The following is a 55,958-nucleotide window of genomic DNA, read 5'->3' as shown; positions in this document are numbered from 1 at the left end:
TCAGACGGATTTTGCGGGTGCCCAGCGCGACGAAGCTTTGCGCCACCTGGTAGATCTCTTCCAGGGTCAGTATTCGCTGGCGCGGCAGGAACTGCATGTCTTCGGCCATGCAATACACGCATCGGAAATCGCAGCGATCGGTGACCGACATCCGCAGGTAGTCCACGCGCCTGGCGAACCCGTCCATCAAGACTCGTTCCGACATGACATCCTCACTTGGCACTGCATGCATTTGAATGAATACCCTTCCTGTAGGAGCGAACTTGCTCGCGATGGTCGTTAACGATGACGCATGCTTGCGCGATAAACGCGGTGCTCTTGAGTCCATCGCGAGCAAGCTCGCTCCTACAGGAATGTCATTGATTATGGGTTTGTTGAACGCAGGCTAAGTGCAAGTTTCGAGGCCGTCCAATCACGAATAACAACCGGTTGATCGACACCATCTATGACGAAAAAGTGAGCGTTTCAAATATCTTTAAAATTTTATAACATATTGATAAATAACAATAAAAATCAATGATAAATATCCTCGATCATGTGGTCGCAAATAGCGATTAGACAGAAATTAATCGCCGTTCATATGCTTTCTCCGTCAACCGATCAATGACCTGAATCGGGTCAACGCCTGTGTGCATTGTCACGGAGAAGCCGCATGTCTCAAGTCGACCGTTACAAACCCTACAAAGGAGCCGCCGCCGGTTGGGGCGCGCTGATTGCCGTTACCAAGAACTGGCTGGGCAGTGAAAACGCGCTGAAGAACATCCGCATGATGCTCAAGACCAACCAGAATGGCGGCTTCGACTGCCCTGGTTGCGCCTGGGGCGAGTCGCCGGAAAACGGCATGGTCAAGTTCTGCGAAAACGGCGCCAAGGCCGTCAACTGGGAGGCCACCGGTCGTTTGGTCGACCCCGCCTTCTTCAACAAATACAGCGTAGCGACGCTGTCCGAGCAAAGTGATTACTGGCTGGAGTATCAGGGTCGCCTGACCCACCCGATGCGCTATGACGTCGCCACCGATCGCTACGTGGAGACCACCTGGGACGAAGCCTTCGCGCTGATCGCCAAACATCTCAATGCCCTGGAATCGCCGGATCAGGCCGAGTTCTACACCTCGGGCCGGGCCAGCAACGAGGCGGCGTTTCTCTATCAGTTGTTCGTCCGTGCCTACGGCACCAACAATTTTCCCGACTGCTCCAACATGTGCCACGAGGCCAGCGCCGTTGCCATGATCGAAAGCCTGGGCGTGGGCAAGGGCACCGTGGTGTTCGACGATCTGGAGCACGCCGACGCGATTTTCTCCATCGGCCAGAATCCCGGCACCAACCACCCGCGGATGCTCGAACCGTTGCGCGAAGCGGTCAAGCGCGGGGCGCAGGTGATCTGCATCAACCCGCTCAAAGAGCGTGGGCTGGAGCGCTTCCAGCATCCGCAGCACCCGATCGAGATGCTGCTCAATGGCTCGGAACCGACCAACACCGCGTACTTCCGCCCGGCACTGGGCGGCGACATGGCGGTCTTTCGCGGCATGGCCAAGTTCCTTTTGCAGTGGGAGCGTGAAGCGCAAGCCACTGGTGGCGAGCCGGTGTTCGATCATGCATTCATCGCCGAGCACACCTCGGGCATGGACGCGTATCTGGCGCAAGTCGATGCCACGACCTGGGCGCATATCGAGCAACAGTCGGGCATGACCCTGGCGGACATCGAACTGGCCGCCCGGATGTATGCCCGCGCCAAGCGCGTGATCATGTGTTGGGCGATGGGCCTGACCCAGCACACACATTCGGTGCCGACCTTACAGGAAGTCATCAACCTGATGCTGCTACGCGGCAATGTCGGGCGGCCCGGTGCCGGCCTGTCGCCGGTGCGCGGTCACAGTAACGTGCAGGGCGACCGGACGATGGGCATCAACGAACTGGCGCCCACCGAGTTGCTCGATGCCCTGGAAAAGCGTTTTGGCTTCAAGCCGCCACGGGCGCATGGCCACAACACGGTGATGGCGATTTCGGCGATGGAGCAGGGACGTGCGAAGGTGTTCATCGGTCTGGGTGGCAACTTTGCCCAGGCCACTCCCGACACCCCGCGCACCCACGCTGCGCTGCGCAAGTGCGAGCTGACCGTGCACATCGCCACCAAGCTTAACCGCAGCCACCTGGTGACCGGGCGCCAGGCGCTGATCCTGCCGTGCCTGGGTCGTACCGACATCGATGTCCAGGCTGAAGGGCCGCAAGGCGTCACCGTGGAAGACACCTTCAGCATGATCCATATCTCCCACGGTCAGTTGAAACCCAAATCGAAGCACCTGCGCTCCGAGCCGGCGATCATTGCCGGGATCGCCGCCGCGACCCTGGGTAATCACCCGATCGACTGGAACTGGGCCATCGGCGACTACGGCCGTATCCGCAACCTGATTGCCGACACCATTCCCGGCTTCCAGGACTTCAATCAACGGGTACTTCATCCCGGTGGTTTCCACATGCCCAACAACGCGGCAGACCGCATCTGGAAAACTGCCAGTGGCAAGGCGCAATTCACCCCCAGCGTATTGCCCGCGCACCTGATCAGCGAAGGCGTGCGCAACCTGCCGGTCAAGCCGCACCTGATCCTGCAGACCATGCGCTCCCACGATCAGTACAACACCACCTTGTATGGCCTGGACGATCGTTATCGCGGGGTTTACGGCATGCGCGATGTGGTGTTCGCCAACGAGCAGGACATCCGCCGCCTAGGTTTCGAGCCGGGGCAGAAAGTCGACCTGGTGGCGCTGTGGGACGATGACCGCGAACGTCGGGTCAGCGGTTTTACCCTGATCGCCTATGACATTCCGGCCGGTCAGGCTGCCGCCTACTACCCGGAAACCAACCCGCTGGTGCCGCTGGAAAGCTACGGCGACCGCACCTACACCCCGACCTCCAAGTTCGTCGCCATCCGGCTGGAGCAGGCGAAAACCAGCAGCCTGATTTCGACCTCCGCCGCGTAGTACCGACCACTCAAGACCTTGTGGGAGCGAGCCTGCTCGCGATGACGTCGGCACCTTCGACATCAATGGCGCCTGACACCCCGCAATCGCGAGCAGGCTCGCTCCCACAGTTTCAGATCCCCGATGAGGATTTCGACATGTTTAATCTGCAGGCACTGGACCTGGCGCGGATGCAATTCGCGTTCACGGTTTCGTTCCACATCATCTTTCCCGCCATCACTATCGGGCTGGCCAGTTTCCTGGCGGTGCTCGAAGGGCTCTGGCTGAAGACCCGCAACGACACTTACCGTGATCTCTACCATTTCTGGTCGAAGATCTTCGCGGTCAACTTCGGTATGGGCGTGGTCTCGGGGCTGGTCATGGCCTACGAATTCGGCACCAACTGGAGCCGCTTTTCCGACTTCGCCGGCAGCATCACAGGTCCCTTGCTGACCTATGAAGTGCTGACGGCGTTCTTCCTCGAAGCCGGGTTCCTCGGGGTCATGCTGTTTGGCTGGAACCGGGTAGGGCGGGGACTGCACTTCTTCTCTACGGTGATGGTTGCCATCGGTACCCTGATCTCGACCTTCTGGATTCTCGCGTCCAACAGCTGGATGCAAACGCCCCAGGGCTTCGAGATCGTCGACGGTCGCGTGGTGCCGCTGGACTGGCTGGCCATCGTCTTCAACCCGTCGTTCCCGTACCGCTTGGCGCACATGGCGATTGCCGCGTTCGTCGCCACAGCGTTCTTTGTCGGTTCCTCGGCGGCGTGGCATCTGCTGCGCGGCAACGACACCAAGCAAGTGCGCAAGATGCTGTCGATGTCGCTGTGGATGGCGTTGATCGTCTGCCCGATCCAGGCAGTGGTGGGGGACGCCCATGGCCTGAACACCCTGGAGCACCAACCGGCGAAGATCGCCGCCATCGAAGGGCACTGGGAAAACAACGGCAGCGAAGCGACGCCGCTGGTGCTGTTCGGCATTCCCGACATGCAGGCCGAGAAGACCAAATACGCCGTTGAAATTCCATACCTGGGCAGCCTGATCCTGACCCACAGCCTCGACAAACAGATCCCGGCGCTCAAGAGCTTCCCGAAAGAAGACCGGCCCAACGCGACGGTCATCTTCTGGAGCTTCCGGGTCATGGCAGGGCTGGGCATGTTGATGGTACTGGCCGGTGTGTTGGGCCTGGCGTTGCGCCGCAGCGGCGCGATCTACCGCAACCGCTGGTTCCTGCGCCTGATGCTGTGGATGGGACCCAGCGGTCTGATCGCCATGCTCGCCGGCTGGATCACTACCGAGGTGGGGCGTCAACCGTGGGTGGTGTACGGCCTGCAACGTACCGTGAATGCCGCCTCAAATCACAGCGTCACGCAACTGAGCATCTCGCTGGCGCTGTTTGTGGTCATCTACTTTTCGGTGTTCACGGTGGGCATCGGCTACATGATGAAACTGGTCGCCAAAGGCCCCAAACCCCATCACGAGCATTCGCCTGCAGGGCATTCCGATCAAGTGATTACGCCGCGCCGACCACTGTCTGCCGACGCCAGCGTCGTTTGAAAAAGGGGAGTTGAAACATGGGTATTCAAGGTATCGATTTATCGCTGATCTGGGGCGTGATCATCGCCTTCGGCGTGATGATGTACGTGATCATGGACGGCTTCGATCTGGGGCTGGGCATTCTGTTTCCGTTGATTCCGGACGCGAAAGAACGCGATGTGATGATGAACACCGTGGCACCGGTCTGGGACGGCAACGAAACCTGGCTGGTGCTGGGTGGTGCGGCGTTGTATGGCGCGTTTCCGCTGGCCTATTCGGTGCTTCTGGAGGCGTTGTATCTGCCGTTGATCCTGATGTTGTGCGGTTTGATTTTCCGTGGCGTGGCCTTTGAGTTTCGCTTCAAGGCCAGCCCCGAAAAACGCCACGTCTGGGACATGGCATTCATCGGCGGCTCGCTGCTGGCGACGTTCGCCCAGGGCGTGACGATCGGCACCTACATCGTGGGTATCCCGGTGGTCGATCGGCAGTTTGCCGGTGGCGCGTTCGATTGGGTGTCGCCGTTCCCATTGTTCTGCGGTATCGGCCTGATCGTCGCCTACGCCTTGCTCGGCAGCACCTGGTTGCTGGTCAAGACCGAAGGCATGCTCGAATCGCGGATGCGCCTGTTCACCCGTCCCTTGGCCTGGCTGTTGCTGGCAGTGATCGGCGTGATCTGCGTCTGGACACCGATCCTGCATCCCGAGATCGCCACGCGCTGGTTCTCCCATGCGCACCTGGCGGTGTTCGGTGCGCTGGCGGTGCTGGCCTTGCTGGCGCTGTTCGGCTTGCTGAAAACCCTGCGTCAACGCCACACCCATTGGCCATTTGCCTTCACCTTGATGCTGGTGTTCCTCGGTTACATGGGCCTGGCCTTCAGCATCTGGCCGAACATCGTGCCACCGTCGATCAGCCTGTGGGCGGCGGCGTCACCGGCGACCAGCCAGTTGTTCATCCTGATCGGCGCGCTGTTCATCCTGCCGATCATCCTGATGTACACGGTCTGGAGCTACTACGTCTTCCGCGGCAAAGTGAGGATTGGCGATGGCTACCATTGATACGCAGCAACCGGGGCGTTGGTACAAACGAGTGGGATGGCTGGTGCTGATCTGGCTAGGGAGTGTGGTTTCGTTGGGTGTGGTGGCCGGGGGCTTGCGCATGCTGATGCATGCGGCGGGGATGAGTTCTCATTGAAGAAGCCGTCTCTGTAGGAGCGAGCTTGCTCGCGATGGACATCAACGATAACGCGTATTGCCTGAATGATCGCGTAGTCCAGACGTTTTTCGCGAGCAAGCTCGCTCCTACAGAGGATCCGATTTTTTTGTTGTCACTGCGCCCCAAACATCACCGTCCAGTAAATCCCTGCATCACTCTTCGGATCCACCGCATACGCCCCACCCATGTCCCGGAACTGCGGGTTCATCAGGTTGGCGCAATGGCCGGGGCTGGTGAGCCAGCCATCGACCACCTTGCGCACGCTGTCCTGCCCGGCGGCGATGATTTCGCCGATCTGCTGGAAGTCGTAGCCGGCCAGTTCCGCGCGGTCGCCTGGCGTGCGGCCATCGCGGTCCTTGTGGTCGAAGTAGTTGTTGTTGGCCATGCTGCGCGACTGTGTTTCGGCGGCGGTCGCCAGGGTGGCATTCCAGGTCAGCGGTGTGGTGGCGGCGAAGGATTGCGCACCGCATTGGCGCGGCCGGCTGCGTGCGGCGTTGAGCTCGATCAACAGCTTCTGGCCCTCGGTCTGCCAATCGCCCAGGCGTGCGCTCAGCAAGGGCCGTGCGACGACGATGCGCCATTCGCGGTCCTGGCGGCTGACGCCGACATCGACGAATTGCGGGTCCAGCACGATCTGGCAAAAGCTTTCCTGAATCGCCTTCATCGCCGATGGCACATCACGGGGCCCGGTCAGGCTGATCGCCTGCACGTTTTTCATCGGGTAACCCGCGGTGGCCATGGCTTGCTGCAGATTGCCGATACTGGCGGCGCTCAACACCAGTCGTGGATCGGAGGCCAGCGGCGGCAGTTCCGATGACACCTGACCGCCGCAGCGTTGCAGCTGGCTGCGGTAGGCGTTGATCGATTCGATCAGTTGCGATTCGTCGCTCGCCACGGCGCTGGCAGCGAACAGCAAACCCAGTGACAAGCCGGCAAAGCGCACGGCGAACGGTGTGAAACCCATGGAAATCCCCTTTGGCTGACGGCGCCCATGATGCGTGAAGTTGTTCCCGTTAAGGCAACGGATTTTCCAGAATGTTAGGTCGTGTGTGCAATCATTTCACTACTACACTGAAGCGATCATTCCCACTGAGTCATTCCGACCATGCGCCTTGACTGGTTAGCGGCCTGTTTCGCATTGATGATGCTTGCCGCTCCGACGTTCGCCGACGATCAGCAACAAAAACAAAAAGTGGCTGAAGACAAGGCCGAGGTGTTGGAGCAAAAGGCCGCGCAAAACCCCAGTCCTGCACCGGCCCCAAAATCCGAAGCCATTACCCAACCTGAAGTTCAGGCCGTGGATCCGGCGGGCAAAGCGCCACTGGACGATGCCATTACCTGCATGGCCCGTTCGATTTATTGGGAAGCCAAAGGCAAGGACGCCGCCGACATGGAAGCGGTGGCCAGCGTGGTCATGAACCGCCTCGGTCACGACGGGTTCCCAGATACCGTGTGCGGTGTGGTCAAGCAGGGCTCGGAAACCAAGAGTTGCCAGTTCTCCTGGTGGTGTGATGGCAAATCCGATTCGGTGCAGGAGGAGGTGCCTTATGCGATGGCCAAGGAAATCGCGCGCAAGGCGCTGAACAAGCAATTGCCGGATCGCACCCGGGGTGCGCTGTATTTCCATGACCGCACGGTGAAACCGGACTGGTCCAGGGAATACATCCATACGGTGGATATCGGTCTGTTCCGGTTTTACAAACCCCATGGCGGGGATGCGAAGTAACGGTATTTACGCAAGAAAACCGGCGTCATTCACCTGGACTACCGAAACTGAAATATTTCTGTTTTACAAGCTTCATGGCGGAGCAACACATTAGAAACGTCATGAGCGGGAAACAGAAACATGAAACAGTTGTGGTCTTCGAGCAGTACCCCTTCACACTTGTGGCGTCGTGACCCGTGACGGTCCTCGTCACCGGCGCCGCCGGTTTCATCGGCTTTCATACGGCCCGGCGTTTGTGCCAGGAAGGGTTGGAGGTCGTTGGAGTCGACAACCTCAACGACTACTACGACGTAGCGCTCAAGCACGCGCGACTCAAGGAACTGGAGTCCTTGCCGGGCTTCAGCTTCCGGAAAATGGACATCGTCGATAAACCGGCGTTGCTGGCATTGTTCGAGGATTTTCGGTTTACCGAAGTGGTGCATCTGGCTGCCCAGGCCGGCGTGCGCTACTCGCTGGATAATCCCGATGTCTATGGCCAATCCAACCTGGTGGGGTTCCTCAATGTGCTGGAAGCCTGTCGGCAGTATCGTCCCGAGCATTTGATCTACGCATCGAGCAGCTCGGTGTATGGCAGCAATAGCAAACTGCCGTTTAGCGTCGAAGACCCCGTCGATCACCCGGTGTCGTTGTACGCGGCCAGCAAACGCGCCAATGAATTGCTCGCCCACAGCTACTGCCACTTGTACGGCCTCAAGGCCAGTGGCCTGCGCTTCTTCACGGTCTACGGCCCCTGGGGCCGGCCGGACATGGCGCTGTTCAAATTCACCGAGGCCATCCTCAACGGCCAGCCCATCGACATTTATAACCAGGGCGAGATGGCGCGGGACTTCACTTACATCGACGACATCGTCGAAAGCATTTCGCGTTTGCGCACCCGCCCGCCAATTCCAGGCACACCTGAAAAGGGCTGCAATCGGCTGTTCAACATCGGTCGCGGGGAGCCCGTGGCGCTACTGGATTTCGTCGACTGCCTGGAATCGGCCTTGGACCGGCAGGCCACGCGCAACTTCATGCCCTTGCAGGCCGGTGATGTGGTCAAGACATGGGCCGATGTCTCGGCGCTGACCGCGTGGATCGACTTCCGCCCACAGGTGAGCGTTGCCGTGGGCGTGGCGGAATTTGTGAAGTGGTATCGACGGTTTTATCAGATTTGAAGCGTTCGCCTCTGACAACGCAACAACCAACAGGCGAGGGGAATTCCATGAGCCAGGACATTTTTGTATCGGTGCTGATTCCAGCGAAAAACGAAGCGAACAACCTCAAGCCGTTGCTCGAGGAAGTTCGCCAGGCCTTGGCCGATGAAGCCTATGAAGTCATCGTGGTCGACGATGGCAGCACTGACGCCACCTTGCACGAATTGCGGCAAATCAAGCACAACGGTTTGAACACCCTGCGCATCCTGCGCCATGAACGTTCGCTGGGACAAAGCACCTCGCTGTACCACGCGGCGCGGGAGGCACGGGGGCAGTGGCTAGCCACCCTCGATGGCGACGGCCAGAACGATCCGGCGGATATCCCCGGCATGCTGGCGCTGGTACGCGGCAAGGAGGGCGATGTGCAACTGGTGGCCGGGCATCGAGTCAACCGTCGCGATACGGCGAGCAAGCGTTGGGCCTCGCGTTTTGCCAATAACCTGCGCCGTCGCCTGCTGAAAGACGCCACCCCGGACACCGGCTGCGGATTGAAACTGATCGAACGGGCGGCGTTTTTGCGCCTGCCGTATTTCGATCATATGCATCGCTACATTCCGGCGCTGATCCAGCGCCACAATGGCCGGATGATCGTCCATCCGGTCAATCACCGGCCCCGCACCGCCGGGGTCTCCAAATACGGCAACCTCGACCGCGCCCTGGTGGGCATCCTCGACTTGATCGGCGTCTGGTGGCTGATCAAGCGCACGCGGCTGAGTGCTCATGCCCAGGAGCTTCCTGCCCAAGAGCTCGCCCAGGATATCGAGGCATGATCATGACCCGTGAAGCCCTATGGTTGGTGATCGGTTTTGCCGGGCAGATCGCATTTACCGGTCGATTCGTCTTGCAGTGGCTGTACAGCGAATACAAAAAGCGCAGCGTGATCCCGGTGAGCTTTTGGTATTTGAGCATCGTCGGCAGTACCTTGCTCTTTGCCTACGCCATTTACCGCCAGGACCCGGTGTTCATTGCAGGGCAAGCCTTTGGCTCGATCGTGTACTTGCGCAACCTGCAATTGATCGCCAAAAACCGGAAACTCAAGGAATAAGCCATGCGCCGGATGCTGTCACCCAGGGTCGAATGCCTGGGCCTGATGTTGCTTGCCTTGCTGTTGATCGGTGCGGGTTTGGGGTTGCGTCAGGCGCAGAACGTCGATGAAGAACGTTTCCTCGGCGTCGCCCTGGAGATGTTGCACAACGGTTCGTGGCTGATTCCGCACCGTGCCGGCGAAATCTACGGCGACAAGCCGCCAATCTTCATGTGGACCGTGGCGTTCTTCGTCTGGCTCACCGGCAAGCCCAACATCGCGCTTTATATTCCGGGGCTGTTTTCGGCGGTGACGGTCACAGCGATGGTCTACGACCTGGGGCGTCGGTTATGGACTCAGCGCATCGGGCGTATAGCTGCGTTGTTGTATCTGGCGACCTACCAGACCTACAGCATTCTGCGTACCGGACAGATCGACAGCTTTTTGATTCTGTTCACCACCCTGGGCCTGTACGGGTTGGCGCGTCATCTGCTGCTCGGCCCGGCGTGGCGCTGGTTTTACGTCGGCTGCGCGGCCATGGGCATCGGCGTGATCACCAAAGGCGTGGGCTTTCTTCCGGCGCTGATGTTGATCCCGTACGCCTATGCGGTACGCAAGGGCTGGCCCGGCGTGGTGGCAATGCCGGGTAACGCACGCAAGTGGTGGCTCGGTTTGCTGGTGATGCTGGGTGGCATCGCCATCTGGTTGCTGCCGCTGGCGTTGTCCATCCTGCTCAATGGCGGCGCAGACGAAATCGCCTACGCCCGGGAAATCCTCCTGCGCCAGACCGCGGGGCGCTATGCCGCCGCCTGGCACCACCGCGAACCGTTCTGGTACTTCTTTACCAACGTCATCCCGCAATATTGGCTGCCCTTGGTCCTGGCGTTGCCATGGCTGGTGCCCGCGTGGCGCCGACAGCTGCAAAAGCGTGACGGCCGGGTGTTGGTGCTGTTGGGGTGGGTGGCGCTGGTGGTGCTGTTTTTCTGCATCAGCGCCGGCAAGCGCAAGCTGTACATCTATCCGGCGCTGCCCGCACTGGTGTTGGTGGCCGCGCCGCTGGTGCCTTGGTTGCTGCAACGCTGGTTCCGCCAGCGCCCCAGGTTTAGACGGATGTTCCCGGCACTGGTGGTGAGCTGGTTCGCGCTGTGGTTCGCTCGCGGATTTGTCGAACCGGTCAGGGACGGCACCAACCCCAATCAAACGATCATGGCGCAGGCGAACGCCATGACCCAAGGCGCGGATCTGGTCCTGGTCAACTGGAGCGAAGGGCACTGGTTGTTCGCGCGCCAGCCGATTGTGCATTTCGGCATGCTCGATTCCACGGTGGAAAGGGCGGTGCAGTGGTTGCGTGAGCACCCGAAGGACTATGCGCTGGTGCCGGATGAGGTGTTGAGTCGGTGTTTCAAGCCTGAGGTTGCGCGGGAGTTGGGGGAGAATTCACGGGCGCAATGGTCGATTGTTGGCGCAGATGCGGATAACGGGAAATGCCATTCGCAACCTTCAGCCATGCTCTATCGATTCTCATGGCCTGACCCGCTGACGAAATCGACAGCGGCCGTGTCTGCGAAATGAAGCGCCGCTGGCCATCTATTCATGGTGTTCAGTGGCGCTCAGGGCAGGGGGTCAGAAGTTCGCATAATTCAACGCATCGACAAGTGCCGAGCCGCCGATACCCGTTAGCGAAAGCAGCAGCGCCCTGATCAGCGGCTCCTCGGAGTAGCGCGAGAATGAGCCGGTATTGAGGGTCTTGATGCGCTCGCGGATCATGTTGAACTTGCCATAGCCCGTGTCGGAGGGGGGCGCTTCCAGCAGATAGGTATCGATGCGTTGCAACGCCCTCGTACGTGCCTTTTCCGCTGCACGACGCAGTGAAAGTGCCGAGAACAGCAGAATCAGCGCCGTCAGCAGGAATGATATGGCGATACTGGGCGGTGTCGGCCAGTTATCAAAGTAGCTGCTGCGAGAAGCCAACAGGATCAACATGACCAGTGTAGGTGCGTAGATAAGTCGGCTCACGGCCGACGTTCGCTTGGCAATCAGTTGCAGGTCCACCCACTCGTCGATGCACGTATGCAGGGACCTTCCAAATTTTTCCAGGTGTTCTTGCTGCAAGGTTTCGGGCCAGATTGAATAGTTGTCACTGAGATGACGAATGAATCGAGTGAGCAGCAGATTGGCATCCACGACCCAAAACACCAGTGCCTGGAACGTCAGGTTCGGGATCAACCAGCTCAACATCCATATATCCAAGGTGCCACGAACGGGAATTCTCTCCATTGGCCAGACGATAATAAGCCCGCTGGTCACCACGACAAAAATCCAGGTCATCAGAAGTGTTCGCAACATTCGTGCGCCAAACGAGCCGCATACGCAATGTTCCCGCCAGAACGGGACGATCGCAATCGTCCGGCGCCCGTCCATGGCGAAGCTATCGGATGGGCAGGAACTTGACCATTCTTCGCTGGCTTTCATGAGCGGGAAAAAAATGAACAACAGGCCGCGACCCAGTTCGTTGCACCACCGATGAAGCGTCCAGCGCCCTTCTTTTCCTCTGCGAATGAACAGACGTATTTGTCCCCATAAGCTCGTCGGATGATGGCGCATGGGTATTTGCAGATGGAATGCGGTTTCGATCTGCCTTCTGTTGACCTTCAGTTTGCGCCAGCCCCATACCAGCGCCGAGAGCGATATCAGCACCGCAGCAAGGCGCAGCGCGATCGTTGGCCACGCGCTGATGCCTTCGAATAGAAACATTGGCTCGCCCAGCCCCGTTTCCGTCAGCGTGACGCGCATCTGAAGCGCCCCCATGATCGCGAGGATAAACGCGACCAGTGGAATTGCGATGTACCACGCTGAAGAGTCATTACTCTCGCTGCTTACATCGTCAGATGAATGATTGCGCGCCGATAGGAGCTTTGTGATCCAGTGGACAACATGCGGAATGGCGACGCCTAGCAGGATCAGGATGAACGTGCCCCACAGGAACCCCACATGCCAGAACCGTACGGCAATAAAGGCGCAGAACACCGCAACCAGGTACAGCGTCGTCGATACCCCCCGCACCCAGTTGAAAGTCGGGTTATCGATATCGCGTTCCCCTCCGAATCCACGCCAAACCATGAACCCGCCAAGAACGATAAGCGTGATGGCTAAGGGGCCGGCAAAAAATCGTGATTGCAATCCTTTGAATTGTTCGCGGGTTGCCCAGGAGGGTTTGGGATAGGGCGGTGGCGTAGGATCCTGGAGGCACTGCAATGACATAAGGTCGTTCGAGAGTATGTCGCGATCCGAAGTGGGCCACTGTGTTTTGGCTTCGCAGCTTTTGGGGCGTTCGCCACTGGCCTCCGGGTTTGGGTTCGGGTTCGCGCTCGCTAACGGAATAAAACCGCTGATGCCAATCTCATAGATGCCAGGAGAAAGGAGTTTGGATCTCGAATAGTGGAATTTTTCAAACTTGGCCTCGAAGGGTTGCGGCGCCAATGCCGCCAGGACGGAGATGAACACCGAACTTTGCAGGCTGTCGCGAAACGGCGGTACATCCTGTTGCAATGCACGTGTCAGCGTCAGCCCATAGGGCGCGGCCAATATCAGATTGCGGGTGGTTTCAGCCTGGCCTCGTTGCAGCATGCGTGCTTCGAGATCGGTGGAAAAGTACAGTTTGTACGGCATCTTCGCCTTGAGTGCCTGCAATGCCAAAAGCTTGTCATAGGGATCTACACCCAATATCCCGATGGCGCCGATTCCGTCTTCGCCGTTGCGTCGATAGCTCGCATCGACCTTCGCTATGTGGTCCGCCAGGCGGCGCAGGTAATCGAGCTGGGCATTACCATCGGCTTTTTCCAGCGGGCTGAGATCGATTTTGGTCGCGTCTTTGTTGTTCTTGCTGGCATCGGTGTTGGTGGTTTTGTCACTGCTCGCGGCTTCCTCCGGCAGTCTTCCATCCAGCCCACGTAAATAGCTGAAGCGAAGAATCCATTGATTGACCACCTTCTCATCGCCTTCTCGCAGGTTGTGATCCTGGGCAACCGTGTCCCTGAAACTTTCCATTAGCGCACGGCTGTAGAAACTGTCCCATTCAGAGATCAAGGCGATGCGATTGCTTTGGCGCCAGCCGCCTGCTGCGCAACCCACTTCCTCTCGTAGGCTGCAACGTAGTCCAGTGACTGGATCGACACGGCGCAACTTCAACTCATCCAGCAGAAGTCGCGTCATGGTGCCATCGTCGTTGACGGTGCGAATCAGCTTCATCGACGGACTTTTTTCATCCTTCTGCGCAGTCCTTAGGCTCTTCTTAAGTACCTCGTTGTCGGCGGTCGCCAGGGGTGAGTAAATTTCGACAGCGGCGGTGGCCTGGTTGTCCGCTTCTTCCTGATACATGTCGCGCAGAACTGTCGAGGTTGCCGGGCCGATGACCTTCAGGACGGCGCTGCTTTCGGGAGGATCGGTACAGGGCGACGCTTGCTCCGTGCCGGTTTTGCATGCCAGGAATTTGCGTAACGTCTCCAAATTCTGCAGCGGTTTTGAATCGAGAGCATCTTGCTTCAGCCAGAAGACGATTGTCTGGTTTGCAGCCTGTGGCGTTCCTTCTGGAGGTACTGGGGGATCGAGAGGATTGGAGACGAAAATCTCGTAAGGGATGTCGATATAGCTTTCCTGATTCGGGTCGTAATTCGAGAAGTTCTTGTTGAGTTTCAAGCAGTGTATGTACTGCTCCTGGGCGGGTACCCTGTGAGAGTTTTTGAACCCCGCCAGCAGCGCGTAGCGAATGCGCCGCCTCTGTTCGACTTCGTCGGCATAGGGCCCGCCTTCAACCAGTGCCACCATGATGTCGGGGGGAGTGAACTCTCCTGGCAGCTTGGTAATCTCGGGGCTGCACAATTTATCGGCTTCATCTTTTCCAATGGCATTGAGTTTCTTGCGATATCGCTCCAGCGCATCAAACGGGTCTTGCCATAACCGTGCTTCGATGGGCAGTTGCGCCTGAAATTGAGCACCGATGGGCCGCGGCTCCAGAAACGGATCGCGAGTCAACGCAAAGGTTGAAACCACCAGACTTAGGATGACCGCGCTGCCCGGTACCCAGAAGGCCAGGTTAGTGCCTGAATCCTTGTTATTGTCCATGGCCTTTCCCTCAGGTGGCCTACTCTTACCTGATATGTATAGATCTAATTAACCAGATAGTTAAGGGTGGTGTTTTTACGATCCTACTGGGGCCTAAAGTTCTGGATGGCTAATTAGGCATAGGTCGATGGGTGAGATTCAGTGTGTTTTTTAGTGGCCATTAGATCGCCGATGAAGTGAGGTTTATTCGGGAAGATGTTTCATGAATATCTTGCATGGCGCGGACTTTAGGGGGCATGGGGTTTAAACAAAACAGGATGATGGTTGGGCGTTGGTATTTTGAGTGGGATGGTCAGGGTGAACTAATGTTTTCAGAAATGGAGTGTGGTTTTTAGTTTGGTTTGGCAGGTTTTGTATCGGGCGCATGAAACGTGCCGTAAAAGGGTGTTTTCTCCATGAGTACTCTGTATCCGTCTATCAAGTTGATTTAGAGCGGTTTAATGCATCATGGAGAGTAGGAATTCGCTCCCGGGGAGGCTAAAAAATAACTTAGCGAAGCCCGACGTCTTTGACAGGGCGTGCGCTAGTGAAGGTTTAGCAATTCGGTGACTTGGATCCAGGGCAGTCCGATGAAGCAAAAAAAACAGGAAATGAGCCGAGTTGAATCAATCTCAAAGAAATCCTCTGTCAGTCATTTTTATGAATTTCCGTGAGTTGTCGCTTGGATCCATGAGTCGGCGATTTGAATTTTTTCAAGTGACTGTTTAAGTGGTGAAAAAGATATGCAGGGATAACGGCGGGGGAAATGACTTTCATGTTTTTTTAATGTGTTAATGCTTTTCAGAAATATTCTCTTGTGTGTTGATTTCGAAATATTCCATAAAAATATTGAACTTGCGTGCTTGTGTGGGGTGGGTGGTGAAGAGGTGTAAAGTTAATGATAATGTTGAATGTGCTTCTGGTTGTAAGTTGTAGCGTCGACAATACACCTCTCATGGTTTTCGTGTTTCGGAATGACTCGCCTTTATGGACGTCTTCCTCCTTGCTAATCGAAAAGTCTGCAACGTTTAAACGGCATAAAATAAATTTTGCCACCTTTCAGGTCATGTGAGGCAACCCTATGCGATCCATCGGCCTCATCGTGTACCCCGGCTTCCAGGTCCTCGGCCTCTCCATGTCCGCCACCTTCGAACTCGCCAACAACGCCGCCGACGAACCGGTGTACAACATCCAGCTGCTGTCCGAAACCGGCGGCCTGGTGCCGACCTCGGCCGGGTTTTCAGTAGAAACCAAGGCATTCGACCAGCGACCGTTCGATACGCTACTGGTCATGGGCGATAACGTCATTCGCCCGGTATCAACAGGCCTGGTCGAGTTTTTGCGCCACGCCAGCCAGAGCACCCGACGCCTGGGGTCGATCTGCACGGGCGCCATCGCACTGGCCGAGGCGGGGTTGCTCGATGGGCGGCGGGCGACCACGCATTGGTGCCATGCCCAGTCGTTGCAGCAGGCCTATCCGAAAGTCAAAGTCGCTGAAGACCGCATTTTCATTAACGATGGCAACATCTGGACGGCGGCGGGCATGAGCGCCTGCATTGATCTGGCGCTGGCGCTGGTGGAAATGGATCTGGGGGCCGAAGTCGCGCGCAAGGTGGCCCGGCAACTGGTGGTGTATCACCGCCGTGCCGGCGGGCAGTCGCAGTTTTCAGTGATGCTGGCGTTGGAGCCCAAGACCGATCGCATCCAGGCTGCATTGACCTATGCCAAGCAGAATCTCAGATCCGCGCTGTCGGTGGAGGAGCTGGCCAATGCCGCCCATCTCAGTCCGCGACAATTCAGCCGGGTATTCCATGCCGAAACCGGCCAATCCCCGGCCAAGGCCATTGAAAACCTGCGGGTGGAGTCGGCCCGGCTGATGATGGAAACCGGTCGGCACTCCATCGATGTGGTGGCGACCGACACCGGGTTTGGTGATCGGGAACGCATGCGACGAGCGTTTATCCGGGCGTTCGGGCAACCGCCGCAGGTCATCCAGCGCGCCAATCGGACCTGATCCCGCCATGTCCTAAAAGGTGGTGTATACGACATTTGAGACTAAATATGATTGTCGTAATCTCGAACTCGTTGAAGCCGATTCCATGAGTGAGATCACCATCATGACCTTCGTAAAAGCCGCCGCCGTACAGATCAGTCCCGTGCTCTACAGCCGTGAAGGCACCGTCGATAAAGTCGTGGAGAAGATCCTCGAACTCGGTGAGCAGGGCGTTCAGTTTGCCGTGTTCCCTGAAACCATCGTGCCGTACTACCCGTATTTTTCCTTCGTTCAGGCGCCGTTCGAAATGGGGCCGGAACATCTCAAGCTGCTGGACCAGGCCGTGACCGTGCCGTCGGCCGCGACCGATGCCATCGGCAATGCCGCCAAACAGGCCGGCATGGTGGTCTCCATTGGCGTCAATGAACGCGACGGCGGCTCGCTGTACAACGCGCAGTTGCTGTTCGACGCCGACGGCAGCCTGATCCAGCATCGGCGCAAGATTTCCCCGACTTACCACGAGCGCATGATCTGGGGGATGGGCGACGGCTCGGGCCTGCGCGCTACCGACAGCGCGGTAGGGCGCATTGGCCAGATGGCGTGTTGGGAACATTACAATCCGCTGGCACGCTATGCGTTGATGGGCGATGGCGAACAGATCCACGCCTCGATGTACCCCGGTTCGTTCGCCGGTCCGTTGTTCGCGTCGCAAATGGAAGTCAGTATCCGCCAGCATGCGCTGGAGGCGGCGTGTTTCGTGGTCAACTCCACTGCCTGGCTGAACCCTGAGCAACAGGCGCAGATCATGGCCGACACCGGTTGTTCGATCGGGCCGATTTCCGGTGGCTGTTTCACTGCGATTATCAGCCCGGACGGGGTCGTGCTGGGCGCATTGACCGAGGGCGAAGGCGAGGTGATCGTCGACCTCGACCTGGGCCTGATCAACAAGCGCAAACGCATGATGGATTCCCGCGGCCACTACAGCCGGCCGGAACTGCTGAGCCTGCTGATCGACCGCACACCGCACAGCCATGTGCATGAACGCAACGTGCATCCAAAGCTGAACGAAAGGGAAGCAGTGGAAGATGTCGGCCTTTAACGGCGCGTACATCGCGAGCGCCATTGAGGCGGCTTGACAGACGCCCTGATTGCGCAGGCATTCCCAACCCCCCTGTAGGAGCGAGCAGGCTCCCTCCCACAGGGGGAATCACCATAAATTCATCAAAACAGATCAATCGAATCACAAATGATCATTTTACATGATTATTGGCCGGGCATAGGTTGAAGGGGCACAGATACCGCAGCCAGTGGCGGATCGAGTCTTCGAGTCTGAGGCTGTGGAACAACAATAACGTCACCACTGCTACACGGAGTCAACGTGAACCCTGCAACCGAATCAGCCAGAATTCGCAACCACCCCCGTTACAAGGAACTGGTCACGCGGCAACGACGATTCGTCGCCGGCCTTACCGCTGCCACCCTTGTCCCGTACTTCACGTTCATCCTCGTCGCGGCTTTCGCGCCCCACCTGTTAGCGACAAAGCTTTCCGCCACCAGCATCATCAGCATCGGCTGGCCGCTGGGCCTGGTGTTCATCATCGGCGCCTGGTTGTTCACCGGGCTTTACATCCTGCGGGCCAACGGTGAGTTCGATGAGCTGACCGCGCAAATCCGGGCGGGGGCCATCGTATGAAACACCTTCTGAAAAACCTCATCCTGCCTGTTCTGCTGAGTGCCTTCGCGGCGCGCGCCATGGCTGGCGACGTGTTGCAGAACGTCGAGAAACAACCGATCAACATCACCGCGATCAGCATGTTCCTGGTCTTCGTCGTCACGACCCTGGGCATCACGTACTGGGCCGCCTCCAAGACCAAATCCATGGACGATTTCTACAATGCCGGCGGCGGCATCACCGGCTTTCAGAATGGCCTGGCGCTGGCCGGTGACTACATGTCGGCGGCGGCGCTGCTGGGGGTCACCAGCATGATTTTCTTCAACGGCTTCGACGGCGTGCTCTATTCGATCAGCTTCTTTGTCGCCTGGCCGCTGCTGCTGTTCCTGTTCGCCGAGCGCATCCGCAATCTGGGGCGCATCACCCTCTCGGACATCGCGTCATTCCGCCTCGATCAAAACCGCATCCGCACCCTGACCGCCTTCGGCTCGCTGACGGTGGTGTGCTTTTACCTGGTGGTGCAGATGGTCGGTGCCGGGCAACTGATTCAGCTGTTGTTCGGCCTGCCATACAACTACGCGGTGATCGCAGTGGGCTTGTTGATGGCGGTTTACGTGACCTTTGGCGGTATGGTCGCCACCACCTGGGTGCAGATCATCAAGGCCGGATTGCTGTTGTTGGGTGGGACCTTGCTGGCGTTTCTGGCGCTGAGCAAGTTCGGTTTTTCTTTCGATCTGTTGTTCGAAAAAGCCGTGGCCGCGCACCGCGATGGCGAAAAAATTCTGCTGCCGAGCAAACTGGTGGCCGATCCGCTGTCGCTGATCTCCTTGTCATTGGGCCTGGTGTTTGGCACGGCGGGATTGCCGCACATCCTCATGCGTTTCTTCACCGTGCCGGACGCCAAACAGGCGCGCAAATCGGTGTTTGTCGCCACCGGATTCATTGGCTTCTTTTACCTGATCGTCGCCGTGCTGGGCCTGGCTGCCATCGTCATCGTCGGGCAAGACCCGGCCTTCTACGAATCCGGCAACCTGGCCGGCAAGCTGGTCGGCGGCGGCAACATGCCGGTGATGCACCTGGCCAAGGCCGTGGGTGGTGACTGGCTGCTGGGCTTTATTTCGGCCGTGGCATTCGCGACGATCCTGGCGGTGGTGTCCGGACTGACCATGGCCGGCACCTCGGCGATTTCCCATGACCTGTATGTGATGGTGGTCCGCAAGGGTAAAGCCGATGCCAGGGATGAGCGCCGCGTGTCGCGGATGGCGTCGGTGGGCATCGGCATCGTTGCCGTGGCGCTGGGGATTTTGTTCAAGGACCAGAACATCGCCTTCCTGGTGGCGCTGACCTTTGGCGTCGCAGCTTCGGTCAACTTTCCGATCCTCGTGCTCTCCATGTACTGGAAGGGGCTGACCACACGCGGTGCGTTGATCGGTGGAGTCGCGGGTCTTATCAGCGCCGTCGGGCTGGTGATTCTCTCACCGGCGGTGTGGGTCAAGGTGCTGGGCAATGTCGAGGCGATCTTTCCCTACGACTACCCGGCCATCATCTCGATGAACGTGGCGTTCTTCTTTACCTGGCTGGGCTCGATCACCGACCGCAGCCACAGGGCAGGGCTTGAGCGCGGGCGTTTCGACGACCAGTTGATCCGCGCCCAGACCGGGCTCGGGGCATCGCAGGCGGTCAGTCACTAACCCTTCGCGTCGTAACGCTGCAAAAGGAGTCAGCCATGCAACTACGAGACAATGGCCTGAGGTTTTCACCCATCACCATCGCCCTGCACTGGGTCGTGGCGTTTTCCCTGCTGGGGATTTTCATCCTGCAACTGTTGATCGGGCTCGTGTCCAGCGCGGCGCTACAACTGGAACTCGGCAGGCTGCAAAACCTGCTTGGGCTGATGTTGTTCCTCGTGTCGACCTATCGGTTCTGGGCGCGGGTCACGTCCTGGCATCCGCTGCCGGTGGGCACGCCCAATCCCATCGAAGTGATCATCAGCCGTTCGGTGGCGGTGTCGCTGGCGCTGGCGATGGTGCTGTTGCCCATCGCGGTCTGGGCTTCGCGATCCGCCGGTGGCGAGCTCGTGGAGCTGCCCGGAGGTTGGTGGATTCCGGCCGTTTTGCCCACCAACGCTGCGTTGAAGCATGTGGTCGATGTGCTGTTCAACATCGGTGCCTCGGCATTCCTCGCCGGCCTGGTGCTGCACATCTTCGGCGCGGTCAAAAACCACTTTCTCCTGAAGAACAACACGCTCAAGCGGATGCTGGGCCAACACGTGGAGCTGTGAGTCATGCACGAATTCGATTTCGCAGGTAACGCCATAACCCGGCTCTGCGGTGTGAAGTACCCGATTTTTCTCGGCGGGATGGCGGCCATTTCCGGGCCGCAACTGGTCGGCGCCGTCGCCAATGCCGGGGGCATGGGCGTCATCGGCGGCTTGCGCCTGCCGCCCCTGGCCTTGCGTCGCTGGATCCAGGAAACCCGCGCACTGACCGACAAACCCTTTGGCGTGAACCTGGTGCCGCAATTCGGCGGCCCGGATGTGTTCGAGGCGCAGTTCCAGGTGATCCTCAAGGAGAAACCCAGGCTGCTGTCGCTGTTCTACGCAGAGAAATACGCCGCCGACATGATCCCCCGGGCGAAGGACGCCGGGCTGCTGGTCATGGTTCAGGCGGGGTCGGTGGAACTGGCCCACATCGCCATCGAACAGGGCGCGGACATCATCATCGCCCAGGGCAGTGAAAGTGGCGGCCATCTCAATCGCGGCACCATCGGCATCATGCCGTTGCTGACCTCGATCCTGTCCGTGTGCGAGGGCCGACCGGTGCTCGCGGCGGGTGGCATTACTCACGGCGATGATGTCCGTGCGCTGATGTCCCTCGGCGCTTCCGGGGTGGTGGTGGGCACGGCGTTCATCGCCACCGATGAATCCAATGCGCATCCGCTGTACAAGCAGAAGATCGTCGAGGCGACGACCGATGACACCGAATACCGCACCGGCTACTCCTTCGGTTGGACCTACGGTACACCGCATCGGGTGATCCCCAACCGGGACAAGTGGAACCTGCTGCGCTTCATCGGCGGCGGCGCCCGGGCGATCGACAAGGCGCGGATGGCCGAGAAGTTGTCGCTGTACGCGGGGCAGGGTGTGGGCAAGATCCGCAGCGTGGTGCCAGCGGCAGAGCGGGTGGCGGAGCTGGCCAGTGGGTTGGTGACTGTGCCGGATCGGTTACCTACCCAATCCACTGTAGGAGCGAGCTTGCTCACGATGGCGTCAGGTCGTCGATTGCAACGTTAACTGCCACACCGTCATCGCAGCCAAGCCAGCTCCCACAGTGGTCGGAGTCGTTCACAAATTCTGTGGCAGAAACCAATACCTGTGGGAGCGAGCCTGCTCGCGAAGACGCCAGGCCAGTCAATATCAACGCTAACTGACACACCGCTTTCGCGAGCAGGCTCGCTCCCACAGTGGTTGTCGGTGTTATTCACATCGCTGCCGGCCGCGCAATCTGCTGTTGCGCCAACCCGATGAACGCGCTCATGGCCGAGGTGATCATCGAGTCGTTGCGGCGGATGAACACGGTAGACACGTTGGCGAACTCAGGCGGCAGCGTGTGCCAGCGAATCCCGTGGCGCACGCTGCAATTTTCCGCGATGGCCTTGGGCAATAACGTCACGCCCATGCCCGCCGCGACGCACGAGAGTATGCCGTCGAGGGTGCCCAGTTCCATGATCTGGTTGGGCACCAGTCCCACCTGATAAAACCAGTTTTCCAGGGTCGAGCGATAGAAGCAGCCCGTGCGGAACACCAGCACCGTTTGCTGGGGCATTTTCTCCATCAGCGCGGGCAGGGAGTCGAACTGGTTGCTGCTGACCAGCACCAGCTCTTCGCTGAACACTTCCTCCTGCGCCAATGCCGAGTTCTGGTGGAAGCCGCCCACGAAGGCGCCGTCGAGCCGATGGGATTCGATCGCCTTGATCAGTTCCACCGTGGTACCGGTCAGCAGCGACAACTGCACCTCGGGATATTGCTCGCGGTACTTGGTCAACACTTGCGGCAAACGGATGGCGGCGGTGGTTTCCATCGAACCCAGCCGCAGCAGACCGGTCGGGCTGCCGGTGTCCATCAGGGCACTGCGGCTCTCGTCGGTCAGTTGCAGGATGCGCCGGGCATAACCGAGGAAGGTTTCCCCAGCCGATGTCAGTACCACCCCGGACTTCTTGCGGATGAACAACTCGCGATTAAGTTCGGCTTCCAGCTCTTTCACGCGCATGGTCACGTTGGACTGCACGGTGTTCACCTGCGAAGCGGCGGCGGTGAAGCTGCCCAGTTCGGCCACGGCGCAGAAGATCTTCAGTTGGCGCATTTCCATGATCGTCTCCAGCTATCTTTCAAAGTGATTGCTGACATAGTTAACGATCACTTTACGGCTGTTCAGCGCGGTTAGTAAAGTGACCGGAAATGGATACTCAACGCAGGTCGACCCATGACACTGACTTCGAAAATTGACCACGTCTTCGCCGGCGGCCTGGGGGTGTTGCAACCTGAAGGGCAGCGCACGGGCATCTTCAAGCAGCGCCACGATGGCCCGGTGCGGGTGGAGTTGCACGGTATTGTCGGCGACCAGCACGGCGACACCCGGGTGCACGGTGGGCCGGAGAAAGCGGTGCATCAGTACGCGGCGCAGAACTACGAGCGCCTGGCGCAGGCCTTCACGCACAGTGCTCCGCAACTGGTGGCGGGCAGTCTGGGGGAGAACATTTCCGCGTTCGGGCTCTGCGAGTCCAACGTGCACATCGGTGACGTGTTCCAGGTCGGCAGCGCCGTGTTGCAGGTGTCCCAGCCACGCAGCCCCTGCTGGAAGATCAATCACCGTTTCGAGGCCGAGCGGATGTCGATGTTCGTCGCCAGAGAGCGCATCACCGGTTGGTATTACCGCGTGCTTCAGCCGGGTTTCATGCAGGCAGGGGACCGGATCGCGCGGCTGGAGCGGCACACCGAGCGGTTTTCCATCGACATGTTCTGGCAGGTGCAGTTGGCGCACCGGCCGATGATCGATGATCTGCTGGCGCTGGCGGATACCCCAGGCCTGGCGCAGGACTGGAAACGGCGACTATCCGAACGGGCGAAGTACCTGCAAAAGCGAGCAGAGAGTGCACTCTGACGTTGCGGATGTACCCGATCCATTGTGGGAGCGAGCCTGCTCGCGAAAGGGGCGCAACCTATCCCGCCACCACGAAAATGATGATGGGCCCGCACACCGCGAGCAGTACATTGGAAATCGCATAGCACACGGTAAACCCGATCACCGGGGTGTTGCTGGCGGACTGCTCGATGATCTTGTTCATCGATGCCGCTTCGGTCTGCGCACCCGCCAGGCCGCCGAACAGAATCATGGGATGCAGGCGCAGCACATACCGCCCCACATACAGCGCCACCAGCGGCGGCAGGATCGTCACTACGGCACCGGAGAACAGCAGTGCCAGCCCTTGTTCCTTCATCGCCGCGAACGCGGCGGGCCCCGCCAATAGGCCCACCACCGCGCCGAACGCGGTCAGGCCGAATTCGGAAAATGCCCACTGGGCGGCGGCGGGCAGGGCGCCGATCTCCGGGTGACGGGAGTTGTACCAGCCGATCACCAACGCCGCCACCAACACACCGCCGCCAATACCCAGCTCCACCGGGATCATACCGATGTGGGTCGACAACAGACCGAGCAACGACCCCAGCACCATGCCCAATGCATGCACGGCGATGTCACTTTTGTAGTTGTGTTGGCGAATCCGCCCCAGGCGCTTGGCCAAGGCTTCGACACTGGCGGTGCGCCCCGTCACGCTGATCACGTCGCCGCGACGCAGCACGGTATTGGGCAGCAGCGGCAGGTCATAGCCTTGACGGCTGATGGTGTTGAGAAAACAGCCTTGGCGCCCGGTGCCTTGCAGATTGGCCCTGGCCTGGTGAATGGTCTTGCCGGCAAACTCCTTCGAGGTCAGCACGATGTCCGCCTGCCGGGTCGCAAAGGACAGGGCTTCGGGGTGATCGATCTCCGGTCCCACCTGATGACTGAGGGTACCGACCGCTTCGCGCAAGGCATACACCCCGATGACGTCCCCCTCCACGAGGGTGAAGCCTTCATCGCGTTCGATCACCCGCCCGGCCCGCACGACCCGCTCGATACTCAGGTAGTCATGCAGTCTTTCAACGTCGGCGATGCGCTGGCCATTGGCCTGGCCATTGGCCGCGACCTGATGGGCGCGTACGACAATGCGCGTGTAAGGCACGGTGATCGCATCCTCGTTTTTTGCGATGCCCAACTCCAGTTCCAACTCCCGCGCCGAGGCCTTCAGATCGACCCCGAGCAGTTTCGGTGCGATGCTGCCGACGAAGACAATCAGGCCGATGGTGCCGAACAGGTAGGTGATCGCGTAGGCAATCGCCATGTGGCTGTTGAGTTGAGCCTTGGCCGCGTCGTCGATACTCAGTTGGTTGATGGCGCTCGTGGCGGTGCCCATGATCGCCGTATCCGTCAGGGCGCCTGCGCCAAGCCCGGCGGTAAAACCGGCGTCGAAATGAAAAATCGCGTTCATCAACAGAATCGAACCCAACGCTGTCGCGCACAGCACCACGGAAAGCACGACCAGTTTCAGGGTGCCGCGATTGAGGCTGCCGAAAAACTCCGGCCCGCTCTTGAAGCCGACCGCATAAATGAACAGCACGAAAAATACCGACTTCAATCCGGACGGCACTTCAAGGCCGATCTGCCCGATGAGCAACCCCATCAACAACGCGCCGGCCACGGAGCCGAGATGAAAACTGCCAATGTGGACACGGCCAATCAGGACACCCAGGGCAATGGCCAGGAACACCGCGATTTCCGGGTCGGAGCGCAGGGCGTGCAAGAAAAAATCGAGCATGTTGCAGACTCCTGCCAATGGCCGTTAGTGATCCGTTTATTTATCCGGTGCGGTCATTCCGTTGTCCTCAAGCATCTTTATTTCAAAGTTATGGCTTCACGGAGAAAGGACAATGAACACAGATCGCAGCGTAGTTCAGCGATGAATCGTTGTCAGACCGGCGCAGTTAAAGTTTGAAGTGATAACAGACTGCTGCGGTATTCAGGCTTTCCTGATTGACCCTTAGGTTATCAATCAATAAAAGGAGACGGTCCGCGAAGCAGGATCGGCAAGGCTGGTTTGCGTGTGCCAGATGCCTTTTTTCGCCCGCGATAATTCATCAACGCAATCAAACCCATGGGCAGCTCATTGCCACTTTAAGAAAATTTGTTGCTGCTGATTCTCGACAATTCTTTGTCAGCAACTACTTTTATTTTGGTTTGTATAGGCCGGCTGCGGCATTAACCGCTTGCCCTTGGGGGGCATTTTGAAGATGCCTTGGCGGGGATGATTTTTTGAAAAAAGCAGCACGCGGCCAGGTGGCTGATGCGCTCGATAAGAATTGACCCAATGGAGTAATACGATGATGTTGAAAACCCTAACCGCAACCTTATGCCTGGTGTCCGTCGGGCTGTCAGGTTGTGCGAGCAAGTACGTGTCGCCTGAAGAGTATTCGGGCTTTCTCAAGGACTACAGCCAGCTCAAGGAAGACAAGACGCCCTCTGGCTCAGATGTGATGCGCTGGATCGAGCCGGGCGTGGACGTGAAGCACTTCACCAGTGTCCTGGTCGAGCCGAGCCAACTCTATCCGAAACCGCAACCGACCGAGAAGATTCCGCAAGCCACGCTCAATGGCATCACCCAGTATTACGACCAGGCGCTCAAGCGCGAATTCGCGACCGTGCTGCCGCTGGTCACCACCCCCGGCCCGAACACCCTGGTGGTACGCCCGGCGATCACCGCCGTCAGCGCGAAGACCAAAGGCTTGCGCCCTTATGAAGTGATCCCGATCGCACTGATCGCCGCCGGCGTCAGCACCGCCACCGGCATCCGCGACCAGGACACCAGCGTCGCCACCGAAGCGGCGTTCATCGATGGCCGCGACAACAAAGTGGTCGCGCAGGTGGTGCGCAAGGGCGCCGGTGCCGATCTGGAAAACTCCGACCAGGTCATGACAGCCAAGGACACCAAGCTCGTGCTCGATGGCTGGTCGAAGGACATGGTCAAGTCCTTCGAGTCACTCAAGAAAAAATGACGCCATCATCTGTTTAATGTCGTTCGCTCAAGACATGTTGGGACGGTGTGCATACCCATTTGTGGGAGCGAGCCTGCTCGCGAAGACGGCGTAACTGACAAAGGAAAAGCTAAGGCAGCTCGATCCGCTCAACTTCCCCCGGTACCGTCGGCCAATCTCCGGCCGCCCAGCGTCGACGGGCTTCATCGATCAATGCCGGATCGCTCGAGACAAAATTCCAGTTGATCCGCCTTGGGCCGTCCAGCGGTGCGCCACCAAACAGCACCGCATGACTGTCGCTATCGGCGAACAATGTCATTTCTTCCCCTGGCGGCAGTACCACCAGATCATGGGGTTCGATTGGCTCGCCATTGAGCAGTACCTCGCCACTCAGCACATACAACGCACGCTCTTCATGCTCGGTGGGAATCAGCATGGTCGTCGCTGTTTGCAGGTGTAATTCGGCGTACAGCGTAGGAGACAGCACCGGTACCGGTGATTCCAGGCAGAAGCCTGATCCCGCGATCATCCGGATCTTCACTCCAAGGTTCTCGCTGACTGGCAGCGTGGCTGCAGGATGATGGCTGTAGTGGCCGGGACCCTGTTCCTTGTCCTTGGGGGAGGCCAGCCAGATTTGCAGGCCGTGCATCGTGAACTCGCGGCCTTTAATGGCTTCGGGCGTGCGCTCGACATGGGCGATAGCGCTGCCGGCAGTCATCCAGCTGACATCCCCGGGGTTGACCACCTGATCCGAGCCCAGGCTGTCCTTGTGCTGGAGTTGTCCCTCGAAGAGGTAGGTGAGCGTGGACAGGCCGATGTGCGGATGCTGGCGGATGTTCATGCCATCGCCCGCGGCATAGCGGGTCTCCAGCATGTGATCGAAAAACACGAAAGGCCCGACGTTACGACATTTGGCGGAAGGCAGCGGGCGAAGAATAGGCTGGCCTTCGACATCTTCTGCGCGGGGGCGAATCACGAGCGGAGTGTTCATGGTGCATTCCAGACTGAGCGGGTGACGCGTGGAGCATAACCCGCTTGAGCGGCCCTTGGCGCTATTGGCTGAACGCACCTTCGGACAAGTGGGTTTCGATACTGACTTCGCTGGTGGTCATCAGTTTGTGGATCGGGCAGCGATCGGCCACGCGGTGCAGTTCGTCACGCTGGGCGTCGGTGAGCACACCCTTTAGGGTCAATTTGACGTGTAGCGCGTATTTGCCCTTTTGCTCTTCGCTGTTGTCGCGTTTGACCTCGACGCCGACACCGGTCAGGGGGATGCCTTTCTTTTTGGCGTACAGCTTCAGGGTCAGGGCTTTGCAGGCGCCCAGTGCGGCATCGAAGTAATCGTGGGGTTCCGGTGCCGAGCCTTCACCGCCGGCAGTGGTGGGTACGTCGGCAAAGAGTTCGTGGTCATCGATTTGCACGCTGTGACGAAAGCCTTCGGTGGAGACAGTATTGACGATAACGCTCATGGGAAACCTCGCTGGCATTGGGAGCAGCCATTCGATCAAAAAAGACCTTGAAGGTATAGAGCATTGCTCTAGTGGCGCGTTCCACTTTCTTTGCCGAATGCCAGGCGAAAAAAAGCCCCGCGATGGCGGGGCTTTATCGTGTCGCTGGATCAACTGCCTTTGACAGTCTTGCCGTTGACCTTGCCGTCCAGGAGCATGATGTTGTACTCCTTGCCGTCGGTTTCGACCTGTTGCAGGCGAACCAGCAAGTAGTCCCAATCCTTGGCAAACCACAGTACGGTGATGCGCTTGCTTTGTGTCGGGTCGCGGACGCGCTCGACCTTGATCGCGTCGATCTGGCCGGCCTTGGTGTCGACTTTTTCCGAGCCCAGGACGCGGAAGTCATAGGTATCGACTTCGCCATCATCCACGACTTGATAGCTCATGCTTTTTTTGCCGGCAGCCACGTCATGCTGCAGGGCAAGCTGATAGGTGGATTTGTCGACCATGCCGCGGTTGAGCGGGATGTTGACCGCGTCGCCACGGTCGGTACCGGTGACTTTTTTGGCGGCCCAGTCGAAGTCCAGGTCCGCTTTCTTGGCTTTGCCCAAACCACCTCGTTCGAAGTGGTAGGACTGTGGCAGCAAGGTGTCCTTGTCGACGGTCAGGGTGCTTTCTTCGGACAGGCTGGCGATCATCATCGAAGCCTTGAAGCTGAGCTTCCAGACGCCGTTGGCTTCCTTGGTCAGGCTGCGTTCGGCGGTGCCGCTCATGGGCAGCTGTTTCCAGTCGGCGGTGTAGCTGGCGGAGAAAGGTTGAAGGTCTGCAGCCTGTGCGAAAGGCAAGGCGAGCAGAGCGCAAGCGAAGAGCAGGGCGCGACGCATAAAGTCTCCTAGGTTCGAATCAAGTGGCCGCTGGCCGCGAGCAACTGTCCATCCAGTAAAGCACCTTGATCGCCAAGTGATAAACGACCTTCGGCAAACCAGCGTACGGCCATCGGGTAGATCAGGTGTTCCTGTACATGGACCCGCTGCGCCAGACTTTGCGGCGAGTCGTGCAACTCTACCGGTATTACTGCCTGTACGACCAGTGGTCCGCCATCGAGTTCCTCGGTGACGAAGTGCACGGAGCAGCCATGTTCGGCGTCGCCGGCTTCCAGCGCCCGCTGATGAGTGTGTAACCCTTTGTATTTGGGCAGCAGCGAAGGATGAATATTGAGCAGGCGGCCCTGGTAATGGCGTACGAAATCCGCGCTGAGAATGCGCATGAAACCAGCCAGTACCACGAGTTTGGGATTGAAGGCGTCGATCAGTTCGACCAGCGCGGCATCGAATGCCTCGCGGCCGTCGAATGCCTTGTGATCCAGGGTGCGGGTGTCGATACCCGCGTCCCTGGCGCGTTGCAGGCCGTAGGCGTCGGCGCGGTTGGAAATCACCGCAGCAATGCGGACCGGGCTGTCGCCGGTCCGCGTGCTGTCGATCAAGGCCTGCAAGTTACTGCCGGTGCCGGACAGCAGCACCACGACATCACAGGTCTTGGACATCAGTGAGCCTTGAGGTTCTTCAGTTCGACCTGGGCCGCGCCTTCGGCAGCGGTGGCGATCTGGCCGATAACCCAAGGTTGCTCGCCAGCGTCGCGCAGTACTTTCAGCGAGGCTTCAACGTGCTCCTGGGCCACGCAGATGACCATGCCCACGCCGCAGTTCAGCACGCGATGCATTTCGTTCTCGTCGACGTTGCCTTTCTCTTGCAGCCAGTCGAACACCGCCGGGCGGTTCCAGCTTGCGACGTCAACCACCGCTTGTGCGCCTTTCGGCAGTACGCGCGGGATGTTGTCCAGCAGGCCGCCACCGGTGATGTGGGCCATGGCCTTGACGGCGCCGGTTTCCTTGATCAGCTTGAGCAGCGGCTTCACGTAGATGCGGGTCGGAGCCATCAGCAGATCGGTCAGCGGTTTGCCGTCGAGCTGGGTATTTTCGATGTCGGCACCGGACACTTCGATGATCTTGCGGATCAGTGAGTAGCCGTTGGAGTGCGGACCGGAGGACGGCAGGGCGAGCAGGGCGTCGCCGGCGGCGACCTTGGAGCCGTCGATGATTTCGGATTTTTCCACGACGCCGACGCAGAAGCCGGCCAGGTCGTAGTCTTCGCCTTCGTACATGCCAGGCATTTCAGCGGTTTCGCCGCCAACCAGGGAGCAGCCGGACAGCTCGCAGCCCGCACCGATGCCGGTCACGACCTGAGCGGCGGTGTCGACGTTCAGTTTGCCGGTGGCATAGTAATCGAGGAAGAACAGCGGCTCGGCGCCGCATACCACCAGGTCGTTGACGCACATGGCAACCAGGTCGATGCCGATGCTGTCGTGCTTGTTCAGGTTCAGCGCCAGGCGCAGCTTGGTGCCGACGCCGTCAGTGCCGGAAACCAGCACGGGCTGCTTGTAGCCGGCCGGGATTTCGCAGAGGGCGCCAAAACCGCCCAGGCCGCCCATGACTTCCGGGCGCGCAGTGCGCTTGGCGACGCTCTTGATGCGTTCGACCAATGCTTCACCGGCGTCGATGTCTACACCGGCGTCCTTGTAGCTCAGGGAGGGTTGCTTGCTCATGATCCAGGCCTTTAGGGGGGATTTCTGGGTAACGACCGAGTTCAGCGGGGGCGCCGAAATCGACGAGGGCGAGTGCCTCACGCGAATTTCGAAAATGCCCGGCTGTTGCCGGTCTGCGAAGGCGCGCGATTTTATCAGGCTTGAAGGGCAGCGGCCATCCTCAGGCCGACGGCAGGGGCATATCGGCTTAAAAAAACCTTCATTGCTGCGCGTTGATTGCATCCTTCAAGCTTGAGAAGGGTATCGTCATTAACCGTCTATGGTTATGACAGTGCGAAAACTTACCCGGGACGTGTGAATGTTTTGTACCGGGCAATGGTCACAGCCTTGCTCGATCGTGTTCATGCGGCCTGTTCCAGTCGCTCTTGTCGCCAGGAATCTTCCATGCGTTTTTGTAAATTCTTGTTTGTGGGCTGTTTGTCATTGGTCAGCCTGGTCAGCCATGCCGAAACGGTCAAAGGCCTTTACCAGGTACGCGAACCCGTGAACGGCCAATCACCCGAGGAGCGCGATCAAGCGACCCAGCGCGCCCTCGACACCCTTGTCCTGCGTCTGACCGGCGACCCCAAGGCAGCGCAAAGTCCGGGACTGGCGGCGATCCGCAAAGACCCGCAGCAGATCATCAGCCAGTTTGGCTATGACGCCGGGCCACCGGAAGTATTGAAGGTCGATTTCGATCCAGGCACCACCGAACAGGCGTTGCGCCGTGCCGGGTTGGCCATGTGGGGCGCCAATCGTCCATCGATTCTCGGTTGGTGGCTGAACGACTACGCCGAGGGATCAAGCCTGGTGGGTGATGCTCAGCCTGGCGCGGTGCCGTTGCGACGGGCTGCGCAGCATCGTGGTTTGCCACTGCGGTTGCCTTTGGCGGATCTGAATGAACAGATCGTCGGCACCGCTCCGAATCTGGAAAGTGCAGATCCGGCGCCGTTGCGCAGCGCTTCGGAACGCTACAATGCCGACGCTTTGCTGGCAGTGCATGCCCGGGAAGAAGGTGGGCAATGGCAAGCCAAGTGGCGTTTGTGGCTGGGGGATAAAGCGGAAGCTGGCACCGCCACCGGTGCCGATCAAGCGGCACTGGCAGACGCGGTGATGCTGGCGATCAACGAGCGATTGGCGCCACGGTTCGTCGCAAGGCCCGGGGCTGCGGGTCAACAATTGCTGGCGGTTGACGGCATGAACCTCGAGCGTTATGCGAGCCTTGGCCGTTTACTCGAGCCTTTTGGTGGGCGCCCGCAAAGCGTGGATGGCGACAAAATACTGTATCGGGTCAATGGCAGTGCTGATCAACTGCGGGCGCAATTGTCGCTTGCCAGATTGCAAGAGGTGGCCGCGGCTCCCGCCCCTGTTACGCCTGTTACGCCTGTTACGCCGACGGTCGCGGGATCGGCCCCTGCTGCGACGCCCGCGCCCGCACCTACGCCGCAGCTGCATTTTCGATGGTAGTTTTTCTTTCTATATATAGAAGCAATGGAGTGGTTCATGGCCGATACGCGGCGTTGGTTCTGGTTGGGTGGAGTGGCTCTGCTCTGCGCGTTTATCTGGCTGTTGCACCCGATTTTGACGCCGTTCCTGGTGGCGTTGTTGTTGGCGTACCTGTTTGATCCGCTGGTGGATAGGCTGGAGCGGGCGGGGTTGTCACGGACCTGGGGTGTGATCGCGGTATTTGCCTTATTCACCTTAATCTTCACGGCGCTGCTACTGGTGCTGGTTCCGATGCTCGCCAAGCAGCTGTTGCGCTTGTATGAGCTTGCGCCGCAGATGCTTGATTGGTTGCAGCACACCGCGCTGCCCTGGGCGCAGTCGAAGTTTGGTTTGTCCGAGGGTTTCTGGAAGTTCGACAAACTCAAGGCCGCCATCAGCGAGCACATGGGGCAGACCACCGACATTGTGGGGGTGGTGCTGAGTCAGGCCACGGCTTCGGGTCTGGCGTTGATCGGCTGGCTAGCGAATCTGGTGCTGATACCAGTGGTGAGTTTCTACTTGCTGCGGGATTGGGACCTGATGATGGCCAAGATTCGCAGTTTGTTGCCCCGTGATCGGGAGGAGCGCGCCGTGTTGCTGGCCGGTGAATGCCATGAAGTACTCGGGGCTTTCGTGCGCGGGCAGTTGTTGGTCATGGTGGCGTTGGGCGTGATCTACGCCGCGGGGTTGATGCTGGTGGGGCTTGAGTTGGGGCTGCTGATCGGTCTGATTGCCGGTCTGGCGGCGATTGTTCCGTACATGGGCTTTATCATTGGCATTGGTGCCGCTTTGATCGCGGGCCTGTTCCAGTTCGGCGGCGATCTGTACCCCATGGTTGGCATTGTCGCGGTGTTCATGGTCGGTCAGGCGCTGGAGGGGATGGTGCTGACACCGTTGCTGGTGGGCGATCGCATCGGCCTGCACCCGGTGGCGGTGATTTTCGCGATCCTCGCCGGTGGCGAGCTGTTTGGCTTCACCGGGATTTTGCTGGCACTGCCGGTGGCGGCCGTGATCATGGTGCTGGTGCGCCATGTGCATGATTTGTATAAAGATTCTGATATCTATAGTGGTGTCGACGAGCCCGAGCTTTAGGCGTCATCGTGGGCAACCCGGTTCTATGCCGGGTTGATCCCCGGATCGCCAAAGAAACCGTCATAAAACCGGGATGCTAACGCAAACCTTTGATTTTGCTTGTGGTGTGTCGCATTGTGCGGTCGGCTTCACGGGTATAAACTTCGCAAACTTTACACAGAGGCCACTTACAGTTCCTTTGGAACTGTTCAGTCAGCATGAAACCGATTCAGCTGCCCCTAGGTGTGCGTCTGCGTGACGACGCCACCTTTATCAACTACTACCCAGGCGCCAATGCCGCTGCACTCGGCTATGTCGAGCGGCTATGCGAAGCCGATGCCGGCTGGACCGAAAGCCTGATTTACCTTTGGGGCAAGCACGGGGTAGGACGTACACATCTGTTGCAGGCCGCTTGCCTGCGTTTCGAGCAGATGGGTGAGCCGGCGGTGTATCTGCCGCTGGCGGAGTTGATGGATCGTGGCGTCGAAATTCTCGATCACCTTGAACAGTACGAACTGGTTTGCCTGGATGATCTGCAAGCAGTGGCAGGGAAGGCTGACTGGGAAGAAGCGCTGTTCCATCTGTTCAATCGTCTGCGTGACAGTGGCCGGCGTCTGCTGATTGCAGCGTCGACGTCCCCGCGTGAGCTGCCGGTCAAGTTGGCGGACCTCAAATCCCGCCTGACGCTGGCACTGATCTTCCAGATGCGTCCGCTCTCCGATGAAGACAAGTTGCGTGCCCTGCAATTGCGAGCATCCCGTCGTGGCCTGCACCTGACGGATGAGGTCGGGCATTTCATTTTGACCCGTGGCACGCGCAGCATGAGTGCGTTGTTCGAGTTGCTTGAAAGGCTCGACCAAGCCTCGCTCCAGGCTCAGCGCAAGCTGACCATTCCTTTCCTGAAAGAAACCCTGGGCTGGTAGCCAAGCCCGCTTGATCCGGGGCCTGTAGCGATTTTCGGCATATTTCAGGCGTCAGAAAATGCGCTTTCCTGCAGGGCGCAGGCTGCGCAAATGTTCAAAATGGGCTTAAGCGCTTAGATGTCACCGGGAAACCGGGAAGTCACAAAAAGTTCGATTGAATTTGCAAATGAGTTTGATAGCGGGCATAGTCTCGGCTTCTTTACAACTATCAGACACGGTCGTGCCCATGCTAAAGCGCTTTGCACCCCTCGTGCCCCTCGCACTCGTTACCCTGTTGTTCGGTTGCGCTGCCCACACGCCTGTGGCTCAACAAGCACAACAACAGCAGGTTCAAAATTCTGCAACTGCCCAGTCTTCCGTTCGTTATCAAGACTCTCTTTACCAGGAAGAAGTGGCGACTGAAAAAGAACTGGCCGCCTTCGCCGACGGCAAGTCCTATCAGCTTCCGGCTCTGGCCGACAGCATCCTGGAACGCGGCATGTCCCTGATCGGTACCCGTTACCGTTTCGGCGGTACCTCTGAAGCCGGTTTCGATTGCAGTGGTTTCATCGGTTATCTGTTCCGTGAAGAAGCCGGCATGAACCTGCCTCGCTCCACTCGTGAAATGATCAACGTGGACGCGCCACTGGTTTCCCGCAGCAAGCTGCAGCCGGGCGACCTGCTGTTCTTCGCCACCAATGGCCGTCGCGGTCGCGTCAGTCATGCCGGGATCTACCTGGGTGACAACCAGTTCATCCATTCCAGCAGCCGCAAAAGCGGTGGCGTGCGGATCGACAACCTGGGCGACAGCTACTGGAGCAAGACTTTCATCGAAGCCAAGCGCGCCTTGGCTATGGCGCCTGGTGCAAGCCCGATCGTCACTGCACGCAAGTAAGCGGACAGTTAGTAAGGCCAACTTAAAGTCTTACTTGAAGTTTGCCGCATAAGCGCTAGAATCTGATTCATGAATGATGGCAAACCGCCTGCGTGCTGCGCAGGCGGTTTTCTTTTCTGCGTCCCTTGCAGAAAAAACGCCGCAGCCAGATCAGGATGTTCTGCTTATGACGACGTCGGCCCGCCTCACAATCTTGCTCCTCGCCGCGCTGCTCAGTGCTTGCGCCAGTCGTACGCCACCGCCAGCACCGGTGATTCGCCCTCCTATCGTGTTCGGTCCGTCCCAGGCGTTCTCGCCTGAAGCGGAAGACGTGCTGTTTCGTGCGCTGGGCCTGGTGGGCACGCCTTATCGCTGGGGCGGCAACACACCGGATTCCGGTTTCGATTGCAGTGGGCTGATCGGTTATGTGTACCGTGATGTCACGGGCATTTCCTTGCCGCGCACCACGCGTGAAATGATCACCATGCAGGCAGCTAATGTCGGCAAGGAAGGGCTGCAAACAGGAGACCTGGTCTTCTTCGCCACCAATGGCGGTTCCCAGGTCAGTCACGCCGGCATCTACGTCGGTGAAGGCCGCTTCGTCCATGCGCCTGCCACGGGTGGCACCGTGAAGCTCGACAGCTTGTCCAAGGCGTATTGGCAGAAGGCCTATCTGAGCGCCAAGCGCGTCCTGCAACCGGAGCACCTGGCGCGCAATCCGTAATCGCCGGAGGTCGTGGTCATGACCGCTCGTACGCTCAATCTCGATGATTCGCTCTATCAGTACCTGCTCGACGTTTCCCTGCGCGAAACGCCGCTGCTCAAGCGCCTGCGCGACGAAACCCAGGCGCTACCCATGGCGCGCTGGCAGGTGGCACCTGAGCAGGGGCAATTTCTTGCTCTGCTGGTGAAACTCACGGGCGCCAAACGTCTGCTGGAAGTCGGCACCTTCACCGGTTACAGCGCCCTGTGCATGGCGGCGCAATTGCCGGAAGACGGTTCGCTGATCTGTTGTGACATCCCGGGCGATTACAACGCCACTGCGCGTCGTTACTGGCAGGAAGCGGGGCTTGCCGAGCGCATCGATCTGCGCTTGGCGCCTGCACTGGAAACCTTGAGCAAACTGGACCAGCCAGGCCAATTCGATCTGGTTTTCATTGATGCCGACAAGGCCAATTATCCAGCCTATCTTGAGCATGCGTTGCGCCTGCTGCGTGTCGGTGGCCTGGCGGTGTTCGATAACACCCTGTGGAGCGGGCGGGTGCTTGAGGGCAATCCCGAGAGTGCAGATACCCGGGCGATCCAGGCGCTCAATCGTGCCTTGAAAGATGACGTACGGGTGGATCTGTCCTTGTTGCCGTTGGGGGATGGGCTCACGCTCTGCCGTAAACGCTGATCTGTTGATCTCTTGTGGGAGCGAGCCTGCTCGCGAAGGCGGTAGTGCAGGCAACATTGATACTGAATGTGCTGGCCTGTTCGCGAGCAGGCTCGCTCCCACAGTGTTGGGTGTCGTTATTTAACCGCAGACACCCGCCACACCTTGTTCCCCACATCATCCGCCACCAGCAAGCCACCTTGCTGATCAATTACCACGCCCACCGGCCGGCCCATGGCTTGCTCCTCGTTATTGAGAAAACCGGAGAGCACATCGACTGGCTGCCCATTGGGTTTGCCGGCGCTGAAAGGCACGAAAATCACTTTATAGCCACTGTGCGGCTTGCGGTTCCATGAGCCGTGCTGGCCGATAAAGGCGCCTTCCCTGAATTGCGCGGGCAGCCTGTTGCCTTCGGCAAACGTCAGGCCCAGCGATGCCGTGTGCGGGCCGACCGCATAGTCGGGCTTAATGGCCTTGGCCACCAGTTCAGGGTTTTGCGGTTCGACGCGAATATCGATGTGCTGGCCGTAATAGCTGTAGGGCCAGCCATAGAATCCGCCGTCCTTCACGGAGGTGATGTAGTCCGGCACCAGGTCGCTGCCGATTTCATCCCGCTCATTGACCGCCGTCCACAGGGCGCCGCTCGAGGGCTCCCAGGCCAGGCCGTTAGGGTTGCGAATCCCAGAGGCAAAGATCCGGTGATTACCGGTGGCGCGGTCCACTTCCCAGATCGCTGCGCGTCCTTCTTCCTGGTCCATGCCGTTTTCGCCGACGTTGCTGTTCGAGCCGACGGTAACGTACAGCTTGCTGCCGTCCTTGCTGGCGATGACATTTTTCGTCCAATGGTGATTTAGCGTGCCGCCTGGCAAATCGACCACTTTGATCGGCGGCGACTTGATCGCCGTGACGCCGTTTTCATAGTGAAAGCGCAGCAGGCGATCAGTGTCGGCGACGTACAGGTCGTTGCCCACCAGCGTCATGCCGAAAGGCGAGTTGAGATTTTCCAGAAACACGGTGCGGGTTTCGGCGATGCCGTCGTGGTCTTTGTCCCGCAGCAGCGTGATGCGGTTTGGACTCGGCACGCCAGCCCCGGCGCGGCCCATGACTTTTTTCATGACCCAGCCGCGAATGCCTTTGCCGTCGTCCGGTTTGGGCGGTGCATTGGTTTCGGCGACCAGTACGTCGCCATTGGGCAGTACGTAAAGCCAGCGCGGGTGATCGAGGCCTTCGGCGAATGTGGCCACTTGCGTACCGGCAGCCGCGACGGGTTTTGCGCCGCTCGGCCAGCCGATGGCCGGCGCAATGTTCACTGTCGGGACCAGCGTCTTGTTCGGTTCCGGCAATTTGGGTGATGGGCCGGTGCCGTCGGAAACTTGCAGGCTGGAGGTTTCACCGCAGGCGGCGACCCCTCCGGCGAGGGCAATGACGAGAAAGAGCTGGGGCTTGCGCATGCTGATCTTCCCTATGAATGCAGTGACCTGATCAGTAGAGAAGCACAGGCGCGCGATGGTTCAACCGGTCAACCGTGCGCCTCCTTGAGCAGCATGGCGATGCCGGGATGATACTGGCCCGCTTCGTTGTGCAACTTGCGATAGGCGTAGGGGAAATACCAGGCCACGGCGCAGGTGTGCTCTTTTTGCAGGTCGTCGACCATGTCCTGCAATTCTTCTGGTGTGGCACCGTGCTGGGTCTTTTGCGGGGCAACGAACAGGCAGCCGAGTTTCAGGTCACTGGCGTAGCTGATCTGCCTGGCGCTGCTGGTGATGTCCTGCAGGGCCTGAGTCAGATTCAGTTGGTTGACCCGTGGCCAGCGTTGCGTGGCTTGCAACCAGGCTCGTGCTTCGGGGGTGGCGATGAACAGGTCGGCGCGGCCGTTGCGCTGGCCTTCTTCGATCTGTTTGCGGGTGGGCGATTGTTCCAGGGTGATGATCTCGGCCATCCACGCGGCAGCGCTGAGCAGGCCGAGGTTGGCTTTTTCGTCGAGCCAGTAAGGTGTTTCACTGTCGCCACGTATGGCGTTGTAGCGATCGATACAGTCAAACCAGCGCTCCAGCACCGGGCGCAGGAATTCCAGCTTCGGATTGCTGATGATCATGCCTTGCATGGGGCTCACCCTTGTTATTGTGGTGTGGGGTTGTGGCTATTTGATATCACTGCTGGCAGTGTGGCACAAGATTGACGTCAGAATATTGAGCATCAGTCGATATTCCCGGATCAGGTTCCCGGCTTTAATTGACGCTCCATCCCCAACCCTCTAACCTTCGCGGCTTGTTTCAGGTGCTCTGTGACTTGGGTCGACAGAGTGAAACAGGGAAGCCGGTGAGTGGTCTGTTCGACGCATGAACGCTTACGATCCCGGCGCTGCCCCCGCAACGGTAAATGAGTAAAAACTGCGCTTGTGCCACTGTGTCAAAGACATGGGAAGGCGCGCAGTCTGGCCAACGCCGCTCATGAGTCCGGAGACCGGCCTGATCCATCCAAGCGGCATCACGGTGGGCGATGCCAGGCTTCTTGCCGTCTATTCTTGTGCCTGCCCGCCGTTATTCCTGTCTCAACGGAGAGCTTCCCCATGACCGATACCCCTGATCGTGACGAACGTCATCTGGCACGCATGCAGCGCAAAAAGGCCGTGATCGACGAACGCATCGCCAATTCCCCGAACGAGTGCGGATTGCTGCTGGTGCTGACCGGCAACGGCAAGGGCAAGAGCAGCTCGGCGTTCGGCATGCTGGCCCGGTCGATGGGCCATGGCATGCAGTGCGGCGTGGTGCAGTTCATCAAGGGCCGCAACAGCACCGGTGAGGAGTTGTTCTTTCGGCGTTTTCCCGAGCAAGTGCGCTTTCATGTGATGGGTGAGGGCTTTACCTGGGAAACCCAGGACCGTCAGCGAGACATCGCCGCTGCTGAAGCGGCCTGGGCGGTTTCGCAGGAACTGCTGCGCGACCCGTCCATCGGCCTGGTGGTGCTGGATGAGTTGAACATCGCCCTCAAGCACGGCTATCTCGATCTCGATCAGGTACTCAGCGATTTGCAGGCACGACCGCCGATGCAACACGTGGTCGTCACCGGTCGCGGTGCCAAGCCGGAGATGATCGAACTGGCCGACACCGTCACCGAGATGGGCATGATCAAACACGCCTTCCAGGCTGGAATCAAAGCGCAAAAAGGCGTCGAGCTGTGAATCAACCCCGTCACTGCCCTGCGGTACTGATTGCCGCGCCGGCCTCCGGTCAGGGCAAGACTACCGTCACCGCCGCGCTGGCCCGTTTGCATCGCAACCAGGGGCGCAAGGTGCGCGTGTTCAAATGCGGCCCCGACTTTCTCGACCCGATGGTTCTCGAGCGTGCCAGCGGCGCGCCGGTGTATCAGCTGGACATGTGGATGGTGGGCGAGCAGGAAAGCCGTCGCTTGTTGTGGGAAGCCGCCGGTGAGGCGGACCTGATTCTGATCGAAGGCGTGATGGGATTGTTCGACGGCACGCCGTCCAGCGCGGATCTGGCGCGGCACTTCGGTGTGCCCGTTCTGGGCGTGATCGATGGTACGGCCATGGCCCAGACCTTCGGTGCACTGGCGCTGGGGTTGGCGCGCTATCAACCGGACTTGCCCTTTGCCGGCGTCCTGGCCAACCGCGTCGGCACCTTGCGCCACGCCCAATTGCTCGAAGGTAGCCTGACCGAAGGCCTGCGTTGGTACGGCGCGCTGTCCCGGGAAACCGGTATCGAATTGCCGAGCCGACACCTTGGTCTGGTGCAGGCCAGCGAGTTGAACGACCTTGATGTGCGTCTCGACGCGGCGGCCGATGCCTTGGCCAGCAGTTGCGAAGTCGCGCTGCCGCCAGCGGTGGAGTTCGCTGCGCCGGATGTGATTGCCGTCGAACCACTGTTGGCGGGCGTGCGCATTGCCGTGGCCCGGGACGAAGCGTTTGCATTCACCTATGGCGCCAGCCTGGATATGCTCCGGGCGATGGGGGCCGAGTTGTCGTTCTTTTCGCCGATCCGTGATCGTGTGTTGCCAGAGGCCGACAGCCTGTACCTGCCGGGTGGATATCCGGAGTTGCATCACGTGGCGCTGTCGCAGAACACTTCAATGCTCGAAGCCATTCGCGCGCACCATGCCGCTGGCAAGCCGTTGCTGGCTGAGTGTGGCGGCATGCTGTATTTGCTCGATTCGTTGACCGATGTGGAAGGCACCCGCACTGAGCTGGTCGGTTTGCTGAGCGGTGATGCAGTGATGCAAAAGCGCCTCGCCGCACTGGCCTTGCAGGCGGTCGAATTACCGGAAGGTTCGCTGCGTGGTCACACCTATCACCACTCGCTGACCACCACTGGACTGACACCGATTGCCCGCGGCTTGAGTCCCAACGGCGGACGCGGGGCGGAAGCGGTTTATCGTGAGGGGCGAATGACCGCCTCTTATGTGCACTTTTATTTTCCGTCCAATCCGTCGGCGGTTGCCGCGCTGTTTGCGCCTGACCGTAGGGACGCCTTCGCGAGCAGGCTCGCTCCCACCGTTGATCACCTAAACCCTGTGGGAGCGAGCCTGCTCGCGAAGCGGCCATGACCAACAACGCATTCAGTCCGGCCGAACGCGAAGCGGTCTACCGAGCCATCGCCGAACGCCGCGACATGCGCCACTTCATTGGCGGCACGGTCGAACCCGAACTGCTGCGTCGCCTGCTCGAAGCCGCGCACCAGGCACCCAGTGTCGGCCTGATGCAGCCCTGGCGATTCATCCGCGTCAGCGACCGCGCGCTGCGCGGCAAGATCCAGGTACTGGTTGAAGAAGAACGCATCCGTACCGCCGAGGCCCTCGGCGAGCGCACCGACGAATTCATGCAACTCAAAGTCGAAGGCATCAACGATTGCGCTGAGGTGTTGGTGGCTGCGCTGATGGATGATCGTGAGCGGCATATCTTCGGTCGACGCACCTTGCCGGAAATGGACATGGCCTCGTTGTCCTGCGCGATCCAGAACCTGTGGCTGGCGTCCCGCGCCGAAGGGTTGGGTATGGGCTGGGTTTCCCTGTTCGAGCCACAAGCCCTGGCGGATTTGCTGGGCTTGCCGTCCGGTGCCAAACCATTGGCCATTTTGTGCCTGGGACCGGTCAAGGAATTTTATCCAGCGCCGATGCTGGTGCTCGAAGGCTGGGCGCAAGAGCGTCCGCTCAGTGAACTGTTATACGAGAATTTTTGGGGAGTGCGTCCATGAGTGTGGCGTTGTTGAGTGTCGCCGCCGTTGGGATGGATGCGCTGCTGGGTGAACCCAAACGCTGGCATCCGCTGGTGGCGTTCGGCCGATTTGCCGACCGCATCGAGCAACGTTTCAACGGCGGTGGTCGCGGTTGGCGCAGCCATGGCGTCACTGCATGGCTAATCGCCGTGTTACCGCTGACGTTGCTGGCTACGGCATTTTCCTGGGCGCCTTATATCGGCTGGGTTGTCGAGATTCTCGCCCTGTATTGCGCCCTCGGCATGCGCAGCCTCGGCGAACATGTCGAACCCGTCGCCAAGGCCCTGCGCAGCGATGATCTGGAAGAGGCGCGCAGGCGCGTCAGTTACCTGGTCAGCCGTAAAACCAGTGAACTGGACAAAACCGAAGTCGCCCGAGCCGCCACCGAATCGGTGCTGGAAAACGGCAGCGACGCGGTGTTCGCTGCCTTGTTCTGGTTTGCCGTGGCCGGTGCACCGGGTGTGGTGCTCTACCGGTTGAGCAATACCCTGGATGCCATGTGGGGCTATCGAAACGAACGCTTCGAGCGTTTCGGCTGGGCCGCGGCGAAGATCGATGATGTGCTTAATTACATTCCGGCGCGGCTGGTGGCGTTGACCTACGCGTTGTTGGGCAAAACCCGGCTGGCGTTGACATGTTGGCGTACCCAGGGCCCGACCTGGGACAGCCCGAATGCCGGTCCGGTGATGGCGGCGGGGGCCGGTGCCTTGGGCGTCGAGTTGGGCGGGCCGGCGATTTATCACGGTCAATTGCATGAGCGTCCGCGACTGGGAGAGGGTGTTCCAGCAGACGCCGACTCCATCGACCGCGGCTGGCAATTGGTCCAGCGCGGGGTATGGTTATGGCTGCTGATTCTCTGCGTGGGGGCTGAATTTTATGCTTGAACACGGTGGACGGTTGCGCAAGGCGGCGCACGACTACGGCATTGAGGAAGCCGATTGGCTGGACCTGTCCAGCGGCCTCGCGCCCTGGCCATTCCCGGTTCCGGACATCCCGTTGCGAGCCTGGGCACGGTTGCCGGAATCCGATGACGGGCTGGAGCAGGCCGCCTGTGATTACTACGGCACCCTGCACGCGTTGCCGGTGGCCGGTTCGCAAATGGCCATCCAGTTGCTGCCGCGATTGCGGCGGGCAGGCAAGGTCGGCGTGCTGTCGCCGTGTTACGCCGAACACGCCGAAGCCTGGCGTCGCAATGGCTACATCGTGCGTGAAGTGCTGGAGCAGGAAGTCGACTTCTTCGTCGACAGCCTTGATGTGCTGGTGGTGGTCAATCCGAACAATCCCACTGGCTTGAGCCTGACCCCGAGCCGATTGCTCGACTGGCATTCGCGATTGGCGCAGCGCGGTGGCTGGCTGGTGGTGGACGAAGCGTTCATGGATAACACACCGCACTTGAGCGTGGCGCCGTTTGCCCACCAGGTCGGATTGATCGTGCTGCGATCATTCGGCAAGTTTTTTGGCTTGGCCGGGGTGCGCCTGGGGTTTGTCCTGGCTGAGCGCAAGCTGCTCAAATTGCTCGCCGAACAGGTCGGCCCGTGGGCCGTGAGCGGCCCGACCCGGGTGCTGGGCCAGGCTTGCCTGCGCGATACCGAGGGCCATGCGCGACAACGAGGGCGCGCCGAAGGAGCCAGCGAACGCTTGGCATCCTTGCTGGAGCACTACGGCTTCAAACCCCAGGGCGGTTGTGCCTTGTTCCAATGGCTGATCACCGAACGCGCCGAAGAGTTGCATGAGTTCATGGCCCGGCGCGGCATTCTGCTGCGGTTGTTCACGGCGAACAGCAGCCTGCGTTTTGGCCTGCCGGCCGATGAGGCTGATTGGGCGCGTCTCGCCGCTGCATTTGAAGATTTTGCCAAGGAAAACCAATGACCACGCTGATGGTGCAGGGCACCACGTCCGACGCCGGCAAAAGCACACTGGTGACAGCGCTGTGCCGCTGGGCCACGCGCCAGGGCGTGTGTGTCGTGCCGTTCAAGCCGCAAAACATGGCGCTCAACAGCGCCGTGACAGCCGACGGTGGCGAGATCGGTCGCGCGCAGGCGGTGCAGGCCCAGGCCGCCTTTCTCGAACCGCACACCGACATGAACCCGGTGCTGCTCAAGCCCAACAGCGACACCGGCGCCCAGGTGATCATCCATGGCCGCGCGGTCACGACGATGAACGCCGTGGCTTATCACGACTACAAATCCATCGCCATGCAAGCAGTGCTGGCCTCCCATGCGCGATTGAGCGCGGCCTATCCGCTGGTGATGGTTGAAGGTGCCGGTTCTCCGGCCGAGATCAATCTGCGCGCCGGTGACATTGCCAACATGGGCTTCGCCGAAGCGGTGGATTGCCCGGTGGTACTGATCGCTGATATCAACCGTGGCGGCGTGTTCGCGCATCTGGTGGGGACGCTGGAGTTGCTGTCGCCGAGCGAGCAGGCAAGGGTCAAGGGTTTCATCATCAACCGTTTTCGCGGCGATATCGCTTTGCTGCAACCGGGCCTGGACTGGTTGGAACAGCGCACCGGCAAACCGGTGATCGGCGTGTTGCCGTACGTGATGGATCTGCACCTGGAAGCCGAGGACGGCATCGATCAGCGCCAGACCGACAAGGCCGAACAGGTGCTGAAAGTGGTGGTACCGGTGTTGCCGCGTATCAGCAACCACACCGATTTCGATCCGCTGCGCCTGCATCCGCAGGTGGACTTGCAGTTCCTCGGCCCCGGCCAGGCGATCCCGCCGGCCGATCTGATCATTCTTCCGGGCTCGAAAAGCGTACGCAGCGATCTGGCGTACCTGCGGGCCAACGGTTGGGACACCTCGATCTCCCGTCATCTGCGCTATGGAGGGAAGTTGCTGGGCATCTGCGGCGGCCTGCAGATGCTCGGTGAGAAGGTGCATGATCCACTGGGCCTGGAAGGCACGCCCGGTTCCAGCGCCGGTTTGGGCTTGTTGGCGTTTGAAACGCAACTGGAGGCAGAGAAGCAGTTGCGCAATGTGCGTGGGCGGCTGGTGCTTGAGAATGCTGAAGTCAGCGGCTATGAAATCCATGCTGGCGTTACCACAGGATCGGCGCTGGAAAACGCGGCGGTGCAGCTCGATGACGGTCGTTGCGACGGTGCGCAAAGTGTCGATGGGCAAATTTTAGGCACCTACCTGCATGGTCTGTTCGAATCGCCGGCGGCCTGCAGTGCGCTGTTGCGTTGGGCGGGTTTGCAGGCTGTGCAGGATGTCGATTACCACGGGTTGCGCGAACGGGATATCGAGCGGTTGGCGGATCTGGTGGAGAAGCACCTCGATACCGGCCGGTTGCGCGAGCTCTGTGGGATTTGAGGTGTGCTTGAGGGCGTCTTCGCGAGCAGGCTCGCTCCCACAGGATTTGCTGTGAGCAAAAATCTGTGAGCACCCTCAATCCTTGTGGGAGCGGGCTTGCCCGCGATGGGGCCGGCAGCATCACCAAAGAATTAAAGGAATGAACCATGTTGCAACTGATCCTCGGTGGCGCCCGCTCCGGCAAAAGTCGCCTGGCTGAAAAGCTGGCAATAGAGAGCCAGATACCGGTGACCTACATCGCCACCAGCCAACCCGTGGATGGCGAAATGAACGACCGGGTCGCCCATCACCGCGCCCGCCGTCCGACCGAATGGGCGCTGATCGAAGAACCTCTGGAACTGGCCCGCGTGCTGCGCGAAAACGCTCGCGCCGATCATTGCCTGTTGGTGGACTGCCTGACCCTGTGGCTGACCAATTTGCTGATGCTTGAGAATGCCGGGCGTCTGAACGCCGAGCGTGATGCCCTGCTGGAGTGCGTGGCGTCGTTGCCGGGTGAAATCATTTTTGTCAGCAACGAGACCGGAATGGGGGTCGTGCCGCTGGGCGAATTGACTCGCCGTTATGTCGATGAAGCCGGTTGGCTGCATCAAGCTTTGGCCGAGCGTTGTCAGCGAGTCGTCCTGACCGTCGCCGGCCTGCCCCTGACTTTGAAAGGAACTGCGTTATGACCCCATCCTGGTGGCTGAACCCGTGCAAAGCGATCGACACCCAAGCGGTCGAGCAGGCGCTAGCCCGCCAACAGCAATTGACCAAACCGGCCGGTTCCCTCGGTCAACTGGAGTCAGTGGCGGTGCGACTGGCGGGCATGCAGGGACAGGTCAAGCCGCGCATCGAGCAGGTCGCGATCGCTATTTTCGCCGGTGACCACGGCGTCGTGGCCGAAGGGGTGTCGGCTTTTCCTCAGGAAGTCACCGGGCAAATGCTGCACAACTTCGTCAACGGCGGCGCAGCGATCAGCGTTCTGGCGCGGCAGTTGGGGGCCACTCTGGACGTGGTGGACCTCGGCACGGTGACACCGTCGCTGAGTTTGCCGGGCGTCCGTCACCTGAATATCGGCCCCGGCACGGCGAATTTCGTGCAGCAACCGGCGATGACCGTGGCTCAAGGCGAACGTTCGCTGCAAGCCGGGCGTGACAGCGTATTGCGCGCGAAAGCGGCGGGTGCGCAGTTGTTCATCGGTGGCGAAATGGGCATCGGCAACACCACCGCCGCCAGTGCACTGGCCTGTGCCTTGCTGGATTGCCCGGTGGCGCACCTGACCGGCCCGGGCACGGGGTTGAATGCGGCGGGCGTCAGCCACAAGGCCGAGGTGATCGAGCGTGCCTTGGTCGTGCACGGGGCTCAGCGCGGCGATGCGTTGCACACCCTGTTCAATCTTGGCGGTTTTGAGATCGCAGCCTTGGCCGGCGCTTATCTGGCGTGCGCCCAGGAAGGCGTTGCGGTGCTGGTGGACGGTTTCATCTGCAGCGTCGCAGCGTTGGTGGCGGTGCGCCTGAACCCGGAATGCCGGCCGTGGTTGTTGTTTGGCCATCGTGGCGCGGAGCCGGGGCATCGGCATGTGCTGGAATCCCTGAACGCTGAGCCACTGCTTGATCTCGGTTTGCGTCTGGGTGAGGGCAGCGGTGCTGCGCTGGCGGTGCCGCTGCTGCGTCTGGCCTGCGATCTGCACGGGCAGATGGCGACGTTCGCCGAAGCCGCGGTTGCGGATCGTCCGGCATGACCTTGCGTCTGGATCTGTTGCGTCATGGTGAAACCGAACTCGGCGGCGGCTTGCGTGGCAGTCTCGACGATGCGCTGACCGAAAAGGGCTGGCAGCAGATGCGCGCGGCGGTGATGGGCCAGGGGCCGTGGGATCGTTTGATCAGCTCGCCGTTGCAACGTTGTGCGCGGTTTGCCGAGGAGCTTGCGGCGCAATCGGGCTTGCCGGTGTCCTTTGATCAAAACCTGCAGGAATTGCATTTCGGTGCGTGGGAAGGGCAGAGCGCTGCGGCGTTGATGGAAACCGATGCCGAGGGTTTGGGATTGTTTTGGGCCGACCCTTATTCATTTACCCCGCCTCAGGGTGAACCGGTGGCCGAATTCTCGGAGCGGGTACTGTCAGCGATTGTACGTTTGCACGCTGCGCATGCCGGCGAGCGCGTGTTGCTGATCAGCCATGGCGGGGTCATGCGTTTGTTGCTGGCTCAGGCGCGGGGTCTGCCCCGTGAGCAGTTGCTCAATGTCGACGTGGGTCATGGTGCGCTGTTTTCGTTATCGGTTGAGTCCGATGGCGTATTAAGGGAAGTGCTCTGACCATGTTGCCGTTCTGGATCGCCCTGCAATTTCTGAGCAGCCTGCCGATTCGTCTGCAGGGCATGCCGACCCCGCAAGCGCTGGGGCGCTCGCTGCTGTTTTATCCACTGGTGGGGTTGTTCTTCGGCGCGATTCTGTGGGCGGTGAACTGGCTGTTGGCGGGAACACCCTTGTTGTTGCATGCAGCGGTGCTGCTGTCGGCGTGGGTGTTGCTCAGTGGTGCATTGCACCTGGATGGTCTGGCTGACAGCGCCGATGCCTGGCTCGGCGGATTTGGTGACCGCGAACGTACGCTGACCATCATGAAAGACCCGCGCAGTGGGCCGATTGCGGTGGTGACCCTGGTGTTGGTGCTGTTGCTGAAGTTCACCGCGTTGCTGGCGTTGATCGAGCAGCAGCATGCCGTGGTGCTGATCATTGTTCCCTTGATCGGCCGCAGTGCGTTGCTGGGGTTATTTCTGACGACGCCCTATGTGCGTGCTGGTGGACTGGGCCAGGCGCTGGCCGATCATCTTCCGCGATTGGCGGGTAAGCAGGTGTTGGCGGTCAGTGCGCTGGCTTGTGTGCTGGTTGCAGGGCCCAGTGGTGTTTTTGCCGTGGTGTTGGCGGCCCTGGTGTTTGTCTGGCTCAGGCAAGTGATGCTGCGACGGTTGGGTGGCACGACCGGCGATACGGCGGGGGCGTTGCTGGAGCTATTAGAGATGGTGGTGCTAGTAGGTTTGGCGCTGTCCCTGTAGGAGCGAGCTCGCTCGCGATGGTCGTCAACGATAACTCGCCCAGTCTGAATGGGCGCGGTGCCCAGGCATTCATCGCGAGCAAGCTCGCTCCTACAGAGGTTCGTGTAACATAAATTTGCAATCATCTAACCACGGGTATATACACGCACCATGCTCGAATCCCAATGTTTATGTATCAACCTGCGTCGCGCCGCCCGTGGCGTCAGCAGGCATTACGACGGCGCTCTCGATGGCTTCGGGATCAACGTCGCGCAGTATTCTTTACTGTGCAACCTGCAGCGCCTGGATCAACCGAGTATCTCCACCCTGGCCGAGGCCATGGGGCTGGATCGCAGCACCTTGGGGCGCAATCTTCGGGTGCTGGAGGGCGACGGCCTGGTGACGCTGGTGGAAGGCGAGGACATGCGCAATCGCATCGTTCTGCTGACCGAAGCCGGAGCCGAGCGCCTGAAAGCAGCCTTGCCGGCCTGGGAGGCGGCGCAACAGCGATTGGTTGATCGCTTGGGCGCGGAAAAGCGTGAAACGTTGTTGAAGTTGCTGGACGAACTGGCGTGATGCCGGTTTGTTCGATCTTAAGCGGGTATATACCCGCGACCGGAGAACAAGAATGACATCGATGTGGCGTACGTGCGGTTGGGTGCTGTTGGGGAGTGCGCTGATTCTGGCACTGTCCCTGGGAGTGCGACACGGCTTCGGACTGTTCCTGGCACCCATGAGTGCCGAGTTTGGCTGGGGGCGTGAAGTCTTTGCTTTCGCCATCGCCCTGCAAAACCTGATCTGGGGCTTGGCGCAACCCTTTACCGGTGCATTGGCCGACCGTTTCGGCGCGGCGAAAGTGGTGCTCATCGGTGGCGTTCTGTACGCCCTGGGCCTCATTTTCATGGGCATGTCGGATTCAGCGGTGACCCTGTCCCTGAGTGCCGGCCTGTTGATCGGCATTGGTCTGTCCGGCACGTCGTTCTCGGTGATTCTCGGCGTGGTCGGTCGAGCGGTGCCACCGGAAAAGCGCAGCATGGGCATGGGGATTGCCAGCGCCGCCGGTTCGTTCGGCCAGTTCGCCATGCTACCCGGCACGTTGGGGTTGATCGGCTGGCTCGGTTGGTCCGCGGCCTTGCTGGCGCTGGGGCTGCTGGTCGCGCTGATCGTGCCGCTGGTGAGCATGCTCAAGGACAAACCCTTGCCTGTGCTGGGGCAAGAACAAACCTTGTCCGAAGCCCTGCGCGAGGCCTGTTCCCATTCCGGATTCTGGCTGTTGGCGTTCGGTTTTTTTGTCTGTGGTTTTCAGGTGGTGTTCATCGGCGTGCACTTGCCGGCCTACCTGGTGGATCAACACCTGCCGGCCACCGTCGGCACCACGGTGTTGGCGCTGATCGGCCTGTTCAATATCTTCGGCACATACACCGCCGGCTGGCTGGGAGGGCGCATGTCCAAGCCACGCTTGCTCACGGGGCTGTACTTGTTGCGGGCGGTGGTGATTGCGTTGTTTCTGTGGGCACCCGTGACCACGACGACCGCGTATCTGTTCGGCATGGCCATGGGCTTCCTGTGGCTATCGACGGTGCCCTTGACCAACGGCACTGTCGCCACCTTGTTCGGCGTGCGAAATCTGTCCATGCTCGGTGGGATTGTCTTCTTGTTCCACCAGCTCGGCTCGTTCCTCGGCGGCTGGTTGGGCGGGGTAGTGTACGATCGAACCGGGAGTTATGACTTGATCTGGCAGGTCGCGATTCTCTTGAGCCTGATGGCCGCCGCCCTGAACTGGCCGGTGCGTGAACGGCCGGTGGCACGCCTGCAAACGCAAATGAGCGCGACATGAACCGTCTGTGGCCACGAATCACTCTATTTACGGTCTGTGCCTTGCTGCTGGCCCTGGCGTGGTGGGGCTGGCATCAAGGCGGGCTGGCGTTGATGCAGCTGGGCATGGGGGCGTGCTAGACCGAGGCTTGCCGTCAGGAGGCATGGGCGAGTAACTTCACTTCCTGACAATTCCTCACAAGAAGGAAGCACTGACATGCTGATGCGTTGGTTTGCAGTTCCCGCGTTACTGGTAGCGTTGACCGGATTGGCTCAAGCGGCGGAGTGCCCGGCGCTGCTGCAAGGCTCATTGCCCAAGTTGCGCGCCAATGAATCCATCGATTTGTGCCAACGCTTTGCCGGCAAGCCGCTGGTAGTGGTCAATACCGCCAGCTTCTGTGGCTTCGCGCCGCAATTCAAAAGCCTCGAGGCGTTGAATCAACGCTACAAGGATCAGGGGCTGGAGGTGATCGGCGTGCCTTCCAATGACTTCAAGCAGGAGTCCAAGGATGGCGCGGAGACAGCCAAGGTGTGTTACGTCAATTACGGCGTGACCTTCACCATGACCGAACCGCAGAAAGTCCGTGGCGACGATGCCACGAACCTGTTCAAGGTCCTTGCCAAGCAGAGCAGTGCGCCGAAGTGGAATTTCTACAAGTACGTGGTCGATCGCCAAGGCAAGGTGATCGCCAATTTCTCCAGCCTGACCAAGCCAGACGATCCCGACTTCATTGCTGCTGTGGAGAAAGCCCTGGCGTCGCCGCCGTTAGCCTCCTCACCATGATCTGAAGCCGCTTGAATCCCCTGTAGGAGCGAGCTCGCGATGGGCGCCCAGACAACGCGGGCATTCAGGCTGCCCGCGTCATCGTTAACGACCATCGCGAGCAAGCTCGCTCCTACAAAAAAGCCCCGCGCTCTGCAGAGGAGCGCGGGGCTTTTTTGATTCAGGCGGCGAGCGGTTCAGGCTCGCCGGGAATCATCAGAAGCGGTAGGTTGCACCGACTCCGAAACCGTTCGCACTGTTTTCGTACTTGGCGTTGTAGGACTGACCCAAGGCGTTAGAGCGGTTGACCGTGACATCTTCTTCCTTGAGGTAGGAGTAAGCCACATCAATGGTCCAGTCGTCGGTTGGGCTGAAGCCGGCACCGATGCTGAAAATTGTCCGGTCGCCGGTAGGAATACGTGGCGAACGATCAGTGTTGTTGGTGGGCGACTGGTCAAAGGTGAGACCGGTACGCAGTACCCACTGCTTGTTCAACTGGTAGGAGGTACCCACGGCGTAAGCCCAGGTGTCGTGCCAGTTCTGGTCTTCCTTGATGGTGCCAACAATTTGTGGGGCGAGGGCACCACCGCTGAGCGGGGTTACGCCTTCGTTGTTGACCGTGATGTCTTTCAGGCGGCTCCAGCGAGTCCAGGAAGCGCCGGCATACATCTTCCAGGCATCATTCAGATCTTGAGTCACGGAAAGGTCCCAGGACTCAGGTGTTTCGATCTTCAGCGAGGCATCGTAACGGGCGGATCTGAGTAGCTGAGGTGGCACGTTAGTTCCGGCAGAAACTTCGGTGTGGCCCTCGAGCTTGTATTTCACTTTCGAGTGATAGGTCAGGCCCACGCGAGTGGTGTCGGTGGCTTGCACCAAGACGCCGGCGTTAAAGCCCCAGGCCGTATCGTCGCCCTTGATCTGGATATTGTTGTCGCCAGTCCCGCGGACAGGGAGAGCAATGTCCGATTCCAGGGTGCCGGAAATCCGGTTGAAGGTAGGGCCAAAACCGATCGATACCTTATCGTTGAAGGCATAGCTGATGGTTGGCTGGAACGTGATGACTTTGACTTCGCTCTTGCTGCCGAAAGCGCGGCCCTGATAGCCGTTTTCGTAGTCGGTGATCAGCCCGAATGGAGCGTAGACGCCCAAACCAACAGCCCATTCATCGTTGAGTTTGTTTGTGTAGAAACCCATCGGTACGGATGTAAATGGAACCATGTCGCCTTTGTTGGTTCCGCTTGAACGACCGCTGGTATCGCTGATATCGGACGAGGCGTCGATCGCCGCCATGCCGCCGGTGATTTGCTGACCATTGAGGCGGGCCATGCCGGCAGGGTTGCCGTAAATAGTGGATGCGTCGTCGGCAGAAGAAGATCGCCCGGCAAAACCTGTCCCCATCCCGCTGATGCTTTGTTCGTTGAGGGCAAAGCCACTTGCGAAGATCTGGGTGGATGCCATGGCAACGGCGAGGCTAATGGTGGTTTTGAGCATTACTTTTTTCATTATTAGAACTCCTGGTGATCACCGGGGCGAAAATTACCAACATTTTCGCCCCAGCGCTATAGGCTGTATCGCTTGATTTAGAGCGGTTTTGTAGGACAATCCGACCAGATTCGCGACCTGTTGTGCGATCTTTGGATCCAAGCGGAGGTCAGCAGGCTACCTGATTCAGCGGTGAAACACAGGTTTGCCAGGCGTAGGTGAAGTCTCTTAGGCGACCCTGGGGTTGAAAGGTCTGGCGCCAGATTCTGGCCATGCCCATCAGGTCGTCGGCTTCGGGGAGGGGAGTGTTCTGTTCTTCGACCAGCAGCCAGGCGATGGCAGTGGCGTAACGCAGGTTAACGGTCAATTCCAGGTGCGGGCCGCTAAGAAAGGCATGCTGGCTGGCCAGGCCGCGGACCAGGCTGGCGCGTTCGGGGTCGAGTGCCAGGTAGTGGTCCCAGAGTGCTTGATGGCGGGGTTCGGCGATTCGGTACAGGCCGTGTCCACGGCGGTCGTGCAGGGCGGAACCAAGGGCTGACTGGCTGGCGGCAATGCCTAGCAGCAGGGATTCGGCGGTGGCGCTATGGCGTCCAAGGTAAATCAACGTCGGGCGAATCACATAACGGCACAGTTCGCTGGCAGCGATACCCATAAAGCCCTCGAAACACGAAATGGTCGGCGAAGCCTGAAGGTTAGCGTTGGCAGCGGGTGAATCGACTCAGGCTCGCCGGAAGCGGCTCAGACCGCTTGAGTTGAAGTGTAGTGTCATATTCGCCGCGTAAAGGCCTGTTTTTAAAATATTTCCAGCTTCCAGTTATAACCGTTATATCGGTTGGTGCTTAACCGAGGCGCAGGCATTGGGAAATTTTGGGCAACAAAAAGCCCCGCTTTTTGAGCGGGGCCTTTGGTGTTTCAGCCTTGCTGGCGTCTCAGGCAACCAGTGCCTGACGGGTACGCTCGATCACGGCCTGCAGCGGTTCAGCGCTGGAGTATTGATCGGGGTACAGGCGTTCGCTGTGACGGGCGATGCCGTGTTCGTTGACCAGGGTGAAGCTGAAGCAGCCTTTGCGAGCGGCCATGATCAGGCAGTTCATCGGTGCAAAAGCGTTGGTTAGGGTGCGAATGGCATCCTGTGCATGGATTTGAGTAGACATAGTCATGGTGTTCCTACAAGCGACACGGATAAGAGCCGTGCAAAATAAAAACGTTCCAGTAACGACGACCACCATTGGTCGAACGACGAACCCGACTGGAACAAAGCAGCCAGTTTGAAGCGCTGAAAATTGGCGCGCTTGGGCTGGCAGGTAGGTACTTAGGAGGGCAGGCAACACATCGAGGGCAAAGGTTCTGGGCCCGGGGTGAAGATCCTGATCAATTTGCAGGTTGGTTCGGTCAGAGTAAGCGAGCTTTGCAACACCCTTTGTTTTCAATTCAAAGGCCGTGTTGACGCCGGATTTACCTGGAAACCATCGAGGTGGTCGATCTCGCTTGTTCGGTGAAAGGCTTCCGTCGGGAAGGCTGACCGGGGAGATTTGTTCGACCGGAATTGATTTTCAGCTTGGTACTAACGGCGCGGATACTAACGGATTGAATTGATGAAGGGAAGTGTGTTAGCCAAAAAAAGGTCGCTCGTGCCATTTCCAGCGGTGCGAAGTGGTTTTACCAGGAACACGGGTTTTAGATACGCCCGGTAATGGCTCGCAATCCGACAAGCGGTAGGGGGATTCGACCAGTGGGGAGCAGTCAGGAATGCGGGTTTGAGCGGGGTTATCCCCAGGTTTGGCGAAAAAGCGCGCCGAAAAAGGGCAGTGATATAACCGTCACGAAGGTACTTGTGCACATTAATCGCGCAGTCTGTAACCCCTCTGTCATCTAGCCTTCAAGTGCAGTGGGTGCCTGTAACCAAAATTTAAGTCAATGAAAAACATCGCTTTTTTTTACTGGTGAAAAAATCGTCAGTTTGAGCGCAGGCCCCGTTCCACAGGGCTTTGCGGGGTTTGAGGGGCGGTTGTCCACTGAGTTATCCACAGCTTCTGTGGATTGTCCCGAGCGCTTGCTCTAGGACGGGCGTGCCGGGATTTTTTTCACCTTTACCTGTAAGAAAAAAAGAGTAGAGTGGCGCGCCTTCCGATCTGCCCACAGTGTTTTATGAAGTTTCGTACACCATCCGACTCCTCCACTTCCAAAACGTCCCCTGTTGCCTCGCCCAAGCGCTTTTCAATGCGGGTGGCTGAATGGCTGCTGGACAGCCCGCGTCTGGGCGAGAACACGAACGTTAAACATATCGCCGGACGACTGCTCAAGCAGCCGGCCCGTGAAGGGATCGTGGAAGCGCAAAGTCGTCTCGGCCAGTTGATGTGCCGCGAATGCGGGAATGCCAGGGACCGTCGGATCGGCCAGGATCTCTTGCGGCAGGCCGCACGGGCAGGGGACCGGCGCGCACAACAGGAATTGGGTCTGATCGAAGACTGAGCTGTCCAAGACCTGACGCCTTGGTTAACCTTCGAGCTTTATTTCAATGGCAGGAATGGCTATGGCTATGGACTTGACCAGCGCATTGCTCGGTCTGGCGGGCGCTGCTCTGCCATTACTGGTATTGGCCTGGCAACTTCAACGCAAGGCAAGCACGGCCCAAGCTGAAGTGGCGCTGCTGGAAGAGCGCTTGGCCACGGCGCATCTGGCGCAGGATGGTTTGAACGCACAACTCGAAGCCTGTCGCGATGAAATCGCCGATCTCGGTCAGATCAATGCTGCCCGCCAAGCTGATCTGGCTGCGGTACGCCGCGAAGTCGAGTTGCTGCAAATCGAACGGGACGATGCCCGCGACGCCTCCCATGCCTGGAATCTCGAGCGCGCCGGCAAGGATGCCGAATTACGTCGCCTGGACGCCCAGGCCGCTTCGCTCAACGCGGAGCTGCGTGAGCAGCAGGAAAGCCATCAGCAACGCCTCAACGACCTGCAAGGCTCACGGGATGAGCTGCGTGCGCAGTTCGCTGAACTGGCAGGGAAAATTTTCGATGAGCGCGAACAGCGTTTTGCCGAAACCAGTCAGCAGCGCCTGGGACAATTGCTCGATCCTTTGAAAGAGCGCATCCAGTCTTTCGAAAAGCGCGTAGAAGAGAGTTATCAGGCCGAAGCCCGGGAGCGCTTTTCGCTGGCCAAGGAGCTGGAGCGCTTGCAGCAACTCAATTTGCGCCTGAGCGATGAAGCCACCAACCTGACCCGTGCCTTGAAGGGGCAGAAAACCCAGGGAAATTGGGGCGAACTGATTCTTGAACGTGTGCTTGAGCATGCCGGGCTGGAGAAGGGGCGCGAGTATCAAACCCAGGTCAATCTCAAAGGCCCGGACGGCGAGCGTTTCCAGCCGGACGTGATCATCTACCTGCCTGGCGACAAGCAGGTGGTGGTCGACTCCAAGGTCAGTCTTACCGCCTATCAGCAGTACGTGGCGGCTGAAGACGAAGGCATCCGTCAGATCGCCATCAAGCAGCACGTACTGTCCTTGCGTAGTCACGTCAAAGGCTTGGCCGGCAAGGATTACAAGCGGCTCGATGGCTTGCACAGCCTGGATTTCGTCCTGCTGTTCGTGCCGATCGAAGCGGCGTTTTCCGCCGCGTTGCAGGCCGAACCGACGCTGTTCCAGGAGGCGTTCGATCGCAACATCGTAATCGTCAGCCCGACCACCTTGCTGGCTACCCTGCGGGTTATCGATAGCCTGTGGAAACAGGAGCGGCAAAGCCAGAACGCCCGGGAAATCGCGGAGCGGGCCGGTTGGCTGTACGACAAGTTCGTGTTGTTCATTCAGGATCTGGATGAAGTCGGCAATCGCTTGCAGCAACTGGATAAGGCCTACAGCGCAGCGCGCAATAAGCTGACAGAAGGGCGGGGAAATCTGGTCAGCCGTAGTGAACAGCTGAAACTGCTCGGCGCGAGGGCAAGCAAAAGCCTGCCGGCAGACCTGCTGGAGCGGGCGATGACCGATGTCGATGGATTGGTCGAATTGCCGGAATAGCCAAAAGCTTCGCGAGCAGGCTCGCTCCCACAAGGGAATGCGATCAACTGTGGGAGCGAGCC

The 55,958-nt window shown here is 59.4% G+C and carries 54 protein-coding genes and 1 riboswitch (1 of these 55 running past the window's edge); of the genes, 39 read left to right on the top strand and 15 right to left on the bottom strand.

Annotation, left to right across the window (positions count from 1 at the left end; translation table 11 throughout):
- On the bottom strand, positions 1–205 hold the start of the coding sequence (gene moaA / locus ACSFE6_RS11585; RefSeq protein ID WP_435427721.1) for a GTP 3',8-cyclase MoaA. Its footprint begins 794 nt before the window's first position; 205 of the gene's 999 nt are visible here — the first part of the coding sequence; the start codon lies at positions 203–205; its stop codon lies off the left edge, out of view.
- Positions 206–652: 447 nt separating this feature from the next.
- Between moaA and ACSFE6_RS11580 the strand changes: the two genes are divergently transcribed.
- From ACSFE6_RS11580 to ACSFE6_RS11565, 4 genes are all read left to right on the top strand, one after another.
- Positions 653–2,977, top strand: a complete 2,325-nt coding sequence (locus ACSFE6_RS11580; RefSeq protein ID WP_435427720.1) for an FdhF/YdeP family oxidoreductase — start codon at positions 653–655, stop codon at positions 2,975–2,977.
- 137 nt (positions 2,978–3,114) lie between these two features.
- Entirely contained in the window at positions 3,115–4,515 is a 1,401-nt protein-coding gene (locus ACSFE6_RS11575; protein ID WP_435427719.1) for a cytochrome ubiquinol oxidase subunit I, read from the top strand.
- Between the two features lie 17 nt (positions 4,516–4,532).
- Positions 4,533–5,549 (top strand): cytochrome d ubiquinol oxidase subunit II, encoded by a 1,017-nt coding sequence (gene cydB / locus ACSFE6_RS11570; RefSeq protein WP_435427718.1) that lies wholly within the window; start codon positions 4,533–4,535, stop codon positions 5,547–5,549.
- Positions 5,536–5,685, top strand: coding sequence for a DUF2474 domain-containing protein (locus ACSFE6_RS11565; RefSeq protein WP_435427717.1), 150 nt, complete (start codon positions 5,536–5,538; stop codon positions 5,683–5,685). The genes cydB and ACSFE6_RS11565 overlap by 14 nt, the downstream gene beginning before the upstream one ends.
- Before the next feature lie 133 nt (positions 5,686–5,818).
- On the opposite strand, the gene ACSFE6_RS11560 is transcribed toward ACSFE6_RS11565, so the two are convergent.
- Complete coding sequence (locus tag ACSFE6_RS11560; RefSeq protein ID WP_435427716.1) at positions 5,819–6,670, bottom strand: CAP domain-containing protein; 852 nt, start codon at positions 6,668–6,670, stop codon at positions 5,819–5,821.
- 141 nt (positions 6,671–6,811) lie between these two features.
- On the opposite strand from ACSFE6_RS11560, the gene ACSFE6_RS11555 reads away from it, so the two are divergent.
- From ACSFE6_RS11555 to ACSFE6_RS11535, 5 genes are all read left to right on the top strand, one after another.
- Positions 6,812–7,432 carry a cell wall hydrolase gene (locus ACSFE6_RS11555; protein ID WP_435427715.1) on the top strand — a complete coding sequence of 207 codons (621 nt, stop codon included), beginning with the start codon at positions 6,812–6,814 and terminating at the stop codon, positions 7,430–7,432.
- A 176-nt stretch (positions 7,433–7,608) separates the two neighbouring features.
- Complete coding sequence (locus ACSFE6_RS11550; protein WP_435427714.1) at positions 7,609–8,586, top strand: SDR family NAD(P)-dependent oxidoreductase; 978 nt, start codon at positions 7,609–7,611, stop codon at positions 8,584–8,586.
- Positions 8,587–8,633: 47 nt separating this feature from the next.
- Positions 8,634–9,395 (top strand): glycosyltransferase family 2 protein, encoded by a 762-nt coding sequence (locus ACSFE6_RS11545; RefSeq protein WP_435427713.1) that lies wholly within the window; start codon positions 8,634–8,636, stop codon positions 9,393–9,395.
- Complete coding sequence (locus ACSFE6_RS11540; protein WP_435427712.1) at positions 9,392–9,670, top strand: lipid-A-disaccharide synthase N-terminal domain-containing protein; 279 nt, start codon at positions 9,392–9,394, stop codon at positions 9,668–9,670. Before ACSFE6_RS11545 ends, ACSFE6_RS11540 begins: the two co-directional genes overlap by 4 nt.
- Positions 9,671–9,673: 3 nt before the next feature.
- Positions 9,674–11,221, top strand: coding sequence for an ArnT family glycosyltransferase (locus ACSFE6_RS11535; protein WP_435427711.1), 1,548 nt, complete (start codon positions 9,674–9,676; stop codon positions 11,219–11,221).
- A gap of 51 nt (positions 11,222–11,272) precedes the next feature.
- Here the strand turns inward: ACSFE6_RS11535 and ACSFE6_RS11530 are convergent, their stop codons facing one another.
- A complete protein-coding gene (locus ACSFE6_RS11530) occupies positions 11,273–14,770 on the bottom strand; it encodes a tripartite tricarboxylate transporter TctB family protein (protein ID WP_435427710.1) in 3,498 nt (1,165 codons plus the stop codon).
- A gap of 1,060 nt (positions 14,771–15,830) precedes the next feature.
- On the opposite strand from ACSFE6_RS11530, the gene ACSFE6_RS11525 reads away from it, so the two are divergent.
- The 6 genes from ACSFE6_RS11525 (at position 15,831) to ACSFE6_RS11500 (ending at position 21,706) form a co-directional block, all read left to right on the top strand.
- Positions 15,831–16,763, top strand: a complete 933-nt coding sequence (locus tag ACSFE6_RS11525) for a GlxA family transcriptional regulator (protein WP_435427709.1) — start codon at positions 15,831–15,833, stop codon at positions 16,761–16,763.
- Between the two features lie 103 nt (positions 16,764–16,866).
- Positions 16,867–17,841, top strand: a complete 975-nt coding sequence (locus ACSFE6_RS11520) for a nitrilase-related carbon-nitrogen hydrolase (protein ID WP_435427733.1) — start codon at positions 16,867–16,869, stop codon at positions 17,839–17,841.
- Positions 17,842–18,120: 279 nt separating this feature from the next.
- Positions 18,121–18,435 (top strand): DUF485 domain-containing protein, encoded by a 315-nt coding sequence (locus ACSFE6_RS11515; RefSeq protein ID WP_435427708.1) that lies wholly within the window; start codon positions 18,121–18,123, stop codon positions 18,433–18,435.
- On the top strand, positions 18,432–20,105 hold the full coding sequence (locus tag ACSFE6_RS11510) for a cation acetate symporter (RefSeq protein WP_435427707.1): 1,674 nt from the start codon (positions 18,432–18,434) through the stop codon (positions 20,103–20,105). Before ACSFE6_RS11515 ends, ACSFE6_RS11510 begins: the two co-directional genes overlap by 4 nt.
- Positions 20,106–20,140: 35 nt before the next feature.
- Positions 20,141–20,695: a cytochrome b gene (locus ACSFE6_RS11505; RefSeq protein ID WP_435427706.1), complete on the top strand. Its 555-nt coding sequence runs from the start codon at positions 20,141–20,143 to the stop codon at positions 20,693–20,695.
- 3 nt (positions 20,696–20,698) lie between these two features.
- Positions 20,699–21,706, top strand: coding sequence for an NAD(P)H-dependent flavin oxidoreductase (locus ACSFE6_RS11500; protein ID WP_435427705.1), 1,008 nt, complete (start codon positions 20,699–20,701; stop codon positions 21,704–21,706).
- A gap of 187 nt (positions 21,707–21,893) precedes the next feature.
- Here the strand turns inward: ACSFE6_RS11500 and ACSFE6_RS11495 are convergent, their stop codons facing one another.
- On the bottom strand, positions 21,894–22,781 hold the full coding sequence (locus tag ACSFE6_RS11495; RefSeq protein WP_435427704.1) for a LysR substrate-binding domain-containing protein: 888 nt from the start codon (positions 22,779–22,781) through the stop codon (positions 21,894–21,896).
- A gap of 114 nt (positions 22,782–22,895) precedes the next feature.
- On the opposite strand from ACSFE6_RS11495, the gene ACSFE6_RS11490 reads away from it, so the two are divergent.
- Entirely contained in the window at positions 22,896–23,573 is a 678-nt protein-coding gene (locus tag ACSFE6_RS11490) for an MOSC domain-containing protein (RefSeq protein WP_435427703.1), read from the top strand.
- 58 nt (positions 23,574–23,631) lie between these two features.
- Here ACSFE6_RS11490 and aspT read toward each other — a convergent pair whose 3' ends face one another.
- On the bottom strand, positions 23,632–25,323 hold the full coding sequence (gene aspT / locus ACSFE6_RS11485; protein WP_435427702.1) for an aspartate-alanine antiporter: 1,692 nt from the start codon (positions 25,321–25,323) through the stop codon (positions 23,632–23,634).
- Positions 25,324–25,885: 562 nt separating this feature from the next.
- Here aspT and ACSFE6_RS11480 point away from each other — a divergent pair.
- Entirely contained in the window at positions 25,886–26,557 is a 672-nt protein-coding gene (locus ACSFE6_RS11480) for a DUF3313 domain-containing protein (protein WP_435427701.1), read from the top strand.
- A 109-nt stretch (positions 26,558–26,666) separates the two neighbouring features.
- Here the strand turns inward: ACSFE6_RS11480 and ACSFE6_RS11475 are convergent, their stop codons facing one another.
- From ACSFE6_RS11475 to purM, 5 genes are all read right to left on the bottom strand, one after another.
- Positions 26,667–27,527 carry a pirin family protein gene (locus tag ACSFE6_RS11475; RefSeq protein ID WP_435427700.1) on the bottom strand — a complete coding sequence of 287 codons (861 nt, stop codon included), beginning with the start codon at positions 27,525–27,527 and terminating at the stop codon, positions 26,667–26,669.
- 61 nt (positions 27,528–27,588) lie between these two features.
- Positions 27,589–28,005: an OsmC family protein gene (locus ACSFE6_RS11470; RefSeq protein ID WP_435427699.1), complete on the bottom strand. Its 417-nt coding sequence runs from the start codon at positions 28,003–28,005 to the stop codon at positions 27,589–27,591.
- A gap of 149 nt (positions 28,006–28,154) precedes the next feature.
- Positions 28,155–28,868 (bottom strand): DUF3108 domain-containing protein, encoded by a 714-nt coding sequence (locus ACSFE6_RS11465; RefSeq protein WP_435427698.1) that lies wholly within the window; start codon positions 28,866–28,868, stop codon positions 28,155–28,157.
- 8 nt (positions 28,869–28,876) lie between these two features.
- Entirely contained in the window at positions 28,877–29,527 is a 651-nt protein-coding gene (gene purN / locus ACSFE6_RS11460) for a phosphoribosylglycinamide formyltransferase (protein WP_435427697.1), read from the bottom strand.
- Positions 29,527–30,585 carry a phosphoribosylformylglycinamidine cyclo-ligase gene (gene purM / locus ACSFE6_RS11455; protein WP_435427696.1) on the bottom strand — a complete coding sequence of 353 codons (1,059 nt, stop codon included), beginning with the start codon at positions 30,583–30,585 and terminating at the stop codon, positions 29,527–29,529. Before purM ends, purN begins: the two co-directional genes overlap by 1 nt.
- Positions 30,586–30,969: 384 nt before the next feature.
- Between purM and ACSFE6_RS11450 the strand changes: the two genes are divergently transcribed.
- The 6 genes from ACSFE6_RS11450 (at position 30,970) to ACSFE6_RS11425 (ending at position 36,292) form a co-directional block, all read left to right on the top strand.
- The gene (locus ACSFE6_RS11450; protein WP_435427695.1) at positions 30,970–32,031 is read left to right on the top strand and encodes a DUF2066 domain-containing protein; all 1,062 of its coding nucleotides are present in this window, start codon (positions 30,970–30,972) and stop codon (positions 32,029–32,031) included.
- Positions 32,032–32,067: 36 nt separating this feature from the next.
- Positions 32,068–33,141: an AI-2E family transporter gene (locus ACSFE6_RS11445; RefSeq protein WP_435427694.1), complete on the top strand. Its 1,074-nt coding sequence runs from the start codon at positions 32,068–32,070 to the stop codon at positions 33,139–33,141.
- A gap of 197 nt (positions 33,142–33,338) precedes the next feature.
- Positions 33,339–34,043: a DnaA regulatory inactivator Hda gene (gene hda / locus ACSFE6_RS11440; RefSeq protein WP_433769534.1), complete on the top strand. Its 705-nt coding sequence runs from the start codon at positions 33,339–33,341 to the stop codon at positions 34,041–34,043.
- A gap of 226 nt (positions 34,044–34,269) precedes the next feature.
- Positions 34,270–34,917: a C40 family peptidase gene (locus ACSFE6_RS11435; RefSeq protein ID WP_435427693.1), complete on the top strand. Its 648-nt coding sequence runs from the start codon at positions 34,270–34,272 to the stop codon at positions 34,915–34,917.
- A gap of 166 nt (positions 34,918–35,083) precedes the next feature.
- Positions 35,084–35,620, top strand: a complete 537-nt coding sequence (locus tag ACSFE6_RS11430; protein WP_435427692.1) for a C40 family peptidase — start codon at positions 35,084–35,086, stop codon at positions 35,618–35,620.
- An 18-nt stretch (positions 35,621–35,638) separates the two neighbouring features.
- On the top strand, positions 35,639–36,292 hold the full coding sequence (locus ACSFE6_RS11425; protein ID WP_435427691.1) for an O-methyltransferase: 654 nt from the start codon (positions 35,639–35,641) through the stop codon (positions 36,290–36,292).
- 116 nt (positions 36,293–36,408) lie between these two features.
- On the opposite strand, the gene ACSFE6_RS11420 is transcribed toward ACSFE6_RS11425, so the two are convergent.
- Both ACSFE6_RS11420 and ACSFE6_RS11415 read right to left on the bottom strand, forming a co-directional pair.
- Positions 36,409–37,722: a PQQ-dependent sugar dehydrogenase gene (locus ACSFE6_RS11420; RefSeq protein ID WP_435427690.1), complete on the bottom strand. Its 1,314-nt coding sequence runs from the start codon at positions 37,720–37,722 to the stop codon at positions 36,409–36,411.
- A 68-nt stretch (positions 37,723–37,790) separates the two neighbouring features.
- Positions 37,791–38,375 carry a hypothetical protein gene (locus tag ACSFE6_RS11415; protein ID WP_435427689.1) on the bottom strand — a complete coding sequence of 195 codons (585 nt, stop codon included), beginning with the start codon at positions 38,373–38,375 and terminating at the stop codon, positions 37,791–37,793.
- A gap of 154 nt (positions 38,376–38,529) precedes the next feature.
- Positions 38,530–38,757, top strand: a riboswitch (cobalamin riboswitch).
- An 83-nt stretch (positions 38,758–38,840) separates the two neighbouring features.
- On the opposite strand from ACSFE6_RS11415, the gene cobO reads away from it, so the two are divergent.
- The 14 genes from cobO (at position 38,841) to ACSFE6_RS11345 (ending at position 50,423) form a co-directional block, all read left to right on the top strand.
- Positions 38,841–39,452: a cob(I)yrinic acid a,c-diamide adenosyltransferase gene (gene cobO, locus ACSFE6_RS11410; protein WP_435427688.1), complete on the top strand. Its 612-nt coding sequence runs from the start codon at positions 38,841–38,843 to the stop codon at positions 39,450–39,452.
- Positions 39,449–40,831: a cobyrinate a,c-diamide synthase gene (locus ACSFE6_RS11405; RefSeq protein WP_435427687.1), complete on the top strand. Its 1,383-nt coding sequence runs from the start codon at positions 39,449–39,451 to the stop codon at positions 40,829–40,831. Before cobO ends, ACSFE6_RS11405 begins: the two co-directional genes overlap by 4 nt.
- Entirely contained in the window at positions 40,828–41,478 is a 651-nt protein-coding gene (bluB, locus tag ACSFE6_RS11400) for a 5,6-dimethylbenzimidazole synthase (RefSeq protein WP_435427686.1), read from the top strand. The genes ACSFE6_RS11405 and bluB overlap by 4 nt, the downstream gene beginning before the upstream one ends.
- Positions 41,475–42,383: an adenosylcobinamide-phosphate synthase CbiB gene (gene cbiB, locus ACSFE6_RS11395; RefSeq protein WP_435427685.1), complete on the top strand. Its 909-nt coding sequence runs from the start codon at positions 41,475–41,477 to the stop codon at positions 42,381–42,383. Before bluB ends, cbiB begins: the two co-directional genes overlap by 4 nt.
- On the top strand, positions 42,376–43,368 hold the full coding sequence (gene cobD / locus ACSFE6_RS11390; protein WP_435427684.1) for a threonine-phosphate decarboxylase CobD: 993 nt from the start codon (positions 42,376–42,378) through the stop codon (positions 43,366–43,368). Before cbiB ends, cobD begins: the two co-directional genes overlap by 8 nt.
- Positions 43,365–44,816, top strand: coding sequence for a cobyric acid synthase (locus tag ACSFE6_RS11385; protein ID WP_435427683.1), 1,452 nt, complete (start codon positions 43,365–43,367; stop codon positions 44,814–44,816). Before cobD ends, ACSFE6_RS11385 begins: the two co-directional genes overlap by 4 nt.
- Positions 44,817–44,962: 146 nt before the next feature.
- Positions 44,963–45,484: a bifunctional adenosylcobinamide kinase/adenosylcobinamide-phosphate guanylyltransferase gene (cobU, locus tag ACSFE6_RS11380; protein WP_435427682.1), complete on the top strand. Its 522-nt coding sequence runs from the start codon at positions 44,963–44,965 to the stop codon at positions 45,482–45,484.
- Positions 45,481–46,536, top strand: coding sequence for a nicotinate-nucleotide--dimethylbenzimidazole phosphoribosyltransferase (gene cobT, locus ACSFE6_RS11375; RefSeq protein ID WP_435427681.1), 1,056 nt, complete (start codon positions 45,481–45,483; stop codon positions 46,534–46,536). The genes cobU and cobT overlap by 4 nt, the downstream gene beginning before the upstream one ends.
- The gene (cobC, locus tag ACSFE6_RS11370; RefSeq protein WP_435427680.1) at positions 46,533–47,108 is read left to right on the top strand and encodes an alpha-ribazole phosphatase family protein; all 576 of its coding nucleotides are present in this window, start codon (positions 46,533–46,535) and stop codon (positions 47,106–47,108) included. The genes cobT and cobC overlap by 4 nt, the downstream gene beginning before the upstream one ends.
- Positions 47,109–47,110: 2 nt before the next feature.
- Positions 47,111–47,845, top strand: a complete 735-nt coding sequence (locus ACSFE6_RS11365; RefSeq protein ID WP_435427679.1) for an adenosylcobinamide-GDP ribazoletransferase — start codon at positions 47,111–47,113, stop codon at positions 47,843–47,845.
- 150 nt (positions 47,846–47,995) lie between these two features.
- Complete coding sequence (locus ACSFE6_RS11360; protein WP_020800345.1) at positions 47,996–48,400, top strand: MarR family winged helix-turn-helix transcriptional regulator; 405 nt, start codon at positions 47,996–47,998, stop codon at positions 48,398–48,400.
- Positions 48,401–48,452: 52 nt separating this feature from the next.
- Complete coding sequence (locus ACSFE6_RS11355; RefSeq protein WP_435427678.1) at positions 48,453–49,661, top strand: MFS transporter; 1,209 nt, start codon at positions 48,453–48,455, stop codon at positions 49,659–49,661.
- A complete protein-coding gene (locus tag ACSFE6_RS11350; protein ID WP_435427677.1) occupies positions 49,658–49,780 on the top strand; it encodes a hypothetical protein in 123 nt (40 codons plus the stop codon). The genes ACSFE6_RS11355 and ACSFE6_RS11350 overlap by 4 nt, the downstream gene beginning before the upstream one ends.
- 76 nt (positions 49,781–49,856) lie before the next feature.
- On the top strand, positions 49,857–50,423 hold the full coding sequence (locus ACSFE6_RS11345) for a glutathione peroxidase (protein WP_435427676.1): 567 nt from the start codon (positions 49,857–49,859) through the stop codon (positions 50,421–50,423).
- A gap of 195 nt (positions 50,424–50,618) precedes the next feature.
- Here the strand turns inward: ACSFE6_RS11345 and ACSFE6_RS11340 are convergent, their stop codons facing one another.
- The 3 genes from ACSFE6_RS11340 to ACSFE6_RS11330 all read right to left on the bottom strand — a co-directional run bounded on the left by ACSFE6_RS11340 (position 50,619) and on the right by ACSFE6_RS11330 (position 53,038).
- Positions 50,619–51,905, bottom strand: a complete 1,287-nt coding sequence (locus ACSFE6_RS11340; protein ID WP_435427675.1) for an OmpP1/FadL family transporter — start codon at positions 51,903–51,905, stop codon at positions 50,619–50,621.
- Between the two features lie 148 nt (positions 51,906–52,053).
- Entirely contained in the window at positions 52,054–52,536 is a 483-nt protein-coding gene (locus ACSFE6_RS11335) for a hypothetical protein (protein WP_435427674.1), read from the bottom strand.
- 277 nt (positions 52,537–52,813) lie between these two features.
- Positions 52,814–53,038 carry a hypothetical protein gene (locus ACSFE6_RS11330; protein WP_003204606.1) on the bottom strand — a complete coding sequence of 75 codons (225 nt, stop codon included), beginning with the start codon at positions 53,036–53,038 and terminating at the stop codon, positions 52,814–52,816.
- A 994-nt stretch (positions 53,039–54,032) separates the two neighbouring features.
- Here ACSFE6_RS11330 and ACSFE6_RS11325 point away from each other — a divergent pair.
- Entirely contained in the window at positions 54,033–54,356 is a 324-nt protein-coding gene (locus tag ACSFE6_RS11325; RefSeq protein WP_435427673.1) for a sel1 repeat family protein, read from the top strand.
- Positions 54,357–54,531: 175 nt separating this feature from the next.
- Positions 54,532–55,896 carry a DNA recombination protein RmuC gene (gene rmuC / locus ACSFE6_RS11320; RefSeq protein WP_435427732.1) on the top strand — a complete coding sequence of 455 codons (1,365 nt, stop codon included), beginning with the start codon at positions 54,532–54,534 and terminating at the stop codon, positions 55,894–55,896.
- Positions 55,897–55,958: the final 62 nt, after the last annotated feature.

The organism is Pseudomonas baetica (assembly GCF_051216495.1).
Taxonomy (GTDB): domain Bacteria; phylum Pseudomonadota; class Gammaproteobacteria; order Pseudomonadales; family Pseudomonadaceae; genus Aquipseudomonas; species Aquipseudomonas baetica_B.
This window is presented reverse-complemented; position numbering and strand designations above follow the sequence as displayed.

Excerpts from the sequence above, each read along its gene's own strand:
- ACSFE6_RS11510 (WP_435427707.1), top strand. The coding sequence starts at position 18,432 with ATGAAACACCTTCTGAAAAACCTCATCCTGCCTGTTCTGCTGAGTGCC.
- ACSFE6_RS11325 (WP_435427673.1), top strand. The coding sequence starts at position 54,033 with ATGAAGTTTCGTACACCATCCGACTCCTCCACTTCCAAAACGTCCCCT.
- cobO (WP_435427688.1), top strand. The coding sequence starts at position 38,841 with ATGACCGATACCCCTGATCGTGACGAACGTCATCTGGCACGCATGCAG.
- ACSFE6_RS11445 (WP_435427694.1), top strand. The coding sequence starts at position 32,068 with ATGGCCGATACGCGGCGTTGGTTCTGGTTGGGTGGAGTGGCTCTGCTC.
- ACSFE6_RS11415 (WP_435427689.1), bottom strand. The coding sequence starts at position 38,375 with ATGCAAGGCATGATCATCAGCAATCCGAAGCTGGAATTCCTGCGCCCG.
- ACSFE6_RS11565 (WP_435427717.1), top strand. The coding sequence starts at position 5,536 with ATGGCTACCATTGATACGCAGCAACCGGGGCGTTGGTACAAACGAGTG.
- ACSFE6_RS11495 (WP_435427704.1), bottom strand. The coding sequence starts at position 22,781 with ATGGAAATGCGCCAACTGAAGATCTTCTGCGCCGTGGCCGAACTGGGC.
- ACSFE6_RS11360 (WP_020800345.1), top strand. The coding sequence starts at position 47,996 with ATGCTCGAATCCCAATGTTTATGTATCAACCTGCGTCGCGCCGCCCGT.
- aspT (WP_435427702.1), bottom strand. The coding sequence starts at position 25,323 with ATGCTCGATTTTTTCTTGCACGCCCTGCGCTCCGACCCGGAAATCGCG.
- ACSFE6_RS11580 (WP_435427720.1), top strand. The coding sequence starts at position 653 with ATGTCTCAAGTCGACCGTTACAAACCCTACAAAGGAGCCGCCGCCGGT.
- ACSFE6_RS11435 (WP_435427693.1), top strand. The coding sequence starts at position 34,270 with ATGCTAAAGCGCTTTGCACCCCTCGTGCCCCTCGCACTCGTTACCCTG.
- ACSFE6_RS11430 (WP_435427692.1), top strand. The coding sequence starts at position 35,084 with ATGACGACGTCGGCCCGCCTCACAATCTTGCTCCTCGCCGCGCTGCTC.
- ACSFE6_RS11355 (WP_435427678.1), top strand. The coding sequence starts at position 48,453 with ATGACATCGATGTGGCGTACGTGCGGTTGGGTGCTGTTGGGGAGTGCG.
- ACSFE6_RS11530 (WP_435427710.1), bottom strand. The coding sequence starts at position 14,770 with ATGGACAATAACAAGGATTCAGGCACTAACCTGGCCTTCTGGGTACCG.
- ACSFE6_RS11335 (WP_435427674.1), bottom strand. The coding sequence starts at position 52,536 with ATGGGTATCGCTGCCAGCGAACTGTGCCGTTATGTGATTCGCCCGACG.
- ACSFE6_RS11420 (WP_435427690.1), bottom strand. The coding sequence starts at position 37,722 with ATGCGCAAGCCCCAGCTCTTTCTCGTCATTGCCCTCGCCGGAGGGGTC.
- ACSFE6_RS11490 (WP_435427703.1), top strand. The coding sequence starts at position 22,896 with ATGACACTGACTTCGAAAATTGACCACGTCTTCGCCGGCGGCCTGGGG.
- ACSFE6_RS11560 (WP_435427716.1), bottom strand. The coding sequence starts at position 6,670 with ATGGGTTTCACACCGTTCGCCGTGCGCTTTGCCGGCTTGTCACTGGGT.
- purN (WP_435427697.1), bottom strand. The coding sequence starts at position 29,527 with ATGTCCAAGACCTGTGATGTCGTGGTGCTGCTGTCCGGCACCGGCAGT.
- ACSFE6_RS11350 (WP_435427677.1), top strand. The coding sequence starts at position 49,658 with ATGAACCGTCTGTGGCCACGAATCACTCTATTTACGGTCTGTGCCTTG.
- ACSFE6_RS11340 (WP_435427675.1), bottom strand. The coding sequence starts at position 51,905 with ATGAAAAAAGTAATGCTCAAAACCACCATTAGCCTCGCCGTTGCCATG.
- ACSFE6_RS11365 (WP_435427679.1), top strand. The coding sequence starts at position 47,111 with ATGTTGCCGTTCTGGATCGCCCTGCAATTTCTGAGCAGCCTGCCGATT.
- ACSFE6_RS11345 (WP_435427676.1), top strand. The coding sequence starts at position 49,857 with ATGCTGATGCGTTGGTTTGCAGTTCCCGCGTTACTGGTAGCGTTGACC.
- ACSFE6_RS11535 (WP_435427711.1), top strand. The coding sequence starts at position 9,674 with ATGCGCCGGATGCTGTCACCCAGGGTCGAATGCCTGGGCCTGATGTTG.
- ACSFE6_RS11450 (WP_435427695.1), top strand. The coding sequence starts at position 30,970 with ATGCGTTTTTGTAAATTCTTGTTTGTGGGCTGTTTGTCATTGGTCAGC.
- ACSFE6_RS11470 (WP_435427699.1), bottom strand. The coding sequence starts at position 28,005 with ATGAGCGTTATCGTCAATACTGTCTCCACCGAAGGCTTTCGTCACAGC.
- ACSFE6_RS11475 (WP_435427700.1), bottom strand. The coding sequence starts at position 27,527 with ATGAACACTCCGCTCGTGATTCGCCCCCGCGCAGAAGATGTCGAAGGC.
- ACSFE6_RS11575 (WP_435427719.1), top strand. The coding sequence starts at position 3,115 with ATGTTTAATCTGCAGGCACTGGACCTGGCGCGGATGCAATTCGCGTTC.
- cobD (WP_435427684.1), top strand. The coding sequence starts at position 42,376 with ATGCTTGAACACGGTGGACGGTTGCGCAAGGCGGCGCACGACTACGGC.
- ACSFE6_RS11385 (WP_435427683.1), top strand. The coding sequence starts at position 43,365 with ATGACCACGCTGATGGTGCAGGGCACCACGTCCGACGCCGGCAAAAGC.
- ACSFE6_RS11540 (WP_435427712.1), top strand. The coding sequence starts at position 9,392 with ATGATCATGACCCGTGAAGCCCTATGGTTGGTGATCGGTTTTGCCGGG.
- ACSFE6_RS11555 (WP_435427715.1), top strand. The coding sequence starts at position 6,812 with ATGCGCCTTGACTGGTTAGCGGCCTGTTTCGCATTGATGATGCTTGCC.
- cobT (WP_435427681.1), top strand. The coding sequence starts at position 45,481 with ATGACCCCATCCTGGTGGCTGAACCCGTGCAAAGCGATCGACACCCAA.
- ACSFE6_RS11505 (WP_435427706.1), top strand. The coding sequence starts at position 20,141 with ATGCAACTACGAGACAATGGCCTGAGGTTTTCACCCATCACCATCGCC.
- cbiB (WP_435427685.1), top strand. The coding sequence starts at position 41,475 with ATGAGTGTGGCGTTGTTGAGTGTCGCCGCCGTTGGGATGGATGCGCTG.
- cobU (WP_435427682.1), top strand. The coding sequence starts at position 44,963 with ATGTTGCAACTGATCCTCGGTGGCGCCCGCTCCGGCAAAAGTCGCCTG.
- cydB (WP_435427718.1), top strand. The coding sequence starts at position 4,533 with ATGGGTATTCAAGGTATCGATTTATCGCTGATCTGGGGCGTGATCATC.
- ACSFE6_RS11500 (WP_435427705.1), top strand. The coding sequence starts at position 20,699 with ATGCACGAATTCGATTTCGCAGGTAACGCCATAACCCGGCTCTGCGGT.
- ACSFE6_RS11545 (WP_435427713.1), top strand. The coding sequence starts at position 8,634 with ATGAGCCAGGACATTTTTGTATCGGTGCTGATTCCAGCGAAAAACGAA.
- ACSFE6_RS11480 (WP_435427701.1), top strand. The coding sequence starts at position 25,886 with ATGATGTTGAAAACCCTAACCGCAACCTTATGCCTGGTGTCCGTCGGG.
- bluB (WP_435427686.1), top strand. The coding sequence starts at position 40,828 with ATGACCAACAACGCATTCAGTCCGGCCGAACGCGAAGCGGTCTACCGA.
- purM (WP_435427696.1), bottom strand. The coding sequence starts at position 30,585 with ATGAGCAAGCAACCCTCCCTGAGCTACAAGGACGCCGGTGTAGACATC.
- ACSFE6_RS11525 (WP_435427709.1), top strand. The coding sequence starts at position 15,831 with ATGCGATCCATCGGCCTCATCGTGTACCCCGGCTTCCAGGTCCTCGGC.
- ACSFE6_RS11425 (WP_435427691.1), top strand. The coding sequence starts at position 35,639 with ATGACCGCTCGTACGCTCAATCTCGATGATTCGCTCTATCAGTACCTG.
- ACSFE6_RS11465 (WP_435427698.1), bottom strand. The coding sequence starts at position 28,868 with ATGCGTCGCGCCCTGCTCTTCGCTTGCGCTCTGCTCGCCTTGCCTTTC.
- hda (WP_433769534.1), top strand. The coding sequence starts at position 33,339 with ATGAAACCGATTCAGCTGCCCCTAGGTGTGCGTCTGCGTGACGACGCC.
- cobC (WP_435427680.1), top strand. The coding sequence starts at position 46,533 with ATGACCTTGCGTCTGGATCTGTTGCGTCATGGTGAAACCGAACTCGGC.
- ACSFE6_RS11520 (WP_435427733.1), top strand. The coding sequence starts at position 16,867 with ATGACCTTCGTAAAAGCCGCCGCCGTACAGATCAGTCCCGTGCTCTAC.
- ACSFE6_RS11330 (WP_003204606.1), bottom strand. The coding sequence starts at position 53,038 with ATGTCTACTCAAATCCATGCACAGGATGCCATTCGCACCCTAACCAAC.